The following is a 57,671-nucleotide window of genomic DNA, read 5'->3' on the forward strand; positions in this document are numbered from 1 at the left end:
ATATAAAAAATAAGCTCAACATGAAATGAATCCCTGTTGAGCTTAAATGTGATCATTGATTGATGATCAAACTTCAACTACGACCAAAAAGGCTGACTTTCAGCAAACTGCTGTAAATCCTGTTCAATCTGTATGGAAATATGACGTTCTTCCGACGCAATCCAACCCAATACAAACCATGTTTTCGGTTCAGTTTGAGCATGGCTTTCATATAGACCTTGTGCCACCATTAAATCATTAAAATGCCCTAAAGTTTCCTGTAATGGTTTTAGGGTTTTTAAATACGTTTTGACGTCATCTTCTGCAAATAAACTACTCACAAACTCCACGGTATAGCGTAAACGTTTTACACGCTTACGCGTGCGGTGTTTAGATTCCACATCCAAGGTTTGGAAATGACCTGTATCATCACAAATTTGTTGATGCATTTTCTGCAAGCGTTTACGTAATACTTTTTTGAATGGTTTTGATTCTGCATCTGCAATCGCAGCCGAATGTGCAAAACTCATAAGTTGTAACAGTAATAAGGTTGTGCTTGGTGAACGGAAAATTGCATCAATCGCAATATTTTTAGATGCTCCAGGGGGTAGCTCAGTAATAGGTGAGCCTGCATTTTCAAGTTGCGGAATCAGACTTTCGCGCAAAGTATCTTGATCGCGGGTCGAACCTAACTGCTGAAAGAGGCTAGCCAATTGACTTTCCCAATTGTGATTTGCCAGTGCATCATATTGAGCAAAGATTTTTAAGGCGCTGCGTAAACGTCGAATTGCAACACGTGCTTGATGCACATGCCCACTGGCATAATCTTGACTGGCAATCGCAGCTGCATTGGGTAGCAAGTGTGCCAAACAATTCTGAGTAATTTGTGTCAACAACTCATGCATATTTTCGGGGTGTTGCAATTGTAAAGCACTTTGCTGCTGTACAGGAATCATGGTTTCATTGTTATACAGCATATTGCCACGCTGCGATTTACTACGTGTGTCGAGCCATAAATGATATTTTTTAATCCACGGCTGAATATAGGCAATTAAATCTGCAATTTCACCTTGTTTCAGTTCAAACTCAACTTCGTAAATTTCAATCGAATTTTTACCTTGTCGGATTTCACCTAAATCAAAAGCAACTTCAATTTGGCTGTTTTTATAATGTGCCAATTGACTGTAGCGTAAAACATCGGTTTCAAACTGCAGAGTTAAATTGACTTTTGAACCATCCAAAGCCTTTTTTAAAATCTTCCGAGCTTGTTTATGATTTTCATAACATGCCAAATCACACAATTCAGGCGCATCATGTCCTAACTCATGTTCAAGCTCAAAGCGTTCATAATGTTGTGGACTAGGCGCTTTTAAAGTTTGTCGCCAAATATCTCCCTCTAAACGCTGACGCAGGGCAATGCGTTGTTTGGCTAAGTGCTGGTCAGGACTATCATAATATTTAGCCCATAAATGTTGTTGTTGAACTAGTTTGTTCTTTTTAAATGCTATTTCGAATGCCGCACGATAATTATGTGGAATTTGAAATTTCAACTCTATTTCAGACATCGGGAATTCCCTCGATGAAAAAAGATACGTTCTATTAACTATAGTGTAAATCTATAAATGAACAAGGGGAGAGCTGTGAACAAAAGCTTGAAAAAGAAAATAATTTGTATTCAGTTTTTAATTCAAAGCAGCCGAAGGAATATTCAAAAGGCTGCCGTTGTATTGCAGTATTTTTAGCGAGTGTTTTGAGGATATTAAGGGAACTTATTTTAAGAATTTACGGCTCACCATAAATTGTTCAGTCGCTTCCAATAAACGCTGTGCATACACTTCCTGTTTTGCTGTTAGCCAACCCAAAACAAACCAGTCGCTCGCTTCCAATTCAGTTTGTTGAATATATCCTGCAGAGGATGCCAACACTTGATATTCCTGAGCTGCAAGCTGAGCATCATTCAATGATTTGCTATATTTCTGCAAATTTTTTACATCATAAATATTCGTCAAAATTGGGAAGCTGAATTTTAGCTCCTGAATACGCAAAGCCAGTTGATCTAAACTTTCAAAATCGTGAATATCACTGTGCTGTAATTGTTCATGTAACTGCTTATATTGCTGTTGCAATGTGTTTTGTGCGGCAGTTTTTAAGTCTAAACCCGAGTCAGCGCTCACATCTAAACTAAACATCAATAATTCTAAATAGTGATGCACGTTTTGCGTTGACCGGACTAAATTGACCAATTTTTCTTGGGCGTATAAGGTATCTTTTTTTAGATTTTCTGCAGTCGTCGGGTTTTGTAAAAACGCGCCGAGTGTGGCTTGCATGTGTTCTAAATGCTTCAAGTGATCAAAATGTTGTTTAAATGCTGCAATTTGCATGGCCCATTTGTCGCCTAAATGCTTAGACCAATCTTTAAATAAGGACAGCGTTAGTTGTAAATGCTGCAAAGCAAGCTGCGCCTGATCAATATGGTTTTGCTCGGCAACTTGTGCAGAAATTGCGGCAATATTAGGCAATAAATGCTGTAATTGTTGTGCAATTAACAGGCGTAAATTTTGGTCGGCATGGTCTTTTTTACTGAATTGAAATTCTTTGCTCTGAGCCGCAGGGCTGACTTTTTGCTGCACAGAAAGCAAATGTCCAATTTCTGCTTTATTGCGTACATCTAACCATAAATGAAATTTTTTAACCCATTCAAAACTAAATGCTAGCAATTGCTGAATTGAACCTTGTTTCAGTTCAAACTCAACCTCATGTACTTCAACTTCGGCACCTGCACAACGAATGTGACCAACATCTAAACTGATTTCAATGTCAGTATCTTCAATGGTCATTAGTCGTGAGGTACGTTGAATATCAGTTTCAAACTGTAGTTTTAACTGATCCCAATTTTGCCCCAAAGCTTGATTTAGCAATTGTTGTGCTTCGGGAATGTTTTGATAAATTTGCAGATCAAGTTGAGGTGGGGTATCTGGATTTTCAGTTGCTGCAAGCGGATGGTTATGTTCAAAACTATGAAAATGACTTTGACCTGCCGCTTTTAAAGTTTGTACCCATTGCTCGCCTTCTAAACGCAGTCTTAACGCCATACCATGATGGGACAAACGGTGTGTGGATGTATCAAAATAGCGTGCTTTTAATGGAATCTGGGTCGATTTTTTCGGGTCTAAAGTTTTGAGTAGTGCCGTGCGACGTGCGACTGGAATTTGAAATTTTAATTCAACTTCGACCATGAAAAATATCCTAAACCTAAAGCATGTTGTGCCAAAGCAATGGCAAACAAATTGGTATTATAAATGTGTGAAAATTGCAGAACCGAGGTTTTGCAAAAGTGCATTTGATTGTAACCAAAATATGTCAAGAAGTAAGACTTGACCCTGGCTTTTTAGTGTTTGGTTTTTATTTTGGCTTAGTTTAAAGTGTCGTTGAGCGTAGCAAAAATAATTCAAATTTATAAACATCAGGATGATGAACATGAACGCAGCATCAAAGCCCGAATTTGAGCCGACACCAGACCCCAAGTTTGAATTGCCAATTCAGGATTATTCAACATTTTACCGTTTTTATTTAACTGAACACCGCAACATCATGAGCCGTCGTTTGCACGTTGTTGGCAGCAGTATCGGTTTATATTGTGTGAGCAAAGCCATACGCCAGAAAAAAGCCAAATATGTACTCTATGGTTTGCTAGCAGGCTATGCCTGTGCATGGGTCGGGCACTTTGTTTTTGAAAAAAATAAACCTGCCAGTTTTAAACAGCCTGTGTATAGTTTTATTTCAGACTGGCGGATGTTTGCAGATGTTTTACGTGGTCATTTAAGTTTGCAAGATCGTGCTAAAGATAAAATTCCAAGTTGAATTGAGCGCTTAGTTATACCGTTTAGGCAAAAACTAAACGATATGTGATTATTTTCATAAAAAATGTACAAATAAAATTAATTTTTTGTTGAAATGATAGAGTGAATATTCTAATAATGTGTCATCAAATTTATTGATAAAAGTTTGTGACTTTCCAAGCCTAGAGTGACCTTTCTCTAGGCTTTTTTTATGTGAAAAATTATATTCAGAATGGTGTTAAATCAGAAATCATTCATCTTTAAGCAAGGATATAGAGCAAGCAGGTTACTGATAGAGCGGCATGAAAAAATATAGACACATGATCATTTGTCGCATCCCCACATGCGCTCTGGCACAAATGATCATGTGTCTAAATGGGCGACCTAAATATGTCGTTATTCGCTGTAGTCACCCGTATGGATTTTAAAATCCATATCTTATTGAACTGGTTGCAGTTCTTGTTTTGCGCAGTTCAATTAAAGCTAAATCTATCTTTTAGCGCTATCACTAGAATTTGGTATTTTTAAGTTTTTGACTCAATAAAACCCAAACAAAATAGAAGCTTATAGAGCCTATATAAAAAAACTTGTTGAGCCTGAGGTTCTGACACATGCCGCCTGAATGTGTAATAATACAGACCTTGTATTATTTGTGGCTGAGATTATGCGCGGTTTATATTTGATTACCAATGATGATCCTATCGAACTGCTTTTGGCAAAATTAGAAGGGGCGATGGCAACTTATGAAGTCGCGGTGTTGCAATATCGCCGTAAAAATGTGCCTCAAGCTCAGCAGGCATACGAAATTGAATATATGAAATCGATGTGTGATCAATACAAAGTTCCTTTTGTGATTAATGACGATCTTGAAACAGCGGTTAAATATGGCGTTGGCGTGCATTTGGGCCAAGACGATGGTTCAATTGTTGAAGCGGTCGCGCGTTTACCTAAAAATGTTCTGATTGGTCGCAGTTGTAATAACTCATTGAAACTGGCGGAACAAGCCATCGCCGATGGTGCTAACTACGTGGCATTCGGCGCAGTCTATCCAACACCAACCAAACCAGAAGCGAGTCAGGTCAGCCTAGATACCATTCAGCATGCTAAGCAAAATTTGAATGTGCCTATTTGTGTCATTGGTGGTTTAACGGTCGAAAATAGTCAACCTGTGATTGATGCAGGTGTAGATTTGTGTGCAGTAGTGAGTGATGTATTGGTTCGTTCGATGCACACCGTTGCACAGCGAGTTTATGATTGGTCTGCTCTTTTTAATGCAGAAGCCTAATTTTTAATTTTATCTTTTAAGTTGAGTGCCTCCATGAGCTTATCTCCAAAGCAAGAACAATTGTTTAAACAAGCCAATAAGCATATTCCAGGTGGGGTCAATTCACCTGTACGCGCATTTAACGGGGTAGGCGGAACCCCTGTATTTATTGAAAAAGCCAAAGGTGCTTATTTGTACGATGTCGATGGCAAACGCTATGTCGACTATGTAGGTTCTTGGGGACCAATGATTTTAGGTCATGCCCATCCTGCTATTATTCAGGCGGTGCAAGCTGCAGCTGAAGATGGTTTGAGTTTTGGTGCGCCAACGGTGCATGAAACGACTTTGGCCGATATTATTTGCGAAATTATGCCTTCAATTGAGTTGGTTCGCATGACCAACTCAGGTACAGAAGCCACCATGACCGCAATTCGTTTGGCGCGTGGTTATACAGGTCGTGACAAAATCGTCAAATTTGAAGGTTGCTATCATGGACACTCAGATTCGCTGTTGGTCAAAGCAGGCTCTGGACTTTTAACCAGTGGTGAAGGTGAAGCGACTTCTGCGGGTGTTCCTGCCGATTTTGCTAAACATACGCTGACTTTACCGTATAACGATATCGCCACCTTAAAAGAATGTTTTACAAAGTTTGGTGCTGAAATTGCAGGGGTGATTGTTGAGCCAGTTGCGGGCAACATGAACTTGGTTAAACCAATTGATGGTTTCCTGCAAGCAATTCGTGATGTCTGCGATGAACGCGGCTCAGTCTTTATTATTGATGAAGTAATGACAGGTTTCCGTGTTGGCTTAGGCGGTGCTCAGGCGCATTATAATGTTAAACCAGACTTGACCACACTCGGTAAAATTATTGGTGCTGGCTTACCAGTAGGTGCATTTGGTGGTAAACGCGAAATCATGGAATGTATTGCGCCATTAGGTAAGGTGTATCAAGCAGGTACTTTGTCTGGTAACCCGTTGGCGATGCGTGCGGGCATTGAAATGTTTAAACATTTACGTGCCGAAGGTTTTTATGAAAATTTAACTGCGCAACTGGAAAAATTGTTGGCAGGCTTACAAGCTGCGTCAGATGAAGCAGGTATCCCGTTCAAGACGCAACAAGTCGGTGCTATGTTTGGTTTGTATTTTACTGACCAAGATGACATCACCAGTTTTGATTCTATGCTGAATTGCGATGTCGATGCTTTCCGTAAATTCTTCCACGGAATGTTGCAACGTGGTGTGAACTTGGCGCCATCTGCTTTTGAAGCAGGCTTTATTTCATCTGCGCATAGTGATGAAGATATTGCCTACACCATTCAAGCTGCAAAAGAAACATTTGCGGAAATGAAGGCGTAATTTGACCTCTGCTTAACACTGTCCTAAAAGGCATAGATATCTCCAAAATATCTATGCTTTAGGTTAAATTGAAGATATACTCTTCAATTTAATATCAAAGGCTTAGATCAGCGTCTTGTTAAACACTAAAATAGCCTGGTCAAACTAAATATGAATCCTATTACTTCATTTGCTCCCGCCATCAAAGATATAGCTTCAGAACGGCTTTGTTGTGCAACTATCTTGCACTATGATTTCATTGTATTTTTCTATCCAAATTTTAAAAACCTTTAAAACAGTATCTTAAAAAATATTTATGCAACAAAGCCTCCTGCATGCTATAAAACCCACATTTCTAAAAGCAGGCTGATTTAAAATTCAGCAGATTGTCTGATTCAGGAATGTAAATCGGAAAATTCATCGGGAATTGATGTATTTTGCATTGTAATTCTGTGTCAGGCTTTTTATTATTGCCGCCTTGTTTTCACGATCGGCCCGGAATTGAAATTGAGTAATTTTCTAAGCGAACACCTGATTCATCGTGACGATGAGTTTATGGTGATACATAAACCCGCTGGCATACTCACCGTTCCAGGTAAAACAGCAGATTTGCAAGATTGTGTGATGAGTCGTCTAGTTAAAATTGAGCCGCGCACTTTGCTGATTCATCGCTTAGATCGTGATACTTCGGGTATTTTGGTATTTGCACTCACGAAATGGGCGCAAAAACAAATTTCGCGTCAGTTTCAAGAACGCCAAACCGATAAAACCTATCAGGCATTGGTGGCAGGGCAACTGCAAGGTGAAGGCACTGTAGATGTGCCTGTTGTCTATGATCCTGCACATCCTCCATTACACATTGCAGATGCAACCCATAACAAACCTGCGTTAACGCATTGGCGTGCATTGGAGCAATTTGAATTGCAGGGGCAAATTGTGACTCGTGTGCAACTGACGCCTATCACAGGTCGTTCGCATCAACTGCGAGTACACATGCAATATTTAGGTCATCCAATTATTGGTGATACTTTGTATGCCACGCCCGAACAGCAACAACTCATGCCTCGTTTGTGTTTACATGCAGTAGAATTAAGTTTTCTGCATCCACAAACTGAGCAACGTGTACAGTTTACTTGCCCAGTCCCATTTTAAGCGAAAAAGATTACGCAAAGCCTGTGCTTTAGGCTCTCTTTTTAGTGCGCTTTATGTCAAAATATATTGCTATACGCCCTGAATTTTTGCTCAAATACTCAGCAGGTTTTGCGCAAAAATTTATACGTCCTAACTTCTAAATAAAGGTGGAAAAATTGCAGCAGTTTGCTATTGGTCAACGTTGGTTATCAGACACAGAAACGGAATTAGGACTTGGTGTTCTGATTGATGTAGATGAGCGATCGGTCAGCATTTTATTCCCTAAAAGTGATGAAACCCGTGTCTATGCACGCAATAACGCACCTTTATCGCGTATCATTTTTAATGTAAATGATGAAGTTCAAGACCAAGAAGGCAATGCGTGGACGGTTGAATCGGTCGAAGACCGCCATGGCGTATTGCGTTATAACGTGGTGCGTCGTTTGCAAGATGGCAGTGAAGAAAAGAAATCACTGAATGAAACCCGTATTGGTGCAAGTATCCAACTTTCAAAACCCTTAGACCGCTTGCTTGCCAGCCAAATTGACTATAAAGAATGGTACGACTTGCGTATTGAAGCCTTGTTGATGCAAGCCAATATGCAAAGTAGCCCACTGCGCGGCTTGGTGGGTTCGCGTGTAGGTTTGATTCCACATCAACTTTATATTGCACATGAAGTCGGTAAGCGTTTTGCGCCACGTGTCTTATTGGCAGATGAAGTTGGTTTAGGTAAAACCATTGAAGCAGGTTTGATCATCCATCAGCAACTCAAAACAGGACGTGCGGAACGTATCCTGATTTTGGTACCTGATTCGCTGCAATATCAGTGGATGATTGAAATGCGTCGCCGTTTCAATCTGCAATTCTCTTTGTTTGATTTAACCCGTACGGCATCTATTAAAGAACACGATCCTGACCTGAATCCATTCTTGACCGAACAATGCATCATTGCTTCAGTCGATTTAATGATTGACCACGATGACTTACGCGAACAAGCCCTAGAAGCAGGTTTTGATTTGCTGGTGGTCGATGAAGCGCATCACTTAATGTGGAGCGAAGAAGAAGGTGGTAATGACCGTTATGATCTGGTCGAAGAATTAGCCGAACAAACCGCAGGGGTGTTATTGCTTACAGCAACGCCTGAGCAACTGGGTGTAGAAAGCCATTTTGCGCGTTTACGTTTACTCGATCCGCAGCGTTTTAGTTCACTAGACCGTTTCTTGGATGAAGAAGCGCAATATCAACATACGGCAAAAATTGCCGAAGTCTTAATGTCAGATGCCGCATTGGAAGAAAGCCATTTGGTTGCACTGGAAGGCTTGTTGGGACATCGCATTGAAGATAACCCAGAGCAGCGTTTCCGTGCCATCCACGAATTATTAGACCGTCATGGTACAGGGCGTATTTTGTTCCGTAATACCCGTGAAGCAATTCAAGGTTTCCCAGGTCGTGATTGTCAGCCTGCGCCGTTACCTGCGCCAGAAAACTGGTCTAAAGATGGTAAATTACGTGAACAAATGTGGCCAGAAGAAGCACAGCTCGATGGCAGTTGGATGGAAACTGACCCGCGTGTAATGTGGTTAATGGAGCGTTTGCGTAGCGACTTAAAACATAAAAAAGTGCTTTTAATTGCGCGTAGCGGCCCTGTGGTAGAAGCCCTTGAAAATGCGCTGCGCCTACATGCAGGTATTCGTACTGCAATGTTCCATGAAGGCATGAGCTTGTTAGAACGTGACCAAGCGGCAGCATATTTCGCAGAAGATTCTTATGGTGCACAAATTTTATTGTGTTCCGAAATTGGTTCAGAAGGGCGTAACTTCCAGTTTGCATCAGACCTGATTTTGTTTGACTTACCTGCCAATCCCGACGTGTTAGAACAACGTATCGGTCGTTTAGACCGTATTGGTCAAGAAAACCGTATTCAAATTCATGTGCCGTATTTGGTGGGGACTGCGCAAGAACGTATGTTCCGTTGGTATAACGAAGCACTCAATATTTTCAGCAATATTTCACCCACTGCACAAACCTTGCAGGAAAACTTTATTGTCGATTTAAAAGACTGCTTATTGGCAGATTTAGGACAACAATTTGAAGATTTGCTGGAAGCAGTCAGCGTGCAGCGCGAAGCTTTGGAAGCTGAATTACAAGCTGGACGAGATCGTTTGTTGGAATACAACTCATGCCGTCCTGTGGTGGCGCAGGAAATTGTACAAGCTTTAGAAGATTACGACGACAATACCACGTTGCCTATGTTTATGAAGCGCTTTATGGCATCGACCAATATTGACTTCGATGAACAAAGCAATGGCACGGTGATTATTAAACCAACTGATCAAATGCAAGTGCAAGGTTTGACCTTAGACGAAGAAGGCATGACCGCGACGTTCTATCGGGATCAGGCGCAAATTCGTGAAGATGCACAGTATTTGACCCTAGAGCATCCATTCACAGAAAGCGTGATGGAAATGATCAATACACAAGGTTTTGGTAGCACCAACGTTGCGGTATTAAAATCTGCCGCTTTGCCACAAGGTTCTGTGTTGCTCGAAGTTTGGTTTAAGGTGGATGTCATTGCACCTAAAGCCCTGAATTTGCCATCAAGCTTGCCACAGCAACTCATTCGTGTCTTATTGAGCGAAAAAGGGCAGGATTTATCGCAAAAAATTGCCCCTGAAATTTTAAAACCTTATTTGCATCATTTAGATGGCAACAGTTGTCGTCAAGTGGTGAAAGCACGCCGTGACGCGATTGAAGCGCGTTATACACAGGCTTTGGAGTTGGCTAAAGCTGCATTGCCTGAATTTAAGCAACAAGCTAAAGATGTATATAGCAAAAAATGGCAATATGAAATTGACCGTTTAAGCTATTTGAAGCAATTTAACCCAAGTATTCGTGAAGATGAAATTACACGTTTACAGAAATTGCAAAAAGAAGGTGTTGCATTATTAGATGGTTTGTCGGTCACGCCTGAAGCAATTCAGGTGATGGTGGTGGTAAAGCCATAAAGAGTGCATTCAATACAGGTGTCTAGACGGTGTATTTGTATTGAGTCGGTTTTAATCAATCACTTTTTTAAATATTTGGCATCTTCTAAATTGCACGTTTTAAGTTGGGCATTGCGCCTCATTTTTACGGAGCAGTTTAGCGGGTGCTTTTTTAATATCGCAATAAAAATTTTGTGCGAGATTTTTCACATCACAGACTTAAACAAAGTAGCAACCAGTGCTTATGTGTCATTAAAATGACTCATAATTCATCTTTTTCAGCATTCCGGTCATTTGCAAAACCCAGTGGTATGCGTAGTTTAAAGGCTGTTGATCTTTTATCTATGATTGATGTGCCAAGTGTTGAATCTGTAAGCGCGTACGCATAGATCAAGTCACAGACCCGATATTCTTCTTTTAAGCGTATTTTAAATGACTAAAGCTGCAATTCATTTTACCCATGCCAATGGTATTCCTTCTGCCAGTTATCAAAAGTTTTTTCAATGTTTTGAAGCAGATTATCATTTAAAGGCAATTCCACTGATTGGTATGCAAGCAGAATTTCCTGTGACCTATAAGTGGACCTATTTGATTCATCAAGTGATTCAGGACATTGAGCAGCAGTTTCCAAAGCAACAAGTGATTGGTTTAGGGCATTCTTTTGGTTCATTATTAACCCTGATGTGTGCCTATCAGCGTCCAGATTTATTTTCTCAATTGATTATTATGGATCCACCTTTTGTGATTGGATCGAAGTCGGCATTATTTGAAATTTTACAAAAATTTAAACTGAAATATGTAGATCAACTCACACCTGCCGCCGTGACCATGAAGCGTCGAGATCATTGGGCTAGCCATGCAGAAGCCTATCAAGCTTTGCGGCATAACCGTTTATTTAAAAAATTTGATGCACAATGTTTTGAAGATTATTTTGCCAGCGGCATACAAGTCGATGCACAAAGAGGTGGTGTGACTTTAACAATTCCAAAACGGGTAGAAGCTGAAACTTTTAGAACCGTACCTGCATGGTGGTGGCGCACACCACGCAAAGCCCCAGATGTACCTGTGCATTTAATTACAGCAAGGCATAGCCCATTTTATTTGCAAGGTTTACCGCAAGGCATGCAAAAAACTTATGGAGTTGAGTTTAGTGTGGTCGAGGGAGGACACATGTTTCCTTTGGAAAATCCTGAAACCACGGCAACACATGTGCAGCAATTAATTCAAAAACAACACGCTTAACAGCGAAGTCTAACAATTAAATGCTCAAACGGGCGTGACCTGATTCAGGAAAATCGCCCGATTTATCCTGTGTTATGTTAACGAATTTTGGCATCATCCAAATGTCGTGCGCCTTCTAAAATCATGCGAATCATGGTCATGGTTTGTTCAGCGGTTTCTTTACGTTCAGTCGCAGGCATATCAATGACTTTAGCGCCCATATTAAACACCAACTGGGTAATGGCTTTTGCGACAATATCGGGATGCGCTAACTTGCTGTTATTTAAACGTTCTAAACGAATTAAATCATCTTGTAATTCTTGCTGAAAATAATTCAGCTGGCGTTCAACAGCAAGTTTATAAGAGGTTGAACCCGTATAACCTTCACGTAATAGCAGACTTAAATTGCCTTCATCGGTATCTAATTGTTCAATAAATACTTCAACCGAACTACGAATAATACTGTTTTGTTTAGATGCTTTTAAACGTGCTTCATGCAGAATTTGACGCAACACCACACCTGCACGATCAATCAGTTCAATCGCGAGTTCATCAATATCTTTAAAATGACGATAAAAACTGTTTGGTGCGATGCCTGCTTCACGTGCAACTTCACGTAAACTTAAAGATGCGATACTTTTTTGTGGGCCAATTAAATTTAATGCTGCCTGAAATAATTCTTGTTTGGTAATGGTAGCTTTACGCCCAGCCGTACGCACGACAAGAGGCTCATGAACCGTTTCAGATTCTGGAAAAGTCACATCATGGTTTGTTTTCATGGCAGGCTGAGTCATATTTTCAATAATTTATAAGCTTAGAGGCATTATAGCGGTTGCGCCAGTACTTGTGAAATGATTAGAAACAATACAGGTGTATATACAAATATATATACATGTGTATAATAATTAAAATTTCATCGGGTGGTGCTGAATCATGCAGCTAACTGAAAAAAGAAAATCTCCCTTAACCAGTATTGCAACTGCAGTACTAGACCCTTATGCAGCAAATTTCTGGTTGCAAAAAATTAATCCATTATGGTCGGTGAATCAGTCACTCGGCAAAATTGTGAAAAAAGATATTGCCGCACAAGGTGTGGTGAGTTTCACTTTGCAATTCAATAAAAGACTCCAAGTTGGTGCAGCAGGGCAGCATCATCCTGTTTATGTGACAATTCAGGGCGTACGCTATGAGCGAACATATAGTTTGACTCAGCTTGATGCACAACACGTTTTGTTGACAGTGAAAAAAGTTGATCAGGGCAAAGTCAGCACATGGCTGGTTGAGCAAGCCAAAGTTGGCGATACTTTAGAGTTTGGTGCGCCTTATGGTGATATGCAATTGCCTGCACAAGCCCAGCCTTTAATTCTATTGGCAGCAGGTAGCGGTATCACACCGATGTATAGTCTGGTACAAGACATGGCAAAATCTGGTCGTCTTAGTAGCACTCCAGTAACTTTAATGTATTGGGTAAAAACCTTTGTAGACGCAGCATTTAAAGCACAGTTTGAAGCATGGGCACAGCAATATCCAAACTTTAAATTTCAAGTGTTTTATACCCAAGAGCCGAGTGTGGCGCACAGCCGTTTAAATGCAGAACATTTACAAGACTTGGCACAAATCGAGCAAAGTGCAGTGTTTGCATGTGGCCCATCGGGTTTTACCACGCAAGCTGAACAATTATTTGCACAAGCTGCTTTGCTGAAAACAGAAGCTTTTAGCATGACCCCTGTGTTAAGTGACGATGTTGGTTTGGTACAAGTTACACTGACCCAATCGAAAAAGATTGTCACCATTCCAAAAGGCAAGTCCATTTTAGAAAGTCTGGAACAGCAAAATATTAAGCCTAAATACGGCTGTCGTATGGGAATTTGCCATAAATGTGTATGTAACAAAGCTGAAGGTTCAACGAAAAACTTGGTCGATGGTGTTCAAAATAGCGAACCGAATAACCAATTGAAAATCTGCGTCAATTCAGCACAAACCGATTTAATTATTGATTTATAAGCGAGTTCCGATTATGAATATGCCAGTAAAAATAGAATATTTCCGCAATCCTAAAAACCGTGAACTCACTCAATTTGAATTAGATGAGCTTGCACGTGAATTAGACGCCATCAAACAAGAAGTTTTGGATGATATTGGTGAAAAAGATGCCAAATACATCCGCCGTGTTTATTCAACCATTCGTTATAGCTCAATGGCAGGTCGTGCCTTATTGTTCGCAGGATGGTTCCCGCCAGCATGGGTTTTGGGTACAGGCTTGTTAGGCTTTGCCAAAATTCTGGAAAACATGGAATTAGGTCATAATGTCATGCATGGTCAGTATGACTGGATGAATGATCCTAAATTCAATGGTGCAAGTTATGAATGGGATACGGTAGGTACTTCAGACAACTGGCGTCAAACCCATAACTTTAAACACCATACTTATACCAATATTAAAGGTATGGATGATGATATTGGCTATGGTTTGGTGCGTTTGTTCCCAGAACAGCGCTGGAGATCAGGCTATTTATTGCAACCTTTATACAGTATTCCTTTCTGCTTACTGTTCCAATGGGGTGTTGCCATTCAGAATTTAGAAATTGGTAAAATTTTGAATGGCCGTAAAAGCAAAGCCCAAGCCAAAAAAGAATGGCAACCTATGCAGAAGAAAATTGGAAAACAATTGTTTAAAGATTATGTGTTCTTTCCATTGATTGCAGGCCCTTCGGCTTTACCAGTGTTTACAGGGAACTTGGTTGCGAATGGTATTCGTAATATTTGGACATTCAGCATTATTTTCTGCGGTCACTTTACGAAGGATGTAGAAGTATTTCCAAAGTCTGTGATGCAAAACGAAAGCCGTGGTCACTGGTATATGCGTCAAATTCGTGGTTCATCGAATCTTACAGGTTCTGAAGCATTCCACATTTTGACAGGACATTTAAGCCATCAAATTGAACACCATTTATATCCAGATATTCCTGCACGTCGCTATCGTAAAATGGCTCCAAAAGTACAAGCTGTGTGTGAAAAGTATGGCTTGAACTACAACAATGCGAGCTTAGTTAAACAGTACGGCAGTGTGCTTAAACGTATTGTGAAATATGCTTTTCCATTTAAGAAATAAGTGACTTACAAATGAGTTGTTTAGTACGAATAGATTAAGTGATTGATCTTGGTTTAAAACTATACTTCTATTTTGAATTAGAGGTGATGCTGTAAAGTGTCACCTTTTTTATTGCTTTAGGTGTTGTAGTCGTTATTTTTATGCAGAATCATCAGCTATTTTATTAAGAGAAAACTCTATTTTTATTTTCTATTCTGGGTATAAAAAAGTAATCACCATAGGCGGCATCCGCTACATGTAACTTAAAAAACCCACAATTCAAATTGTGGTTTTATTATATCATTCATCAAAATCAAGCCAGTTTTTTATAAGTTACAATTTCTGGCAATGAATGATCACTACCCACCATATAAGAATAAGTCGCTAAACTCAGCATGGCATCATCTTCATCACTATTACCATACGCATAAATAGCAGCATAATTTTCTAAATCATATTGTTCTAAAATCCGTATTTTCTTTTGTTCCTGACTGCAATCAGGTGTTGAATATCGCCCTGTAAATTGCTGCTTTTCAATTGCTGTTTCAGTACAAATCAAAGCGACATTTAACTGCTGACAAATATACTGTAAATAAATATCTACACTTGCAGAAACAACCACCACTTCATCTCCATTGAATTGATGCTGCTTTAATTGTTGTAATAGTTGTGGGTTAAGATCATGTATTAAATCTACTGCGTAGCGCTGTGCAAGTGCTAATATTTCAGCTGTATTTGCATCTTTAAACATAGCATTAAACAATTTAGGGCGCATGGCATGTGCAGGATAAACTTTTAAATAGTAAGCCTGAATCCAAGGCAAGATTTTAAGTCCTTGCTTAAAAATATGCCGCTTAGATAAAGCATAGAAAATAAACCCTGTAAAACTGTCTTTGCTGCACAGGGTCCCATCAAAATCAAATAGGGCTAGATTTTTATATTTTTGGCTTTTTGCATGCATGTTTTATAACGTCCATTGACTCGCGTAGCAAACCAATTGGTGTTGTAATCTCGACTCAGTTTAGGCCCTGAAATGACCACTTGCGGCATCATGGCATAAAATGGCTCTTTGCCCGTTTGCGCTTTATAGAGTTTCGTGACTGCTAAATATGTCGCAGTATCTTCAAATTTCTTTTCTTTTTCTTTTTTTAGGTCTGCACGAATTTGTCGTGGGGTGACTAAAATATTATGTTTTGAAAAAACAGCAATTAATTCACGTTCGGATTCACTCTTTGCATTACGCACGCTACCATCTTTAGTATAAAGTAGCAAATCACCATCTAAATCTAATTCTGCTTCAGTTAAATCATTTAGCATGCTTTGGAATGCGGCATTGCGGCTCGAATACATGCCAGAGTTATAATCAGCAAAGCGGTATAGCGGTTGATCGTAATCGGCAGGGTACATCATTAAACGATGAATCCCGTAATATAATCCGCCATATTGAGTGTATAGATCGCTGCGTAACTCTGCGATGTTACCGCTTTGGCGTTTATGCTCTTTGGCATAGCTAATATGTACTTGCATCGAGCCTAAAGTAGTAATTGGATTAAGTTTTTCGCCAATATTTTGTCCAAACAGTTTGGCAGCACCTGTTAGCGCAGACACGTGATAATGTTTGGCCATATAGTCAAAAATTTCACGATACAATTCATCCAGTTCACGTTCGGTTTTCACACGACGCATTTGGCTTAAATAGTTATCTTCAGGGCTTGGGTGGTTTTTCAGTACATCCTGAAAATAGCCTGCAACCGTACCACCAATGGCTTCGCCCAGTTTATCTTTAAATTTCTCATCCAAACGGTCTTGCACTTCTTTAACTGCTTTTTCACCCAGACCATAGACTTGAGGGTCGGCTACAAAGTTCGATTCCTGATCCACCACGGCAATGATGGTGCACATATTTTCTTTGGTTTGTGGAATACCCAATTGCTCAGAAATATCATAAATATCTTTAGCCCAAGCACTGCGTTCACTGACACGGTTAGGAATCAGTTTGCGAATGTGTTCTGCTTCCAAGGTTGGCTCATTGTCCTTAGACCACCACGCGCTGTCTCCACAGGCTGCTAAGCTTAAGGATAAGGCGAGCACGCTGAAGGGTTTCATCAAAGAAGTGAATACAGTGTCTTTCATAGATAGGGAAAACTCGTTCCAAATGGATGAGCCCAAAGGGCAGATGCAGTATACTATGCCAATCATTAAAGTTAAGAATATATATGTATATTGGTCCCTATCAACTGTCAAATAATTTGATTGTTGCCCCAATGGCGGGTGTTACAGATCGGCCATTTCGCTCACTGTGCAAATACTTTGGTGCTGGGCATGCGGTCAGTGAAATGATGACATCTGACAAAACTTTGCGCATGAGTAAAAAGAGTTTGTATCGTGCCAACTTTGATGGGGAACTTGCACCAATTTCTGCACAAATTGCAGGTTCAGACCCGCATGATTTGGCCGAAGCCGCACGTTATCAAGTCGCCAATGGTGCACAAATTGTTGATATCAATATGGGCTGTCCTGCCAAAAAAGTCTGTAATAAGTTAGCAGGTTCTGCCTTGTTGCAAGATGAAGATTTGGTGGCACGTATTTTAGATACTGTCGTTGCTGCAGTTGATGTACCTGTAACCCTTAAAACCCGTTTGGGTTTTTTAAATGGTCAGGAAAATATCTTACGTGTGGCAAAGCGTGCGGAACAAGCTGGTATTGCCGCTTTAGCTTTGCATGGTCGTACCCGTGAAGATATGTATTTAAATCATGCACGTTACTCACTCATTAAAGACGTGAAAAGTATGTTGCAGATACCTGTGATTGCCAATGGTGATATAGATAGCCCTGAAAAGGCCAAATATGTCTTGGACTATACAGGCGCAGATGCGATTATGATTGGACGTGCAGCACAGGGGCGTCCGTGGATTTTTCGGGAAATTGCACATTATTTAGCAACGGGGGAGCTGCTTGCCGCACCGAGTATTGCAGAAGTTCAAAAAGTCCTATTAGGACATTTAGCTGAGCTGTATGAATTTTATGGTGAATATTCAGGTTGTCGCATTTCACGTAAACATATTGCTTGGTACACCAAAGGTTTACGTTCAAGTAATGAATTTCGTCAAAGTATGTATCAAGTAGAAAGTACGGCAGAGCAATATAAAGTAGTGGAAGATTACTTTAATCAGCTACTTGCGCATGGTGAAATCATGAGTGATGTGCAGGTTGAAGCGGTGAACTTATTAGATACAAAGTAAAAAATTAAAACTCAACCGTGATACACGGTTGAGTTTTCTGTACCTATATTTAGCGTGCGTGAATCATTTCTAAAACCAACTGATTAATTAAATCTGCAGCTTCTAATTCACGAATTTGGCTAACATTACTGCCTGCCCAGAATGGCGCATAACCTTGCTCACCTTGTGTGACGGCTGCTGCATGCAACTGTTTTGCAAGATCATACGTATATGGATAGGTGGGCACAGTTAAACGATTTGGTGTATCTACCTGTGTATGCCAATGATTAATTAAACCACGGGCAGGACGTCCAGAGATGCTGTCGGTAATTTGAGTAATGTTTTGCTGAAATAAAGCTTGTCGATAAGCTGGATTGGCATTGGAACTTTTACATTGCACAAAGGCTGTACCCAGCTGTACCGCAGAAGCGCCCAATTTCAGCATTAACTGTGCTTGCTGACCATTCATAATGCCACCTGCGGCAACCACTGGCAGGGTACAATGTTCACGAATCAGTTGTACTAAATCGCTGGTTTTAATTGCACTATCAAAAGTTTGGTTAAAGATACCCCGATGTCCACCTGCCTCAATGCCTTGGGCGATAATGACATCAATTCCCGCTGCTTCAATGGCTTGAGCTTCGGCTAAGTTGGTTGCTGAAACCATAGTAATGATTCCTGCATCTTTTAAAGCCTGAATTTGATGCGCATGCGGAATCCCGAAGTGAAAACTGACGGCTTGTGGTTTAGTTTCTAGTACAAGATCTAAATATCCATCATGGTCTTTAAAACTTGGATAAATACAATTTAGTTGACTCGGTGCAGTTGCGCCATAGCGTTCAAAGATTGGCTGAAAATGTGCAATCCACGCTTGTGCAGCGACTTCATTTAGTGGACTTGATTCATGGCAAAAGAAATTGACCTGAAATGGAAAATCAGTCAGTTCTTGAGTGCGTAAAATTTGCTCACGTGCAGCATCTACCGTGTTTGCACCTAAACCGAGTGAGCCAAAACCACCTTGATTAGAAACCTCGGCTGCAAGTTCGGGAGTAGAAACGCCAGCCATTGGAGCAAGAAAAATAGGATGCTTTATATTCAGTTGTTCTAATAAGGTCATATTATTTACTCCATGTTTTTATCTACTTTGCCCAACTCTAGGTAGATTGGCAAATCATATCCGTCATTTCTTTATTAAATATTAAGATGAGCGATATCATTAAATTTGCAGATGCTTTCAGGCATAATAAGCCTGATGTATGAATTGATGAGTAAATTAATGAAGCCTTTCGTTTATGGTGGTTTGCTTGTGGTGTGTGGATTAAGTGCGTGTAGCAATCCACAGCAAACTCAAGTAAAAATTGATCCAAAGCAATATCAGGTTCAGGATGCGACTGCATTACAACAGCGTATAGATGCTTTAAATGTCAAATTGGCGCAAGACTTCAAACAATTTAAACAAGTCGAAAATATCGCATTTGCACATCAATTCCCTTTAGATGTAAATAACTTACAAACTTTAAATCAGCATTTAGTCGCCAGTACTGCTTTAAAGCCGACTAAAATTGCTTATTGCGATATGATGAATGGTCATTTTGCTGAGTTATATCGTTTAGGACATTACAATCTAGATTTTCTCAAAGATGTAAAATTACCGCGTGCAGAGCAGGAAAATTTGGTTGAAAATTTTGTCAATGCAGAATCTTATTATGATTTTATTTTGAATCGTTACACCAGTTACCGCCAAGTACAACAGACCATGGGCTATGGTTGTAATTTAAAAGCGGCGTTATAGTTGCGGCAGGATTTAGGTTTACTAGGGTCTGTTGATATTTCATAAATGGCTTGCGCTGTAGGCTAAAACTGAGCAGATTAGGCATGAAACGCAGGGAATAACGGGTTTATTTTCAAGTTTTATAACGCAATCTGTGAAAGTTTTAGCCACATGAGCAAAAACAAAGCACTGCTTTGTTTGCTGCGCAAGGGTACAAGCATATTTTTTGCTGCTATTACGTTATGTGCCAGTCATTTAGAATGAGTAAATTTCCTGTCCCATGCCTTATATCAGCTAAAAAACCTTGCGAGATATATCTCTCATGTCGCAAACATAGACGAATTGTCAACAGACCCTAATTAAATCGTGCTGAATAAAAAACTCCTGAGAACTTGCTCAGGAGTTTTTGTTTTATACAATCAAATTATTGTTGTGCTTTTTCTTTCACATTTGCAGCACCTTGTTCAACCGCACCTGCAGTCGCAGCAGTTGCATCTTTAGCAGCTTGTACAGTCGCATCAGCTGCGTTTTCTGTTGCTGTTGCAACATTGTGTGCAGCATTTTCAGTTGCTTGCGCTGCGTTATCTACCGCAGTTGCTGTAGCAGTAGCAGCTTCATGTGTTGCATCTTTGGCATCATGTGCAGCTTGAGCCGCAGCGTTTTCTAAGTGTTCACCCGTAGTTGCCCCTGTTTCTGGTGCTTTTTCTTTTGCACAACCTACAAGTGCTACAGTGGCAGCAAGACCTAAAGCAATAAGAAGTTTATTCATTATCATGTTTCCTTTTTTTACATCCACTTAAGATGGGATAATGCGAATATAACCAAAAAACAATCAATTTGAAGCTTAAAATTGTTCAAATAATGTAATGGGTTTAGATATTTTTTTGTTGTGTAGATTAGAACGATAAATTAGAGAAAAATATGCCGATGCGATTCATTTTTTCTGATAAGGTGAAATCTTAAGAATGGTTACAGTTTTTATTGTACAGTAATGCCATTCTGTAAGATTGGGATTGTAAAATGCTTAAAAAAGGGATTTATCAACATTATAAAGGGCAATTGTATCAAGTGCTGCATGTGGCTACACACAGTGAAACCCAAGAGAAATTGGTGGTTTATCAATGCTTATATGGCGATTATTCTATTTGGGCCAGACCGCTTGATATGTTCACGGAGAGTATTACTTTGGATGATGACCGTGAACAGGAACGCTTTAAATTGATTCAAGAAGTGTATTAATATTTGAAGTTATTTACCTATTTAAAACGATCCAATCTATTTTTAGATTGGATCGTTATGTGGATGCTCAAAGTTTAATAAAATCAATTATTGAATGGAAATACGGTTAAAGCTTAAATCGTATGCTAAATATTTACTCACAAAAGCTGCTTTATCACTGCGTCTTAATAAGTTGTCATAAATAAATTGTGGTACAGGATGGAATAAATCCCCAGAGCCATTTTCGTAAAATATTTTTAAATAACGTGAAGATGCACTGTATGTCCAGGATGTCACGGCAAGTGTTTTACCCATAAGCAACTCCTTTATTTTTTATATTATTTTTCACAGAATAAATCTGCTTATTTTGAACATAAGTGAAGTGCTTGCTAAAAAGTATTACAGAATTGTAACTTTTGAATATAAGTTTTTTGCGCAACCTAAACGTGCCAAAAACGACAAAACTATTATGAAGCGAAATAAAACACCACATTTAGGATGTGGTGTTTATGCTTTGCACATGAATAGTCATTCATTTAAATAAAATGATTGAAAGACTAGATTTTATAGATGACGACATTGATCTTCTTTGTCACCAGAAACACGGTTTGTGCCGCCAGTCGGTTTTACGCGGTTATCTTCACATTCTAAATTGCCATTCACGCGGTTATTTTTTACAACGATTGAGCCTGAATTATCTTTAAGTTGAATATTGCCATTTACACGGTTTGACGTGAGTTGGATGTTACGCCCATCTTCGAGTTGGATATTGCCATCAATGCGGTTGGCATGTGCATTAACCTGACTAAAGTTTCCTTTAGATTCTAAATTGCCATCAATCGTACTATTTTTAATTGCCGTATGTGAGTTGGAATGCAACATTAGGTTGCCCTTAATAGTCACATGATCAAGAACACATTGTTTATGCACTTTGACATTATCATCAATAGTTCGATTTTTAATGCTGCCATTACAGTTGAAATCAGCTAAAGCTGGCACTGAAAATGCTATTAATGTTGAAAGTAAAAATAATTTTTTCATAGAACAGCCCTCAAAAATAAATCTCACAACTGTTACCGGTACAGATTCGATTGTAGTGTTGTAATGTTTTTACATTTTCTATTCTAGAGATGAAATATGAATAAATAAGGTAGAAAAGGGTGATGTTCTGATTAAAAAAAACCACGCAAAATATGCGTGGTTTTTTTGAGTGGTTTAATCTAAAACTTAGATTTTACCTACTAGGTCGATAGATGGGGCTAAAGTTGCATCACCTTCTTTCCATTTAGCTGGGCATACTTCACCTGGGTGAGCGTGAACGTATTGAGCTGCTTTAACTTTACGAAGAAGTTCTTGAGCATCACGGCCAATACCGCCAGCATTGATTTCGATGATTTGGATTTTACCTTCTGGATCAATTACGAAAGTACCACGGTCAGCAAGACCAGCAGATTCGATTAATACTTCGAAGTTTTTAGAAAGCGTCCAAGTTGGGTCGCCAACCATTACGTATTGGATTTTTTTGATTTCTTCTGAAGAATCGTGCCAAGCTTTGTGCGTGAAGTGAGTGTCAGTAGAAACTGCATAGATTTCAACGCCTAATTTTTGGAATTCTGCGTAGTTGTCTGCAAGGTCACCAAGCTCAGTTGGGCAAACGAAAGTGAAGTCAGCAGGGTAGAAGAATACTACAGACCATTTGCCTTTAAGATCAGCTTCAGTTACTTCAATGAATTGACCGTTGTGGTATGCATTTGCTTTAAATGGTTTAACTTCAGTATTAATTAAGCTCATCATTGTCTCCATGATTAAGGTTTGTATTTCGTTGGCAATAGAGTATCTAATTTTGTTTTATTGCTGAAATGGTATTTTTACATTACTAGCATCGGAAAAACAAATGAGTATGTAAAAAGCGTACACTTTCATCACAGTATTATTGAGTCTTTATTAGGCCTCAAAATGATGATGATTGCATGACAACCTATTTTTCAGGTTCAAATACAACCCATTTCAAGCAATTGGTGAACATACATCTATATGGGGATGCTATTTTGAAATTCAAGGGGGGATTTAAAACTTTTTAAATACGCATTCTAAATCACTGTTCTTTCGCTTAAAGGCATTACAGCGTAAAATACGCGTTTGTGTTTTGGTTAGGAAGCGTATTCTGTGCAGAGTCATTTAAATGTAGAGCACCTCGTTTTGGCGCGTGATCGTCATCGTTTAAATCGACTACGAAAAGGCAAAGATGCCAATCCAAAGCAATATCAGGAATTATTTGAAAAATCTAATTTAAAAGTGTTGGAGCGTGCACAGCGCATTCCCAACATTAAGTTGAATCAAGATTTACCTGTGACTCAATCTGCCGAACAGTTGATTACTGCAATTCAGCAACATCAGGTCATTATTGTGGCGGGTGAAACAGGTTCAGGGAAAACTACACAGTTACCACAAATTGCAATGTTGGCAGGTCGTGGTTTAACGGGGTTAATTGGTCATACTCAGCCACGACGTCTTGCTGCGCGTAGTGTATCGCAGCGTATTGCCGAAGAAGTTGGCGAAAAGTTAGGTGAGTCCATCAGCTTTAAAGTTCGTTTTAATGAACAGGGTTCGCAAGATTCAATTGTCCGTTTAATGACCGATGGTATTTTGTTAGCAGAGCTTGCCAATGATCGTTATTTAAATAAATACGACACCATTATTATAGATGAAGCGCATGAGCGTTCTTTAAATATTGACTTCATTATGGGCTATTTAAAGCAACTTTTGCCACGTCGCCCTGATTTAAAAGTCATCATCACTTCTGCAACTTTAGATGTGCAGCGTTTTAGTAACTATTTTAACGGCGCACCTATTTTTGAGGTCGAAGGTCGAAGCTATCCTGTCGAAGTACGTTATCGTCCAATTTCTGAATTAAGCATTGGTGGTAGTGATGATGATGAGTTTGATGACTTTGAAGAAAACTTGCCACGCGCAGTGGTGCAAGCGGTAGAAGAATGCTTTGCCGATGCACAGGAAAAAGGTCATCCTGAACATGCCGATATTCTAATTTTTGCCAGTACTGAACAGGAAATTCGGGAGCTGCAAGAAACCTTGCATAAGCATGGACCGCGTCATACTGAAATTTTACCGTTGTATGCGCGTTTGGCTTTGGCGGAACAACAAAAAATTTTTAATCCTTCAGGTGGTGGTCGTCGCATTATTATTGCCACCAACGTCGCTGAAACCGCACTCACTGTACCCAATATCCGCTATGTGATTGATAGCGGTTTTGCACGTATTTCACGTTATAACTATCGCTCACGGGTGCAGCGTTTACCGATTGAAGCAGTATCTCAGGCAGCAGCGAATCAGCGTAAAGGACGTTGTGGTCGTATTGCACCAGGCGTTTGTATTCGCCTGTATTCAGAAGAAGATTTTTTAAGTCGCCCAGAGTTTACTGAACCTGAAATTAAACGCACCAACTTGGCATCGGTCATTTTACAAATGCAAAGTTTGGGCTTGGGTACGCTCGAAGATTTTGATTTTATTGAGCCGCCAGATCATCGTTTAGTCAATGATGGTCGTAAGCTGTTGATTGAACTGGGTGCGATGATTGAGAAGGGTAAAGCCCCTCTTTTAGACGGAATGAGTAGCTCTGCGACGCAAAAGGGAGACAATCATCCGAATAATTCCACTAAATCCACCGCTAATAAAGGCGAGCTTCAAGGCAGCAGCTTAACCAAAATTGGTCAGCAAATGGCAAAAATGCCGATTGATCCAAGACTGGCACGTATGATTTTAGGCGGTGCGCATTTTGGGGTGTTAAATGAAGTCCTGATTATTGTAGCGGCATTGGCGGTACAAGACCCGCGTGAACGTCCTGCAGACAAACAAATGCAAGCCGATCAAAAACATGCTTTGTTCCGTGAAGCAGATTCTGACTTTTTATTCTATTTAAAATTGTGGGAAACTTTACACGAAAACCGTGATGGCATGAGTGAAAACAAACGTCGTACTTTTGCCCGTCAGCATTTTTTAAGTTGGTTGCGTTTACGTGAATGGAAGAAAACTCATGAACAATTGGTGGATTTGGCGCGTGGCTTAAAACTGTCGTTTAATGAGAAAAAAGCCAGTTATGAAAATCTGCATCGGGCGTTATTAACAGGGTTGCTTTCTTTTATTGCCAATAAAACCGATGAGCGCAATGTGTTTATGGCAGTACGCCAACAAAAAGCACGAATTTTCCCTGCATCGACTTTGCATAAAACCAATACACCGTGGGTCATGGCATTTGAGATGGTAGAAACTTCGCAAGTGTATCTACGCACCTTGGCAAAAATTGAACCTGAATGGATTTTATTGGCTGCACGTGATTTGCTGAAGCATCACTATTTTGAACCACATTGGTCTAAAAAAGCAGGCGTGGTGAATGCCTATGATCAAATTTCGCTGTTTGGTCTAATTATCGAGCCGAAACGTCCTGTCAATTACGAAAAGGTCGATCAGGAAGCCGCCCATGAAATATTCTTACGTGATGCTTTAACCACAGGCAACTTGGGCATTACCCCACCATTTTTAAAACACAACCTGCTTAAACTGGAAGAAGTGGAACGGGTTGAAGATAAATTACGTCGTCGTGATTTAGTTGTTGATGAAGAAACTATTTATCAATTTTATGCCGCCAAAGTACCTGCAGAAGTTGCAAGCCGTCGTTCCTTTGAAGATTGGCGTGCCACAGTAGAGCCGCAAAATCCACGTTATTTATTTGTGGAAGATGATGCACTTTGGCTGAATGATCGTCCGACCACGCAGCAATTTCCTGACTATTTGCGTAATGGTGAGCTGCGCTTGGCGGCCAGTTACCGTTTTGACCCCAGCCATGATGAAGATGGCGCAACCGTTAAAATTCCAGTGCAAGCGTTGGCACAGGTCGATGAAAATATCTGGTCGTGGGGTGTTCTGGGTTGGCGTGAAAATTTAATTGAAGCCTTGCTCAAGACTTTGCCTAAAGATAAGCGTCGTCATTTGGTGCCTATTCCAGACACAGCTCGAAAGTTGCTACAACGTGTTGATGCGGTAAATTTACGCGAGCACATTTTTAGCTTTTTGGCATTTCAATTACGTGCTGAACACATCACCGAAAAAGACTTTAGCTTTGAGCGGGTAGATGCGTATTTATTGCCGTTCATTAAAGTGCTAGATGAAAAAGGGCGGGTGATTGAGCAAGGTCGTGATTTATCTGAATTAAAAGCGCGTTGCCATACCGAAACGCATAGTCCTGTAAAGCAGGTGCACGGAGAATTTCAAACTTTTCCTGAACGATTTGTATTTGAAGCTTCGCAAAAAGTTACGGGCGTAGTGGTTAAGCAATATCAGGCGTTGGTACCAAGCAAAACATTTGCAGAGCTTTTACCAAAAGATGAATCGGGTGTGGTGATTCAAACCTTTAATGATCAGAGTGAGGCGATTCGTCAGCACCGTGAAGGCGTGATTCGTTTGCTATATGTGCAATTGGGTGATTTATCACGCCAATTGAAAAAACAAATTGATAAACCCTTGGCTTTGGCGTATTCGCCTTTGGGTGATAAAGCTCAACTTGAGCAAATGTTGATCTATGCAACATTGCAAAGCATTATTGGTGACTTACCAGTCAACTTGGAAGAGTTTCAAAACTTGCAGCTTGAGGTAAAAAAGACTTTCCTCAGTCATGGTCAAACCACGCTGCGTATCTTTAATGAAATTTATATTGCATGGCAAGACATCCGCCGTCAGCTTCTTATGCTTGATGAAGCAGTTTTTGCTAAAAATATGGATGATATAGAAGATCAGCTGGACTTAATGCATCTGGCAGACTTTGTGTATAGCAAGCCTGTAGAGGTGTGGAGCGAATATCCGCGCTATTTGAAAGCGTTGTTATTACGTTTAGACCGCTTACCCAATAACTTGCAAAGAGACGATGCTGCCATCGCCCAAATTGACCCTTGGATGGACAAATTGTTTAAACACAAACAAGATGCCCGACTCAAGGAATTGTACTTTATGGTGGAAGAATTACGCATATCGCTGTTCTCTCAACCCATGAAAACCAAAATGCCAATTTCTGCAACTCGGCTGCAAAAAGTATGGGAAAAGCTCGGAATCAGTTAAGATATTAGTAATTTCTAGAAGGAGTTTTACATGGGCATTCGCATTATAGGTACTGGTCTTTATCACCCAGAAGATGTTATTACCAATGAAGAGTTGGTCGAAAGTTTAAATGCTTATGTGGAACAGTATAATCAGCTCAATGCTGACAAAATTGCAGCAGGTGAGCTTGAAGAACGTCGTGGCTCAAGTGCTGACTTTATCGAAAAAGCCTCTGGGGTAAAACGCCGTTACGTGTCAGAAAAAACAGGTATTCTGGACATTAACCGTTTACGTCCAAATTTGCGTGAACGCGGGGATGATGAAATTTCGCTACAAGCAGAATGGGGTGTAATTGCTGCAAAACAAGCCATGCAAAATGCAGGCGTGACCGCAGAAGATATTGATGTGGTGATTTTGTCTTGCTCAAACTTGCAGCGTGCTTATCCTGCGGTGGCGATTGAAATTCAAACTGCGCTTGGTATTCAAGGTTATGCCTATGACATGAACGTGGCATGTTCTGCTGCGACTTTCGGCATTAAGCAAGCGCATGATGCGATTAAAGCAGGTGCGCGCCGCGTACTGTTGGTGAATGTCGAAATTACCTCAGGTCATAACGATTTCCGTTCACGTGACTGCCACTTTATTTTTGGTGATGTAGCAACCGCTTCAATTTTGGAAGACACTGAAACCAAAGCAGGTTTCGAAATTTTGGACATGAACCTGTTTACTCAGTTCTCGAATAATATCCGTAATAATTTCGGTTTTTTAAACTTAAGTGAAAATGCAGATATTGACGATAAACGCTTCCATCAAGATGGTCGTAAAGTCTTTAAAGAAGTTTGCCCCTTAGTTGCCAAAATGATTACTGCGCAATTAGAAAAGAATCAGATTGCGCCAACCGAGGTGAAGCGTTTCTGGTTGCACCAAGCCAATGCCAGCATGAACGAACTCATTTTGAAATTGGTGGTTGGTAAAGAAGCAGCACAACCAGGTTTAGTACCTATTATTTTAGATGAGTTTGCCAATACTTCTTCGGCAGGGGTAATTATCGCTTTACACCGTACTGCACACGAAGTCGAAAACGGTGAATATGGTGTCTTGTGTTCATTTGGCGCAGGCTATTCAGTTGGCGCGATTTTGGTACAAAAACGTGATGCTGCATAAGCTTTGCCAAACCGTATAAGATCAGCAAACGCCTAAGTACAGGTATTAAAAAGTTCCTTCTCCTTCGGGAGAAGGCTTGGATCATCCGCGATATTCTCTTCACACAGACACATACAGAATAAAAACATCGAAAAACTTTATGAAAAATAATGCTTAGGTTAAGATGGAGCATCTTTTAATAGACCTATTTTGAAAACCTATGCAACCATTTGTTCTATATAACTCAGAGCAACGAAAAAAAGTTGAATTTGTTCCGCGTAAAGAAGGACATATCGACATGTATGTCTGTGGCATGACGGTTTATGATTACTGTCATATCGGGCATGCGCGGGTTATGGTTGCATTTGACTACATCATTCGCTTTTTGCGCAGTCAAGGTTGGAATGTGAAATATGTCCGCAACATTACCGACATTGACGACAAAATTATTAAACGTGCCAATGAAAATGGCGAGAGCATTCAAGCTTTAACAGATCGTTTTATTCAAGCCATGAATGAAGATGCGGCAAACTTAGGCTGTGTTGAACCTGATGCTGCACCACGTGCCACTGAATATATTGATCAAATGCAAAATATGATTGGTAATTTGGTCAATAAAGGCACAGCTTATCCTGCAAGTAATGGCGATGTTTATTTTCAGGTTGAAAAATTTGACAAATATGGCCGTCTTTCAGGTCGCAAGCTAGAAGACATGCAGGCGGGCGCGTCTGAGCGTGTTGATGTTGAAGTCGACAAAAAGCATCCATTTGACTTTGTTTTGTGGAAACATGCCAAAGAAAATGAACCATCTTGGGCTTCGCCGTGGGGCAATGGACGTCCGGGTTGGCACATTGAATGTTCTGCGATGTCGACTTGCTGCTTAGGTAATCATTTTGATATTCATGGTGGTGGTTCAGACTTAATGTTCCCACACCATGAAAATGAAATTGCCCAGTCTGAAGCATCAACAGGTGAGCAGTATGTAAATTACTGGATGCACGTTGGCTTTATTAATGTCGATGGCGAAAAAATGTCGAAGTCATTGGGTAACTTCTTCACCATTCGTGATGTGATGGAAAAATTCCATCCTGAAGTGATCCGCTACTTTATTGTGTCATCGCATTATCGTAGCCCTGTAAACTTCTCCGATGTAGCACTCAAAGAAGCCAAAACCGCATTATCACGTTTCTATCACTCATTTAAAGCTTATCAACAAGCGTACGGTACGCAAACAGTTGAGCAGTTAGATGAGGCTTTGGTGGAACGTTTTAATGCCGCAATGCGAGACGACTTTAATACAGCCGAAGCAATTGCAGTTCTGTTTGAAGTCAATAAAGAGCTGAACCGTTCAGTAAAAGAGCAGCAGGCAGATCAGGCGGCGGTGTACTATTCGACTTTGCGTCATTTGACCAATATTTTAGGTTTGGTGCAGCATGATGTCGATGAATTCCTGAAATCTGATATTGGTCAGGACGCTTTAGGTTTATCTGAACAAGCCATTGCAGACTTCATTCAGCAACGTCAGGATGCCAAAAAAGCCAAAGATTTCGCCCGTGCTGATGAAATTCGTCAGTCTTTGCTCGATCAAGGTGTGGTCTTGGAAGATACCCGTCAAGGTACAGTATGGCGTCGTGCTGATTAATTGAGCACTTGGGAGCATAGAGAGTTGACAGTTGTATGAAATTCTCTATAATTCACTTCCATATTGCGGGAATAGCTCAGTTGGTAGAGCACAACCTTGCCAAGGTTGGGGTCGCGAGTTCGAGTCTCGTTTCCCGCTCCAAAATTTTAAAAAACGCTTATCGAAAGATAAGCGTTTTTTTATGGCTGTTTGTTACAGCTTGCTTGCAGTCAGCTTTATAGATGGGTTTGATCCATAATTTTTAGAGCATTTTCGTTGAAATATGCTTCTGAGCTAGTTCTATCTTTAGCTTTATCTGCAACTTTGAATCAATAAAATAAATAGCCTAAGCTCAAATATGATTGTTTTTCATTTGAAACTCGAGTCAAAAAGCGAGTTAATTAAAACAGCATACAAAAATGCGTTAAAACAAAAAACACACGCAGAATCAAAGTGTAGAATTGCATAGATATGCTAAAATTGCGAAAATTAAATGTGCTTCAATAAATCGCTTTTATTGAGGTGTAGAAAATACTCAATTTAAGTTGAACGTTGAATGCCAAACATGTCAAATACCATTGATTTCCAATCTGTAGCCTTAGACACTTTAAGAATAGAAGAACAAGCATTACAAGTCTTGGCGACGCAAATTGATCAGCGTTTTAGCCGTGCCTGCGAAATCATGTTGCATTGCAAAGGGCGTGTTGTGGTCACAGGTATGGGAAAATCAGGTCATATTGGTCGTAAAATGGCTGCGACGTTTGCCTCTACAGGCACGCCGTCTTTCTTTATGCACCCGGGTGAAGCAGGGCATGGTGATTTGGGAATGTTGGTACGGGGTGATGTTTTAATTGCCATTTCCAACTCCGGCAAAAGTGATGAAATTATGATGTTGATGCCACTCATCAAACATCTGGAAGTTCCTCTAATCACAATTAGCGGTGATGATCGCGGGCCGATGCCACAAAATGCTGATGTCGCTTTAACATTAGGCAATATTCAGGAAGCTTGTCCACTTGGTTTAGCACCAACCTCAAGTACGACTGCAACCTTGGCATTAGGTGATGCATTGGCTGTAGCGTTACTTGATGCACGTGGTTTTACTGCCGATGATTTTGCTCGTTCACATCCTGCAGGCGCTTTGGGTAAGCGCCTGTTATTGCATGTGAAACATTTGATGCATACCGGTACAGAATTACCTAAAGTTGCACCAGATACACCAATGAACAAAGTGTTATACGAAATTTCAAACAAACGTCTAGGTTTAACCACAATTGTCGATGAAAATGACGTCTTGTTAGGCATTTTCACCGATGGTGATTTACGACGTTTAATTGATAAACAACAGGGCTTTGATGTGAATTTACAAGTTGGGCAAGTGATGACTCAACATCCTGCAACGATTTCACAAGAAGCACGTGCAGTTGAAGCTTTAGAACAATTACGTGACCGTAAAATCAATCAGTTTGTGGTGGTGGATGATGCCAATAAAGTCATTGGTGTGATCAGTATGCATGACTTGATTCAAGCAGGGGTAAACTAAACAATGGCATCTTATATTTTATTAGAGCAAGCGCGTCATATTGAAGCTTTGGTTTTAGATGTCGATGGAATTCTAAGTGATGGTTTTGTCACCTTAACCAACAGCGGTGATGAAATTAAATCATTCGATATTCGTGATGGTTTAGGTATGAAACTGGTGCAACAAGCAGGTGTTAAAGTCATTATCATCACGGGTCGTAAAAGTAATATTGTCGAAAAACGCATGTCCGATTTAGGTGTAGATTTGGTCTACCAAGGACGTGAAGATAAAGGCACTGCATTGCAGGAAGCCTGTGCCAAGTTAGGTTTATCACCTGCAGATTGTCTCTATATGGGCGATGACTGGCCTGATCTTTCAGCGTTTTCGATTGCAGGGATGAAAGTCACAGTGCCAAATGGACATATTGAAGTGCGTCGTCGTGCCGATTTAGTCACACAGGCCATGGGTGGGCGCGGTGCGGTACGTGAAATCTGCGATATGATTTTAACCGCCAAAGGTGTGTACCAAAGCTTACTTGAAAAATATCTCAGCATCCCTCATTAATTAAGTCATACATTCAAAGGTTTGAGTTACAGCCCCACTTATGGATACTAAAGTTTTATACGTTACTGCGATTGCAATTGCAGCTGTAAGTGGTGGTTATTACTATTACAGCGGTAAAGGCAAAAAACTGGAAACTGACGCTGCTCGCTCTATGACTTATAGTGCAGAGCAAATTCATCTGACCCAAACAGATGAGCAGGGCAATTTATATGTGCGTGCGCAAATTGACCGTTTAGAGCAAGACATGCAGCAAAAAACCTCTAAGCTGGAAAATTTGAATGCCTCTATGTATAAAGCGGGCGCGGTGGATGCCACTTTTTTTGCTAAACAGGCACAAGGTTTTAATGACAATGAAAAGGTTGTGTTGTCAGATCAAGTGCTAGCAACCAAGTTACTCGCTCAAGGCAAACTGACGCTTGAAACAGTCGAGTTGAATGTGTTTCCTAAAACACGTGAAATCAGTACCGAAAAACAAGTGACTGTACAATCTCCACAGGCTGATTTTATCAGTCAGGGCTTAAAAGCCAATTTAAATGACGGGCAATACGAATTTTTTAATATTCGAGGAAAGTATGAACCATAAATCTAAGCTTACAGCTCCTAAAGCGTTGATAAAACAAGCAGCACTTGTGGGCTTGGCGGTGCTTTCATCGGCAGGTGCATGGGCAATTCCGTCAGACCGCAGTCAGCCTATTACTTTATTGGCAGACCGTGCGACCTTTAGTGAACGTACTGGCGTCACCACTTATACAGGCAATGTGGTGATTGAACAGGGCACCATGAAACTGCAGGCAGATTCGATTGTTGCTAATCTGAACAGCAAAAAAGAAATTAGTGTCATTACGGCAACGGGCAGACCTGCGCAATTCCAGCAAAAGACTGATCCAGCCAAAGGGCTTGCCAAAGGTCAGGCGCAAAAGATTGTTTACAATGCTGAAACAGGCATTATCACCTTAACGGGTGGCGCACTTTTAGAGCAAGATGGAGCCAGTATTCGTGGTAATACCTTGCGTTATAGTATGAACAAAGGCGATGTTGAAGCGATTGGTACACCGAACAAAACTGGTTCTGAAGCGGGTCGTGTAAAAATTGTGATTCCACCATCAAGTTCAAAATCATTCCCGGGAGCGCGTGATTAATGGATCAAACGAGCGCAGCACAGGACAGCGTCCAGCACGGTCAGCAGACTTTGTGTATTAAGCATTTAGCCAAAAACTATAATAAGCGCTGGGTGGTTAAAGACGTTTCATTTGAAATGAAAAGTGGTGAAATTGTCGGGTTACTTGGGCCGAACGGTGCGGGTAAAACCACCAGTTTCTACATGGTTGTGGGTTTGGTGCGTATGGATAAAGGCGAAATCCATTTAGATCAACTGGATTTATCTGACCTTGCCATGCATGAACGTGCGCGTAAGGGGATTGGTTATTTACCGCAAGAAGCCTCTATTTTCAGAAAGCTGACCATCGCTGAAAATATTATGGCTATTTTAGAAACCCGCAAAGATTTAAATAAACAGCAACGTCAGCAGCGTTTATTAGAATTGCTGGCAGATTTTAAAATCACGCATATTAAAGATTCATTAGGGATGAGTGTGTCGGGTGGCGAACGCCGTCGTGCAGAAATTGCCCGTGCTTTGGCAGCAGACCCTAAATTTATGTTGTTAGATGAGCCTTTTGCAGGGGTCGATCCTATTTCTGTCGGTGATATTAAAGATATCATTCGTACCTTAAAAGATCGTGACATTGGCGTATTAATTACCGACCATAACGTCCGTGATACTTTAGCCATTTGTGAACGTGCTTATATTGTTAGCGAAGGTTCAGTCATTGCAGAGGGTACACCGCAAGAAATTCTGGAAAATGAAATTGTGCGTGAAGTTTATTTGGGTGAAGACTTTTTTGTTTAAAGCTTGAATGTTCTAATCGTTATTGGTTTTCGTATGCTTACTGCATAAGTTGTAGAACAGAAAGTCGTGTAAATATTATTTAACCTTCTATACCTTTGAGGATAGAAGGTTTTTTCATGGTGGTTATCAGTCCAAATAAGCTATAACTCTAAATACGTTAGAGCGCTAAACACGTTATAATTATCAAGTTTTTATTTAACTGGTTGATTGATCTGGAGTGTTATGCCATTTACCATTGCTGCGCCCATCACTTTTGAAGAAGAAATTAAAAAAAGTCGATTTCAGGCAATTGCTGTGCCTGTAGATAATGAGCAAGCGGTAAAAACTTTTTTGGAACAGCAGCGTGATTCATCTACCACACATCAATGTTGGGCATGGAAAATCGGGCATCAATTACGTTTTAATGATGATGGCGAACCTTCAGGTACGGCAGGACGTCCTATTTTAGCCACGATTGAAGGCAATGAGTTGACTAATGTTTTGGTGTTGGTGAATCGTTGGTACGGCGGCATTAAATTGGGCACAGGCGGCTTGGTACGTGCCTATGGGGGATGTGCAGGGCAATGTTTGGCTCTAGCAGAAAAAATAGAACTGATTGAAAAAAAGACCGTGCAATTTTCCTGTCATTTTAATGAGTGGGCAATTTTACAATACGAGCTAAATAGTCAGCAGATTGAGTACAGCGAAGACTACACCGCCGAAGGCGTGTTGGTAAAGGCATTCATGCAAGTCGATCAAATAGACCCTTTAAAACTAAAATTACAAGATATTAGCCGTGGGCGTGAACAACTCAAAATCCTTGAGGATGATCAAGATGACTGAAGCAAATTCACCTGATCCATTATCGAAGTACCGTGAGCAGCATAAACACCGTTTAAACTACATGCCGTGGTTATATTGGTCATTAAAACCTAAACATCGTGCTTGGGCAGAAGCTTGGCAGCAGGAATATCAAGCTTATTTAATGGCAATGGAAACGGTAGAGATTGGCAAAAACTGTTTTATTTCACCATTGGCACATATTTTTGCAGAACCAGGACGTAAAATCAGTATTGGCGATAATACCTTTATTGCAGCCGATTGTACTTTGCATGGCCCTTTAGAAATTGGCAATGAAGTCGCGATTAATCACCACTGTATTTTAGATGGTGGCAGAGTTGGAATTAAGCTTCATGATCAGGTGCGTATCGCAGCATATTGTCATTTATATGCATTTGATCATGGCATGGCTTTGGATCAGCCCATTTATCAGCAAGCGGTGCGTTCACAGGGCATTGAAGTTGGTAAGGATGTTTGGTTAGGTGCGCATGTTGGTGTTAAAGATGGGGTGAAGATTGCGGCACATGCAGTCGTTGGTATGAATAGCATGGTCACCAAAGATGTTCAGGAGCGGGAAATTGTGGTAGGAAACCCTGCCAAATTGATTCGTTATCGTGAGTAAATACGATGCAGCAAGGCTAAATCTTTAAACTTCATTACATTTTTTCATGTCCCTGCAACACGAGTTGTGTTAAGTTAAAAATAACAACTAAAAAATAGCCTGCAAAAGGCAGTAAGAGAGGCAATAATGAAACGTGTAATTGCTTGTATTGATTCTTCGCCTTGTATTAATGCGCTTGCTGAAGCTGCTGCGTGGATTGCAACACAAACTCAACGTGAATTGGTGTTATTACAAGTTTTGGATTATTACCCCGCCAGTTATCATTTGGGGGAAATTAGTGGCGTGATTGGTTTTGAAAGTAATGCGATGTTACTCAAAGAATTAGCTGAGTTGGAACAAAAACAAAGTGAATTAGCACTCGACTATAGCAACAATTTATTGCAGCACATTTCCAATATGATTCAGGAAAAATATGAAATTGTACCTACTCAAATTCAAGAAAAAGGCGATTTTCTAGAACAAAGCTTCAGTGTGTTGAATGAAGACGATATTGTGGTGATTGGACGCGTGGGCGAAAAATCTGCTGAACGCAATAAGGCTTTAGGGAGTAATGTCGAAAACTTTATTCGTGGTGCAAATTGTACCGTGATGACTGTGGGAGAGCATTTTAAAGCACCAACCCGCTTTATTTTTGCTTATGAATATTCCCCAACTTGCATCAAAATGATGAAGCGAATTGCACAAAGTGATTTGCTTAAATTACTGCAATGTCATTTGCTTTATGTGGGCGATCATCCTGAAGTTTTAAATGAACCTGCAGATTTTTTAACAGCAGCGGGTTTAGATGTCGTGGTTGAATATCGTTATGGTGATGTAGCTGAAAATATTTTAGATTATCAACGTGAACATGGTATCCAGTTGATTGTACTAGGGGCATTTAGCCACAGTAAAATTCATCAATTTTTCTTGGGAAGCATTACCACCAATATTTTCCGTAACTCAACTGTTCCTTTGTTGGTGGCAAAGTAAAAATCGTAAATGATTCAAAAAAGATCATTTCAAAAGATTGTTTAGTTGAACTGATGTAAATGCTTGCTGACTGTCCATGGTTATCCGCATAATTTGTGGATAACTGTATGGACAGTATATGTAACATTATAATATATAATGTAAAATTGCTTTAGGTTGTTTTTTAACCTTGTGTGGACTTTACTTTACAATCGCTAAAGCAAAGCCATCATGTCCTTTGCTGCCTACAGTTTGTAATGCTGTGCACGATAAAATTCGCGAATGATTTTGCATGGCTTTGAACATGTCACGAATCCCTTCAATGCTTGGTTTGTGATTGTCAGGATTTAAAATTTCCCCTGCACGAATTACATTGTCTAAAAAGATAATTGTACCTGAGCGTGAAAGTTTAAGACTCAGTTCCAAATATTCAGGATAGCTTTGTTTGTCGGCATCAATAAAAATAAAATCAAAAGCTTCAGTATCTTCTGGCAGAGCTTTTAGAATTTCTGCAGCACGACCAACTTTTAATTCAACCTTTTGTTTTAATTGAGCGCGGTCAATATTTTCCTGTCCCAAAGCTGCATGGGTATCACGTCCTTCAATCGTGAGTATATAACCATCTTCAGGCAGCGCACGTGCTAGCCACATTGTGCTATAAGCTGCGAATGTGCCCAATTCCAACACACGTTTGCATTGATTCATTTGAATGAGCATTTGTAGCAACATGCCCTGATTTGCCGCAACTGCAAGGTGATCTGGAAAACCTTTGGCATCGGTATTTTCTAAAGTTTGCGTCAAAACTGGGTCTTCGGGAATTAAATGTGATTCGATATAGTAATCGATATCCGTCCACATTTGTTGCATAGCGTGCTCACCTTTGTTGCGATGTGTGCATTGTAAACTTTTCTGCTCAGAGTGCAATTTATTCGCGGAATGGAGCAGGTGATAATCTATTTCGTAATAAAAAAAGAGGTCAATTTGACCTCTTTAGGATTTAATTCTAAACAACACTGAATTAGAAATTACACATAGATGAATGGCGGCTTAAATCTGGCCCCCAAGTTCGATAACCTTGTGTATCAATATGAATTTGTCCTGAAGCGTATAAGCCTAAGCCCATGTTTAAACTTTGACCATATTGCTGCCAGAACTGACACAGTCTGTATTTGGTACTTTCAATATAGGCATAGTCTTCGGCATTCGGGAATTGTGGCCCAATTCTAAAATCAATGGCTGAGTTAAATAAGTGACGCGATGAGTTCGCACCACCTGCACATTGATTCAGTGGTAAATCTCGATAGACAGAAGTGACTTCAAAATCAGTTAAGACTTTAGAGGCGACCAAATATTTAAATACACGCAAGGTAGGCACCTGATTTTGCCACAATTCACGACTTGGAATCATAAATTGCGAACGTCCACAGCGTTGCCAGTCACGTGCGGTACGCATTAATTCAAAACTTGGAATAATATTGCCAACACCGTTGTGTTCCAAGAAGCGTTCATATTCACGAACTTGGCGTAAATTGTCACTCACTGCCACCCATGCATTATACGAATAAGGCACAATTTTAGGTGCTACCTGACGCTCATAGGTGATTTTTTCTTGAGGAATGAAAATTCGTTTTCCATCGGGCGTGGTGATCGTTGTTGTTCTGTTTGGGGTTGAACTACAGGCAACCAAGATAACGGGAACAATGCTGAACGAAAACAGCGCCTTGAAAAATTTCTTCATTAGGCAAATCAGATATTTATTTAAAGTGGCAGTATTCTAATCGAAAATGCTGGTTAAAATTTGAAAATATTGCAATCAAATGTGTGTTTTAGGTATAAAAAAAGATCAGCACAGGACTGATCTTTTTCACAACAAGACGAACTTACTTTTCTAAGTATTGTAATTTGTCTGGTTTGCCATTCCATTCTTCACGATCAGCAGGTTGATCGCCAATTTGTGTAATGTTTGGCCAAGTCTGTGAAAGTTCAGCATTTAGCTCGATAAACACTTCCTGACCTTCTGGTAATTCATCTTCAGAGAAAATAGCGTTGGCAGGACACTCTGGTTCACATAATGCACAGTCGATACATTCGTCTGGATTAATGACAAGGAAGTTCGGACCCTCGTAGAAGCAGTCTACAGGACAAACTTCAACGCAGTCTTGATATTTACATTTAATACAGTTTTCAGTGACAACAAATGTCATGGCGACAGCTACCTAAAAATATGGTTCTAATTCAGAATAGTCTATTTTAGGCAAAAATCACTACAACTAACAATCGCTTTTACTGATATTTGATATAGACAGTGCTGCTAAATTTGATAAAAGGGGGATAAAACCATCAAAAAAACTTATAAATGACAAAGACTCTCAATTGAGAGTCTTTGTTTAGCTCAAATTTTTTAGAAATAACAGCGGCTAAGCGTTCAATTGTTCCTTTAAAGCATACAATTGTTCCAGCGCTTGTCGTGGCGTTAAATTATCGACATCTATACTGCGTAATAAATCTAAAGCAGGTGATGGTTTTTCTACCTCTATTACACGTTCAATCACTTCTGGTTCAGCTGAGCTTGTTGCTGGTGCAAATAGGTCATCTTGAACGGCTAAATTGACATTTTTGTGCTGCTGTTTTTCTAAAATTCTTAAACGGTTTTGCGCTTCTTTAATCACATTGGCTGGAATGCCTGCCAATTTTGCCACTTGCAAACCGTGACTTTGGCTTGCAGGACCTTGTTGAACTTTGTGCAAGAGAATCAGGTTGCCATTCATTTCTTTGGCGGTTACGTGGTAGTTATCCACCCCAGATTCTTTGCTTAATTCGGTCAATTCAAAATAATGCGTTGCAAATAGGCATAAACATTTGATGCGTTTGCTTAAATCCAACACACATGCCCATGCCAAAGATAAGCCATCGTAGGTACTGGTTCCGCGACCAACTTCATCCATCAGCACCAAAGACTGTGAGGTTGCATGGTGTAAAATTTGTGAAGTCTCAGTCATTTCGACCATAAAGGTCGATTTACCTGTCGATAAATCATCGGCAGAACCAATACGGGTAAACACGCGATCAATAGGACCTAATACGGCTGTTTGGGCAGGCACATAACTACCACAATAGCCAAGTAGGGCAATGAGTGAGGTTTGACGCATATACGTTGATTTACCGCCCATATTCGGGCCAGTAATAATTGCCAAACGATGATTGTAGTCGAGTAAAGTATCATTCGGTGTAAAGGCGGTTTTACTCAAGGCCTCAACAACAGGATGACGTCCTGCAGTAATTTTAATTCCAATTTCAGGGCTATATTCAGGGCGTGCCCAATTGCGTAAACGTGCTTGATGGGCAAAGTTTGCCAATAGATCAATTTGTGCAATCGCGCTGCTCATCATTTGTAATTGAGCAATGTCTTGGCGTAATTCATCCAATAGCATTTCAAATAGCATCTTTTCACGGGCTAAAGCACGGGACTCGCTAGACAGGACTTTATCTTCAAAACTTTTTAGCTCTGGGGTGATGTAGCGTTCTGCATTTTTTAAAGTTTGACGACGGATATAGTGTTCAGGTGCTTGCTCGGCTTGGGCGCGAGTGAGTTCAATGTAGTAACCACTGACACGGTTGTAGCCAATTTTTAACGTTGGGATACCGCTTTCTTGGCGCTCTTTGACTTCTAAATCAATCAGGAATTGCCCCGCATGATCACGGATTTTGCGTAGTTCATCGAGTTCACTGTCAAAACCCTCTGCAATGACATTGCCATCACGCAATAGTACAGGTGGGTTTTCTACAATTGCCTGCATCAGCCGTTGATGCAGTCCATGAAAATCGCCCAGTTCTTCATTCAGGTTTTGAATGAGTGCGGATTGTTGTGCAGAAACAATGGGCTGTAAGGCATGACGCAAATAGGGAATTTGCGCACAGGCCTGACGTAGTTGTACCAAATCACGTGGGCGTGCGCTACCGAGTGCGACACGACTCAGCACACGTTCAATATCACTAATTTCTTTCAGTACCAAACGCACAGGCGACTCATGGTAACCTTGTATTAAGGCTTGAATTGCATCCAGTCTTGCATCTAACAATGCCGTGTCACGCAAAGGTTGCATCAAGGTACGACTCAGTAAACGGCTACCCATGGCAGTTTGGCAATCGTTAATCAGTTGGAATAAAGAAGTGCCGTGTTCAAATAATGGTTCAACCAATTCCAAATTACGTCGGGTCACAGGATCAAGCGCAATAAAATTGCTGCTTTGTTCTAATTGAATACTGCGAATATGTGGTAAAGCCGTTTTTTGGGTTTCTTTGGCGTAGTGTATTAACGCTGCCGCTGCTGCTTTGGCTAAGGGCAAATGATCAATACCAAAACCTGAAAGTGTCGATACAGCAAACTGATCACAAAGCGTTTTTTGCGCATTGTTTAGGTTGAAATCGACATTTGGGCGTTTGGTCACAGGGCAGTCAAGTTGCTTTTTAACCTGTTCAATAATATTCGGATCGACAATATCTTCATCGACCACAATTTCGCTTGGCATTAAACGAGAAAGTTCAATCGCGAGTTGTTCAGGCAAATAATCCATTTGCTGAACTTTAAAAATCCCTGCACTTAAATCCAGCAACGCGATACCAATTTGGTTTTGCTGTAAGCATAAAGAGACCAAGTTGGAAGATTGATGACTGTTGAGCAGGGCATCATCGGTGAGCGTACCAGGGGTGATAATCCGTACCACTCCACGCTCTACAGGACCTTTGCCTGTTACCTCGCCAATTTGCTCACAAATTACCACGGTTTCGCCTTTTTTAACCAAGCGAGCGAGATAACCTTCGGCAGCATGATACGGTACGCCTGCCATTGGGATAGGTTTGCCGCTGGTTTTACCTCGATGGGTGAGGGTAATGCCTAAGAGTTTGGCGGCTTTGTGTGCATCATCAAAAAATAATTCGTAGAAATCGCCCATGCGATAGAACATTAAAGAATGTGGATGTTCCATCTTCACCCGTAAGTATTGCTGCATCATTGGAGTGTGTGAAGATAGATCAGCCATGATTTCTGTCATGTTCATGCAGTTGAAGTCCTTTAATTTGAAGCGTAATTTAAGTGTAAGTATGTGACTAGCTTATTTTACGCCATCTTAGTCAAATTAGTGAACCTGCATGTCATTGTTGCTCGCTCTCTAACGAGTCGAACATCGAGCGGTTTAAGCTTTTAAATGGATAATATTCAATTGATCTGGTGTGTTAGTGAGCACACAGCCATAAAAAATATCGCCCATAAAATCTAAACCGACAGTTTCAAAAATGATATCGCATAGCTCAAAGAGCTTAGCTGTTGAAAATGTATGATTTGCGAAGTTAAAAGTGAAAATTATTGTGTCATTTGGCTGAATTTTACTGAGTTTTTCGTGTAATTCATCGTTATAAAAAGCATCGAAATTTGATTGTTTTCTATGGATTCATTTAGAAAGTAGTGCATGTTGTAACATTATGCTTTGCATGGTCTTATTTCTAGCTAAAGCCGTACTTTGGAAAAACTTCATCACAATCAAAGTAAAAAAGCCATCATCTTTTCAGATCATGGCAAGCTATTATTCAAACTCAAGCTATGTAGAATTTAAAAATTCAAACTATATGACACGCCCAAAATATTTTGGCTCATGCTTAAATTGGCTTCGCCACCACCAAAATCAGCGGGGATAGAGTTGTTACCTTGCACTGTTTCTTTGAGTGCGTGTGTATAAGCCACACTTACATTTTGTTGATCATCGAGTCGCCAAGTTGCACCAACACTTAAATGCTCTTGTACCACACCTGGTGCCAAAATATTTAGGAAGGTTTGATCATTTTTAACAGGCTGATCGTTATAGCTATAACCCGCACGTAAAGTCAGTTTTTCTGAGGCTTGATAAGTCGCTGAAATTTTATAGACATTGATGTCATCCCATCCAAAACCAGGACCTTGTGTTGTGCCAAATTTATTGTTTGCGAATAATTGATCCAGTTTATTGCCAACAGAATCTACATCTGAATAATTAATGCGTAAGTAATCTGTCGCGACTGATAAAGCAGGGGTAAGTTGATAATTTAAACCTACACCATAGCTTTCAGGTACGTCAAAATCACCTTGTTTGGCAAATAAACCTTCATATTTCTTAAAGCGGCTGGCATTAATTTTAGATGAATAGCTTGCACCAAGGGTCAGTTTCTCATTTGGTTTTGCAGACCAGCCAATACGTGCACCTACACCGTATGAATCGTCATTGCCACGGTCGCTAATTGCTGCATCGTTGGACGAAGCACCACCAAATACATCACCAGCAAAACCTTGTGCGCTAAAACGTTGATATAAAATATTTGCAGCCAAAGCTATAGATTGATTTTCTGCATATTTGCAAGATAAAGCAGGTGAAATAAAGGCTTGGGTTAATGAAATACCTGCGCTTCCTGTATTATCATAAACTGCATAAGGATTATTTTTATAATTGGTATTCATGCCACCATTGCCATAAACCGCAATACCCGCAGTGACTTGTTCATTCACTGGGTGAACATAACCTACATCTGGAATTACAAAGTATTTACGGCTATTGCCATCATACTGACCATTTGCTCCATAACCATTTCCTGTAATTTCAGACTCACGATCTGGAGAGAAAATAGTTAAACCTGCATCAACACGCTTATCTAACCAGCTCAAACCCGCTGGGTTGCTTGCAATAGTCAGACTGTCCTGAAAATTGGCAATGGCTGTGCCTGCATTTCCTTGAGATTTCGCACTATATGCATGCATGAAATATCCTGTTGTTGCAAAAGCAGATGTTGAAAACAAAGGTGCGATAACAGCAATTGAGATAAAAGAAGATAGATATTTCATGAGAATATAGATCGAGTAAAAACAATATATGCGGCAGTATATTGAAAAGTTATATTCTTGTATTTGAATATAAATTCATATCTTTATTATATTTTTGAATATAGAGCTATGAAAACAGCAAGGGTATTCATTCTATATGTATATCAAAATGATGCTTCAAATCTTTTGACCAAAGAAGCTCCCTTGGGAGCTTCTTTATTGATTTACATTGCTTTAATTCATCATCATAAAGTGCTTTATGCCAAATTTTCTAACACAAATTGTGGCGATTTAATAAATAATCGAATTAATGCTTGAGCAGAACTCGAGGGTTGACGAACACCACGTTCCCAACTTTCTAAAGTTCGGGCAGAGATACACAATTTTGCCGCAAGTTCAGTTTGTGAAATATTCATTTTTTGCCGAACTTTAATGATCTGTTGTGCTAAATCCAAACAAGCCGTTTGCTCTACAGTATGATTCACATGATTATGACTGTGTTGAAGCAGATGCATAGTTATCTCCTCCTTAGGGTCGAATAAACAAGTCAATGAGTTATTAAAATAAGTATTGTCCTACAGCTGCATAAATTTGATACTGCAAAATTTACACTTTAGAGTGAAGCAAAGATGGCAACACTGTAAGAAATGATAAGAAAATTCAAGAGTCAAAGTGGGGCGGGGCACGACCTTGTGGCAGAACAAAAAGCGGCTCAGTTTGAAATAGTGTTGGTGTAAACGATGTTTTAAAAGACAAAACCCGAATTTGCGTTCGGACTAAAATTGGTCTGATTTTGTTTTCAAATAATGGTAGTGCAAAACTATAAACTAGACAGTATTCACATTCATGATCTGTATGCGCCGCATCTTCAGATGATGCATGTTCGTGTGAACTTTCAAGTCCGAATGCAACATGAGTCGCAGTTTCATGGTGTGTAGATGAATACGAAGAATGGGGTGCGGTGCGTTCTAAAAATAATGCTTGGGCAATAGTTTCACAGACAGAGGAAAAATGTTGTTTCTCTGGTAATAAAGGCTGTAGGAACACAGCGACTTGTAACAAGATTGCAAATAATCCTAGCAATCTGCCCCACATCATAAACACTGTATCAATCTTTTATTCAATTTATTCATGTAATACTATAACAAAAATGACAATGATAAATATTGAAGTATTACACGAAGTTTTAATTAATATTTAACCTAATATTGAGCGTTATTTAAGCATTCAACAGACCCTAGTATCATCTTGTAAAAGAAACTGTCGGAAAACCTGCTTCCAGCCAAGCTTGCATACCACCTTGCATTGAATAGACTTTCTCGAAACCCATTCTTTGTAAGGCTTGAGTGGCAAGTGCAGAACGCGCACCAGTACCACAAAGTAAGTAAATATCTCGTTCAGCCAGATTGGTAAGAGCACGTTCAACATCGCAATAGTGGTTTACTACAGGGTGTTGTGCAATTTTCATTTCTAACATGCCGCGTGGAAAATTCACTGCACGGTCTATTGCACAAGCCTGATGTTCTTCAGGTTCTCGTACATCAATCAAAATAATATCGGGATGTTGCAAATATTTTTCATGCAATTCTTGCACGCTAATTTCTGTAATTTCACTTTTGGCTTCAGTGATTAGTTGATCTGGTGTTTTCATTCATCCACACTCATTTATTTTGAGTTTATATAATATTATATATTTAATAAGATTTTATTATTGTTAGGAAATGTGTCTGATCGAATATCGTTGTGATTTTCTATAAAAACATTTTAAATCAGGTGTTTAAATCCTAATAAAATTTAAGTCATCAATTGATCAAAAAGTCATATCTTATTCAACTATAAGGTATATACTAGATCTAACACTTTTGTTCGATTGTTCAGGGGACGTCAAATGCCTGCAAGATTTTTTGGAATTTTTCTGGGTTTAATTGCAGCGGTATTAATCATTGGTGGATTATTCATCAATATGATCAGTGGTGAAGCTACCGTCGTGGAATACTGGATTTTATTGTTGCTTCCATGTTTTGGTATTCCAATTTTGTCTGCAGTGTGCCTAAAAGAAATAGACTAAGCACAAAAGTATAAGTTTTCTTTACATTAAAATTGATAGATGATTCATCGCATTTAATTTTAATGATCCAAAAGCCCATGCGATCATGGGTTTTTGTGTTTACAGCAAAACAGTTGGTTTTGAGTTTTATTTGAATATTTGCAAAGCAGCGTTGCAGAATTGGGCTGTTCAGCAGCCTAGTCATAGTTAAATGCTATTAAAATCTAAAGACAATATTTAAGTTTAATAACATGTAAGCATTCCATTATCAGGTATTGCCAATCAATGTTCATTTTGGCGTAGGTCATCTGCAAAAAATTCAAGAGATTTTACGATCTTATACCTATAGGCGTATTTTAACTATTGCCACTGCAGGGCAAAAAGCCGCAGGCGAGCGTTTATTGGCACTAATCCAAGACATGGCTGTAGCGGTCTATCCTCATGCGGTGATGCATGTGCCAAAAGAAGTTGCCGATCAAGCCATTCAAGATGTGCAGCGTTTAAAGGTCGATTGCTGTTTGGCACTCGGCGGTGCTCTGCGATTGGTTTAGCCAAAGCAATTGCTTTAGAAACCCATTTACCGATTATTGCAATTCCGACCACTTATGCAGGTAGTGAAATGACTGCGGTGTATGGCATCACCGAAAACCAGCTGAAAACCACAGGCAAAGCAGCTCAAGTTTTGCCTAAAGTAGTGATTTATGATCCTGAATTGACACTCAACTTACCCACTGAAATTTCGGTATGTTCGGGTATGAATGCGATGGCACATGCAGTTGCGGCATTATATGCACAGGATAAAAATCCCATTGTAAGTTTAATGGCGCTAGAGGCGATTACTCAACTGGCACAGGCTTTACCTGAAATTGTGCAAGCGCCTCATAATATGCAGGCACGTGAACATGCTTTATATGGCGCATGGTTGGCAGGTGTGTGTTTGGGTTCGGTGGGTATGGCAATTCATCATAAAATTTGCCATAGCTTGGGCGGACGCTATCAGTTACCACATGCGCAAACCCACGCCATTGTGTTGGCGTATTCAGTGCATTACAACCGACATGCAGATATTGCTGCAATGAATCAACTGGCAGCGGCTTTAAATGTGTCAGATCGGGAACAGTTAGGCTTGGCGATTTATCAGCTTAACCAAAAATTGAATATTCCAATGGCACTTAAAGATTTAGGATTACCCGAAACAGCACCTGCCCAAGTGGCACGTATTATCTGTGATAGTCCATATTATAATCCACGTGAATATGACTATGCCGAATTAGAGGCTTTATTGACCAAAGCTTATTGGGGACAAGCACCAATCTAATACTGCTGAGAAATAGCATGATAGATAAAAAACCGAAGCCACTTAGACTTCGGTTTTTTATTTGCCGTGACGGATTACGGTTTATACAAGCCTAAATCTTGCAAATGTAATCTAAGAATACGTCGCAGTTCCAATACAGCTTCTGGCGTTTCCTGAATGGAATGTCCGCCTTTAATAATTTTTTCTGAAACAGCGCCATCTAAGTGGGCACTGTTGTAATGCACCACATCGTCATTCATTAACAGATGCTCAGTGCTGTCGGTATTATTGCCAATAATACTGTGATATTTAAATCCTTTGACAGGCAAAATATCTTCAGTTAATTCCGTAAATTTGGAATTTTTACTTAAATCACTCGGTCCATTTTGAATGACGCCATGCCCAATTTCTTTGGTTAGATTTTTTAAATCGACTTCATGTTGCTGCAAGGTATCCGCAAACGCGCTTAAAAATGCAGTCGGTAAGCGAATGACTTTACGTGCTGCAAGGGTGAACCAGCGGTCTGCAAACTCTGTACCTTTATGCGGTGCAGCCAAGAATATTGCACGGTTAAAATTGGTGATGGGTTTAAGGCGCAAACGTGCTTGCAACAAAGGATCAGATTTAAAGCGTTCCAGACGTCGGTTTTTAAGCATTTGCATGGCAGGTTGAGTTAAATCAGTATCGCTGACCAACAAACGTGCCAAAATACCACCCATGCTGTGTCCAATTACTACAGCATCTTTTTTGGCTGCAGCAGAAGGACTGACCTGTTTAAAGCCTTGTTGAAGCAAGGCATAAATTTGGAAACGGCTTTCTAAAATTGGCATATTGGTCGAGTAAAACACTTGCCAGACTTGAAAGTTTTCCCGCAATACAGGATCGCCCATAATATCGTTGGTTAAGCGAATCCACGCTTCGGGGCTACTGGCCAAACCATGAATGAGGACAATGACTTTTTTATTCGGATTATACGGCTCAAGTAAGTACAAATGCGGCATACTGAGTCGTTCTTCACGATCAATTAAGGATAAATAAGCCGATTTACCTAAATTATTTTGCGCTAACCACAAGCCATAAGGTGCAGAAAAGTTAGCTGCAAGCGGGTAGTTCTTTTGTGCAATTTGGGCAGATTCATATTTATACGGATCATAAGCCTTGAGCTTAAAATGCGGCCGATTCAAAATATCTTCAATGGAATTGGCGCTATGTGGTTCTGCAGTGATTGTCGCGGCTAAATAGCGAGCTTGGTGAATATTTGGATTTTTTCCTGCAGGATAATCATATTTTAGCGGATCAATAATATATTTGCTTTTGCTCAGATCATCGTTTGGATTTTCAGGCAATACCACCAGAAATTCAGACCCAAAACCATCACGGCGCGTGACCGAGCGCAAACCCGAAAAGTTCAGGTTATAGGTTGACATCAACTGCTGAATTTTTTGTTGTTTCAGCTGCGGGTAGTACTCAAAATCAATGTCATAAATGCTGTTGCCAACACGAATTTGTTGTTGCAATTCATCGTGTTTATAGCGCAGCGCATAGCTGCTGACCAATTTGGCAATCGCCTGATTATAAAAATCCCGAATTTGGACTTGTCTGTTATCAAAAAGACGGTCTTGCGGCGCACGTTTGGTTTTAAACATGTAGGCGTAACTATAACGAATACTTTGATCGAGCATGTGCAATTGCTGATCTAAACATTGTTCATAATTGGCCTGATGAATTTTTTGTTGTTCTTCCGATCTTTTGCTGTTCAGAATACTGATTTTACAGGACGATGAATTTTCCAGTTCAATCGCTTTCGCTAAATATAATTCACTGGCGGTTGAGAGCAGTTGTTCATCTTGAATTTGCGGGATTTGTTTGAGTGCACTTACACATTCTTCAGGTTTTTCGGCACAAATATTGGCTTCACGTCCTGTCATCGACAAGACATTTAAACTGGCTTCACTCAGTTTTTTGCGCGATAAAATACTATCACGTTCATTGGCAATACTAACTTTTAACGCCTGATTTTTAACACTGACCACCTGACAACCAGACAGCAGTGTTGTACTGAGCAATGCAGCAATCACAATTTTATTCATGGAAAGTCTGGCTTAATTTTTAAGATTTTTTTCCATCATACGTTTTTTTAAAGCTTTTTCAATTGCGTAGAAAGCAAAATAGACCGTCGAAACGGTCTATTTTTAGGTATTTTTGTATCGATTTTTTATTAAGTGCGTGGTGCGATCACTTGCCACACATTCCAGCGACCTTGCTTTTCAATTTCAGCAATCAAACGGTCAGCCACTTCGGCTTCTTGCGGGTATTTGATTTTATAGTTTTTCAAAGTTTGTACTGCATTTTTCTTTTGTTCCATGGCAATATAATTGTTTGCCGCAGACAAATAAGCTTCCTGCACACCTGCTTTCATGGCTTTGTCTAAATAAGGAATGGCTTCACGATGACCGCCACCTTCAGACAGACCGAAACCAAACCAGAAATTCGCTTCGGCATCTTCCTGATTAATTTTTAAGATACGCTGCGCATAGTTAAGTGAGCGTGTGGTGTAAACAGAGCCTAAGTCTAGATTACGTGCCATAACACTGGCTTTAAATGCACGCATCAAAATATCAAAAGAGGCATTTTCATTGGCTGCCAAAGTGTCTAATTGTTGAGTCAATTCTTTGAGCTTTGCCTCGAAACCACGACGTTCCTGACGTTCGCTAAAACGTGGTGGATAGTGACGTGCTTTGCCTTCGACCAATTGTAAGAAGTCATCAATTTCGGTGATGTCAATTTCGTTTTCACCTGCCAAAACTGCAAACTTCAAGCTACGGGCATTGTTATTGACCGTAGGTACAATCAATTTGTTTTGATCTAAGGTAATGCTTTTGCTTGGATCATTTGGGTTAGTAACCACCATTTTAGTCACAGGCTGTGCTGCTGCTTTTTGTAGGTTAATTTCAAATGGTGGTGGGGCATCATAATTAAATGGATTTAAGGCATAGAATGGTGCACTTAATTCAGGTTCGGTAAATACGATAGGTGGTTTTACTTCTTGTTTTGGTGGTGCAACACAGGCGCTAACGAGCGTTGCGGCTAGAATACTGAGTGCCAAAGGCTTAAGAGTCATGGTGTTCTTCCGTTCAATTTATTTTAAAAGTGAGAGGTGATTGTGTCGGATTAAAATATTGCATGTCGGTCAGTCTAAGAAATCTGTTCCGAACATGCAATACAATTGAGGGGGCTTAGTTACACAGTGATACGAAGTTTTTTTAAGTATGTAGGATTGATCAAATAAACAGCCCTATTTACTTTGTGCTTCACACTCACGTCTAACATCTTCAATTATTTTTAATTCTTCTGCACTATAAGGTTGTTCATTTTGCTGTGGGTTTTTAAAGCTTGGGTCAAGTAAAGAGAGACGCTGACATAATAAATTCATACGTTTTTCATTTTGTTCCAAGCGATCTAGTAATACTCGCATGCCGTCCAATACTGGGTCAGATTGGTCCTGCGTTGCTGCATAAGGTTGGAAACCAATACTGGCAGCATAATCACGACGACGTGCTTCCTGATCATCGGCAGGTTTATTTTTCATAATAAAGCGCGCAGGGTTACCCACAGCAGTTGCGCCTTCAGGTACTTCTTTGGTCACAACCGCATTAGAGCCAACTTTGGCATTTTTATGTACGGTGAATGGGCCTAGAATTTTCGCGCCTGCACCGACTACTACGCCATCTTCCAAAGTTGGATGACGTTTGCCTTTATTCCACGTTGTGCCGCCTAAAGTCACGCCATGATATAAGGTGACATCATCACCAATTTCAGCAGTTTCACCAATCACCACGCCCATGCCATGGTCAATAAAAAAGCGACGACCAATTTTTGCACCGGGATGAATTTCAATTCCTGTAGCAAAACGGCTAAATGACGAGAGTAGACGTGCCGACCCCTTGCAGTCTTTGTTCCATAATTCATGCGCCACACGATGCATAATTAAAGCGTGAATTCCTGGATAAGTGGTTAAGACTTCAAGTGTATTTCGAGCAGCAGGATCGCGCGCGAAGACAGCTTGAATGTCTTCTTTGAGCTGTTTAAGCATTAGTTTGATCCTCGTCCTGTGTTGATGTAGATTTTTTCCATGAACCGTTATTCATTGCTTGTACGCGGCTAAAAATTCCGCGAAGTAAATGGTATTCCATACGATCTAATTGTATACGTCCGAAAAGCCGACGCAAGCGCAAAGGCAATAATCGTGGATTTTTTGGATCCATAAATTCAATTTCTGCCAGCATTTTTTCTAAATGTGGATAGAACTGTTGCATTTGTTCATGGTTGACCAAAGGTTCATCCCATTGCATCGCTTCAGAATCTGTCACTTGCATCGTCGCTGCAGGATCGGCAATTTTTCCGACAATATCGATGGCAGCCATACGCATTTCATAGCAAATCACTTGAATGGCTTGAGCAACATTGAGCACACCATATTCTTCATTGACAGGAATCGTCACGTGATAATTCGCCAAAGCCAGCTCTTCATTGGTTAAACCACGATCTTCACGTCCAAAAATAATGGCAACATTTTGCCCATGCTGTGCCACAGCATTTAACGACTTTTCTGCCGCAGGGCGTGCATCTAAGAGTGGCCAAGGAATAGTACGACTACGTGCACTGGTGCCAAAGACCAAATGGCAGTCGGCAATTGCATCTTCGAGTTGTTCAACCACGTCAATCTGTTCAATTAAATCGGTCGCACCTGCTGCCAAAGCATCAATATCTGGGTGCGGATAGGTTTTTGGGGCAACCAAAACCAATTTACATAGCCCCATGGTTTTCATAGCGCGTAAGGCACTGCCAATGTTGGCAGGCAGGGTGGTATTCACCATGACAATACGCACGTGGGAGAGATGTGCGGCAACAGCTGCATTGTCGGTTTGACTCATAACAAATCCAGATGGGTTAAGTTTTTAATTAAGAGTATTGATTAACTTCTGTATGATATAAATCCATGGCATCGTCCATGCTCATATCAGTCGCTGGTTGTGTAATCGTTGCAGGTCTCGCCACATCGATAGCTTTCGCAGCTTTAGATTTCACTTGATATTCAATATGCACGCTTTCTTTACCAAAATAGTCACGGAGTTTGACTAAGGCTTCATCTAAGGGTGCGATTTTCCACTGAATACCCAAATGTAATTCTGCAGTGGCATAAGCATAGTCAAGGTGCAATAACACAGGAATATGCGTGCATAAATCTACATTACAATACGGCAGTAACATATTTTGTAAGTCTTGACTCAGGGTCTTGCTTAAATGTTCTGCATGCAAGTGAATTTGAATGCTATTGGCACGTTTTTGGCGAATTTCGTTCAGGCTAAATGCTTTGGTTAAGCGTCCCATCGGGCGATCAAAACCTTCGCGTTCGTAAATTTCACCTTCGATCACCACCACTTTTTCAGTTTGCACAATATCTTTAAAGCGTTGGAAGCGTTCATGGTTGGCAGACACTTCAATACGTGCCGTACCATCATCCAAAGTGACTACCATACGATTGGGGAAGTTGGCCACATCCACCACTAAGCCTGCAAAGACGGTGGTCACACCTCGACGAGTTGGTGTCAATTCATTAATTTTACTTGGAATAAAGGCTTTTAATTCATTACGATAGACATCAATCGGGTGACCAGTGAGATAAAGACCAAGCGTGTCTTTTTCACCTTTGAGTCTGACTTCATCTGACCATGGTTTCACAGGTTTAGCTGGCTTACGCTGTACTTCTTCAACCTCACCAAACAGATCCATGATGCCTGTTTCACGGTTGGAACGTGCTTGTTCCGCCGCTTGTACCGCTTCTGGCAATTGTGCCATTAAACTTGAGCGTTCGATGCCTAAACAGTCTAATGCACCCGCACGAATTAAGGCTTCAAGGGTTCGTTTGTTGATTTTTTTCAAATCAATACGATGACAGAAGTCAAATAAATCGCGGTATGGACCTTCTTTTTGGCGAGAATCAATCACCGATTGCATGGCTTGTTCGCCCACGCCTTTAATTGCGCCAAGTCCGTAGACAATGGTGCGTTCATCGCTGGCGTGGAAATGATACAAAGACATATTTACCGAAGGTGGTAAAACTTCCAGACCATTGTGGCGACAGTCATCAATCAGGAACACCACGTTATCGGTGTTTTGCATTTCCGACGACATTACCGCAGCCAAGAATTCGGCAGGGTAATGTGCTTTCAGCCATGCCGTCTGATAGGCAACGAGGGCATAAGCAGCCGCGTGGGATTTGTTAAAACCGTAGCCTGCGAACTTTTCCATATAGTCGAAAATATGGTTGGCTGTGGCGGCATCAATGTCTTTTTTCGCAGCACCTTCAATAAAGATTTGGCGCTGTTTCACCATTTCTTCAGGTTTTTTCTTACCCATAGCACGACGTAGTAAGTCCGCACCACCGAGGGTATAGCCTGCACAATACTGTGCCGCCTGCATTACCTGTTCCTGATAAACCATAATGCCGTAGGTTGGCTCAAGTACACCTTCTAGCAATGGATGCAGATACTCAAACTCGCCGCCATGCATACGGTGAATAAAGTCTGGAATGAGATCCATTGGGCCGGGACGATACAACGACACGAAGGCAATAATTTCTTCAAATTTGCTTGGGCGTGCTTCTTTCAGCATCTTTTTCATGCCCACGGATTCAAATTGGAATACCGCTGTGGTGTTGGCATTGGCAAAGACTAAATAGGCATCTTTATCGTCCAATGGAATATGAGCAATATCTAACGGTGTATCTGCTTGGATGCGTTTATTGATATTTTGTACTGCATCTTCAATAACCGTCAGGTTACGTAAACCCAAGAAGTCAAATTTGACCAAACCTGCCGATTCAACATCGTCTTTATCGTATTGTGCAACACGGGCGGTTCCATCAGCATCGCACATAACCGCAGAAAAGTCGGTGATTTTGGTGGGTGCAATCACCACACCACCTGCGTGTTTGCCTGTGTTGCGGGTAATGCCTTCAAGTTTTAAAGCCATTTCCCAAATTTCTGAAGCATCGTCATAGTCTGGGTTAGATGGATTGGTCACCACATCTTTCAGCTGTGGTTCGGCTTCAATTGATTCTTCCAAACTAAGCCCTAAAGGTTTAGTTGGAATCAGTTTAGAAATACGGTCTGCCAAACCATAAGACTTGCCCAAAACCCGTGCGACATCTCGAATCGCACCTTTGGCGGCCATAGTACCGAAAGTGGCAATTTGTGATACCGCATCACGTCCATAGGTGCGTGCCACATAATCAATGACTTTATCGCGTCCTGCAATACAGAAATCGACGTCAAAGTCGGGCATGGATACACGTTCTGGGTTTAAGAAACGTTCAAAGAGTAGTTCATAACGCAATGGGTCTAAGTCGGTAATTTTTAAGCTATAAGCGACCAATGAGCCTGCGCCTGAACCACGACCCGGCCCAACAGGTACGCCATTATTTTTAGACCATTGAATAAAGTCCATGACGATGAGGAAGTAACCCGGGAAGCCCATCGAGTTAATAATATTAATTTCGTATTCAATTCGTTCATCATAAGGTTTGCGAATTTCTGCCCAGTCTTCATCGCGCTGTGTGACAGGATAGAGCACATTTAGACGTTCTTCTAAACCTTGTTTGGATAGGTGCGCGAAGTAGGTATCAATGGTGTGTCCGTCTGGAATTGGATAATCTGGAAGGAAATATTTACCCAATTGCAGCGTGACGTTACAGCGTTTGGCAATGTGATAGCTGTTTTCAATAGCACTTGGAATGTCGGAAAATAATTCCGTCATTTCTGCAGTAGTTTTAAAATATTGCTCAGGACTATACGTTTTAGGACGACGGTTATCCCCTAAAACATAACCATCGGCAATACAAACTCGCGCTTCGTGCGCTTCATAATCTTCACGGCGGACAAAGTGCACATCATTATGTGCCACCACGCCAATATTATATTTTTTAGCTAATTTAACCGCTTCGGCAATAAAAGCATCTTCATCGGGACGATCTGTACGGGTCAGCGCCAAATAGACCCGATTACCAAATTTTTCTATCCATTCTTCTAGCAACGGTTCGGCTTTTTGTGGATTGGACGTGATCAGCATTTTGCCGACATCACTTTGAATGCCGAGTAACAGAATCAGATCATCGGCTTGTTCTAAAATCCATGCTTTATTGACGCAAGGGATATTGAGTTGCTGACCTTCAATATAGCCACGCGACACCAGTTCGGTCAGATTGCGCCAGCCGTGATTGTTCATCGACAATAGCGTCACACGATGATCGGCATCATTTAAACGCAGCACTGAACCTAAAATCGGTTTGATGCCTTGCCCCAAACATTTGCCATAAAACTTTACGGCAGCGTGCAGGTTAGAGAGATCGGTCAATGCCAAAGCAGGCATTTCTTCATTGACTGCAGCTTTAATCAAGTCAGGTACGCGTACAATCGACTCGGTAATCGAAAATTCTGTATGTATACCTAAATGAACAAAGCGCATGAATCAGTCCCTTAAAAAATCACGGGTTAGTTTAGCATGCTCTGCTCAAGACAAAACATGCTGCAAAGTTTTTCCTACGGTTTTCGATGATCTTGACCGTATATCAAAATTTCAGTTTTTTGGATGTTGATATGGCGTGAATCACGTATGCATGGAGAAGGAGTGTGGTTTTAACCCCTTACACACTCATACGAGTAGCAAGGAGTTAAATGGTGAATCTATTTCTGATGTGTAGATGAAAGATTTATCTGAGTTTAGATAACCAATCGCCTAAACTTTGCACCAATTGCACTAAAATTAATAAGACCACCACGGTTAGCATCACGACACTACTATCAAAGCGTTGATAACCATAAGAAATAGCAAGGTCACCAATGCCGCCTGCACCGACTGCGCCTGCCATAGCAGTTGCGCCAATTAAGCTAATGGTGGCTGTGGTTAGGTTCAAAATGAGTGAGCTACGTGCTTCAGGTAAAATAAATTTGAAGATAATCTGTAAGGGTGTAGCACCCATTGCCTGTGCAGATTCGACAATCCCTTCATTGACTTCAAGCAGTGAAGTTTCTACCAAACGACCAATATACGGGCCGACATAAATGGTCAGTGGAACAATGGCTGCCCAAGTTCCGATGGATGTACCCACTAACAATTTAGTCAGCGGAATCACCGCAATCAATAAAATAATAAAGGGTAGGGAGCGCAGTGCGTTTACAATCGGGTTAAGCCCGTGATAAATCACACGGTTTGGCAAAATACCTGTCGGACGAGTCACTACAAGGGTAATGCCCTGAATAAAGCCCCAGATACAACCAAACAACATGGCAAAGAACACCATGTGAAAGGTTTCTTGTAAGGCTGTAACAAACTGGTCAATAGATAAAGAGCTTTTCCAGAAAGGCGCAGTTACTGAGGTCAGCCACTGTACAATTAAATCTCTCATGCTTGTACTCCTGACTGTTCAACTTCAACACCATTGGCTTGCAGAAATTCAAGTGCTTGTTGAATGACGCTTGCATCACCGAGCAATTGTATAAACATTTGCCCAATCACAGCGCCATCAATTTCGGTCATATTGGCAAATAAAATATTCAGGCTGATATCAAACTGTTTAATGACGGCTTGAATTACGGTTTCCTGAGCTGATTTACCTAAAAACTTCAGACAATAAATGCTGTGCTGATTTTGATTTTCCAGATTATTCAAAATATTGATAGGCAATTGCTGCTGCAACACGGTTTGAATAAAGCTTTTGGTGGTCGGATGTTGCGGTTGACTAAATATTTCTAGGGTTGAACCTGTTTCAATGACTTTGCCTTGTTCCATCACCGCCACATAATCACAAACCGATTCAATCACATCCATTTCATGTGTGACCATTACAATGGTAATGCCTTGTTCGCGGTTAATTTTTTTCAGTAATTCCAGCACAGATTTGGTGGTTTGTGGATCAAGTGCTGAAGTTGCTTCATCGCAGAGTAAAATTTTAGGATGATTGGCTAGCGCACGCGCAATACCGACACGTTGTTTTTGTCCGCCTGAAAGTTCATCAGGGTAGGCGTCTTTTTTATGTTTTAAATCAATAAACTCAAGTAATTCATTTAAACGCTTTTCGCGTTCGGCTTTGTTCCAGCCTAACAGTTTCATCGGCATTTCAATATTGGCAGCCACAGTTTTGGTCTGCAATAAATTGAAGTGCTGAAAAATCATTCCAATATGGGCACGTTCTTGACGTAATTCGCGGGCATTGAGTGCAGTAAAATCTTTTTGATGAATGATGACTTGCCCAGCATTTGGGCGCTCCAACAAATTTATCAAGCGGATTAACGTACTTTTACCTGCACCACTATAGCCAATAATGCCAAAAATACTGCCTGTTGGAATTTGTAGGTTAATTTGATCCAACGCACGCAGTGTTTGACCTTTGAGCTGATAGTGCTTTGAAATGTTTTTAAATTCAATCATATCGTCAAGAAATGTCCATAAATGAAAAAACAGGCAAAGTTCGCTTTGCCTGTTTTGTTTAACGCATTATATTACTATTTTGCTGCTTCAGTGAAATAGCTGACAGGTTTATTTACCGCAACTTTTGTTCCGCCAAAGTGCTGATCAATATATTGCTTCACTGCTTCGGTATGATACAACGCACCTACTTTTTGCAAGATTGGGTCATTTTGACGATCTGCAGCAGTAGCGAGAATGTTGACATTCATTTTTGTGCTTTGGTCAATTGGCTCGTAATAAATTGAATCTTTAAGCACGTTTAAACCACCTTCCATTGCAAGAGTGTTGCCCAAAACAATTGCATCGACTTCATCTTTGACACGTACAGCCGTTGCCATTTGAATCGGTTTGATTTGAATTTGCTTGGCATTTTCTACGATGTCTGCAGGCGTACCTTGAACATTGTCAAAACCATCTTTCAGTTTAACCAAACCAGCGGATTGAAGTAATAACAACGCACGTGATTCATTGGCACCATCATTTGGAATAGCAATCGTTGCACCTGTTTTGAACTCATCCAACTTTTTCACTTTGCTTGAGTAAATACCCATTGGCTCTAAGTAAGTTGTCGCTACTGGTGCAATTTGATCTTTATTGTTGGCATTAAATGCCACCATATAGGCATAAGATTGGAATGCGTTAAGATCAATTT

51 protein-coding genes and 1 tRNA gene (1 of these 52 running past the window's edge) are annotated in these 57,671 nt (G+C 40.4%); 26 read left to right on the top strand and 26 right to left on the bottom strand.

All coding sequences use genetic code 11. The annotated features are described in order from the left end of the window. Window positions 1-77 precede the first annotated feature (77 nt). Both FTU70_RS04920 and FTU70_RS04925 read right to left on the bottom strand, forming a co-directional pair. The gene (locus FTU70_RS04920; RefSeq protein WP_180060181.1) at window positions 78-1,544 is read right to left on the bottom strand and encodes a CYTH and CHAD domain-containing protein; all 1,467 of its coding nucleotides are present in this window, start codon (window positions 1,542-1,544) and stop codon (window positions 78-80) included. 204 nt (window positions 1,545-1,748) lie between these two features. After that, the gene (locus tag FTU70_RS04925) at window positions 1,749-3,215 is read right to left on the bottom strand and encodes a CYTH domain-containing protein (protein WP_180060183.1); all 1,467 of its coding nucleotides are present in this window, start codon (window positions 3,213-3,215) and stop codon (window positions 1,749-1,751) included. A 241-nt stretch (window positions 3,216-3,456) separates the two neighbouring features. On the opposite strand from FTU70_RS04925, the gene FTU70_RS04930 reads away from it, so the two are divergent. From FTU70_RS04930 to FTU70_RS04955, 6 genes are all read left to right on the top strand, one after another. Then, window positions 3,457-3,840 (top strand): DUF962 domain-containing protein, encoded by a 384-nt coding sequence (locus FTU70_RS04930; protein WP_004973016.1) that lies wholly within the window; start codon window positions 3,457-3,459, stop codon window positions 3,838-3,840. A 642-nt stretch (window positions 3,841-4,482) separates the two neighbouring features. Further along, complete coding sequence (thiE, locus tag FTU70_RS04935) at window positions 4,483-5,103, top strand: thiamine phosphate synthase (RefSeq protein WP_180060185.1); 621 nt, start codon at window positions 4,483-4,485, stop codon at window positions 5,101-5,103. A gap of 33 nt (window positions 5,104-5,136) precedes the next feature. Then, entirely contained in the window at window positions 5,137-6,438 is a 1,302-nt protein-coding gene (gene hemL / locus FTU70_RS04940; RefSeq protein WP_180037635.1) for a glutamate-1-semialdehyde 2,1-aminomutase, read from the top strand. A 486-nt stretch (window positions 6,439-6,924) separates the two neighbouring features. Next, complete coding sequence (locus FTU70_RS04945; RefSeq protein ID WP_180060187.1) at window positions 6,925-7,569, top strand: RluA family pseudouridine synthase; 645 nt, start codon at window positions 6,925-6,927, stop codon at window positions 7,567-7,569. Window positions 7,570-7,715: 146 nt separating this feature from the next. After that, on the top strand, window positions 7,716-10,553 hold the full coding sequence (gene rapA, locus FTU70_RS04950; protein ID WP_180043816.1) for an RNA polymerase-associated protein RapA: 2,838 nt from the start codon (window positions 7,716-7,718) through the stop codon (window positions 10,551-10,553). A 411-nt stretch (window positions 10,554-10,964) separates the two neighbouring features. Next, on the top strand, window positions 10,965-11,774 hold the full coding sequence (locus tag FTU70_RS04955; RefSeq protein WP_180060189.1) for an alpha/beta fold hydrolase: 810 nt from the start codon (window positions 10,965-10,967) through the stop codon (window positions 11,772-11,774). 77 nt (window positions 11,775-11,851) lie between these two features. On the opposite strand, the gene fabR is transcribed toward FTU70_RS04955, so the two are convergent. Continuing rightward, window positions 11,852-12,532, bottom strand: a complete 681-nt coding sequence (gene fabR / locus FTU70_RS04960) for an HTH-type transcriptional repressor FabR (RefSeq protein WP_180060191.1) — start codon at window positions 12,530-12,532, stop codon at window positions 11,852-11,854. Between the two features lie 154 nt (window positions 12,533-12,686). Between fabR and FTU70_RS04965 the strand changes: the two genes are divergently transcribed. Continuing rightward, window positions 12,687-13,757: a ferredoxin reductase gene (locus FTU70_RS04965; protein ID WP_180060193.1), complete on the top strand. Its 1,071-nt coding sequence runs from the start codon at window positions 12,687-12,689 to the stop codon at window positions 13,755-13,757. 13 nt (window positions 13,758-13,770) lie between these two features. Then, complete coding sequence (locus tag FTU70_RS04970; protein WP_180060195.1) at window positions 13,771-14,865, top strand: acyl-CoA desaturase; 1,095 nt, start codon at window positions 13,771-13,773, stop codon at window positions 14,863-14,865. Window positions 14,866-15,157: 292 nt separating this feature from the next. On the opposite strand, the gene FTU70_RS04975 is transcribed toward FTU70_RS04970, so the two are convergent. Further along, the gene (locus FTU70_RS04975) at window positions 15,158-15,805 is read right to left on the bottom strand and encodes an HAD-IB family phosphatase (RefSeq protein WP_004973036.1); all 648 of its coding nucleotides are present in this window, start codon (window positions 15,803-15,805) and stop codon (window positions 15,158-15,160) included. Beyond that, a complete protein-coding gene (locus tag FTU70_RS04980; protein ID WP_218946820.1) occupies window positions 15,772-16,977 on the bottom strand; it encodes a DUF1615 family protein in 1,206 nt (401 codons plus the stop codon). Before FTU70_RS04980 ends, FTU70_RS04975 begins: the two co-directional genes overlap by 34 nt. An 83-nt stretch (window positions 16,978-17,060) precedes the next feature. Here FTU70_RS04980 and dusB point away from each other — a divergent pair, with 83 nt between their 5' ends. After that, entirely contained in the window at window positions 17,061-18,086 is a 1,026-nt protein-coding gene (gene dusB, locus FTU70_RS04985; RefSeq protein ID WP_180060200.1) for a tRNA dihydrouridine synthase DusB, read from the top strand. A 49-nt stretch (window positions 18,087-18,135) separates the two neighbouring features. On the opposite strand, the gene FTU70_RS04990 is transcribed toward dusB, so the two are convergent. Then, on the bottom strand, window positions 18,136-19,182 hold the full coding sequence (locus FTU70_RS04990; RefSeq protein ID WP_180060202.1) for a nitronate monooxygenase family protein: 1,047 nt from the start codon (window positions 19,180-19,182) through the stop codon (window positions 18,136-18,138). A gap of 159 nt (window positions 19,183-19,341) precedes the next feature. Between FTU70_RS04990 and FTU70_RS04995 the strand changes: the two genes are divergently transcribed. Further along, the gene (locus tag FTU70_RS04995; RefSeq protein ID WP_180060203.1) at window positions 19,342-19,857 is read left to right on the top strand and encodes a hypothetical protein; all 516 of its coding nucleotides are present in this window, start codon (window positions 19,342-19,344) and stop codon (window positions 19,855-19,857) included. A 403-nt stretch (window positions 19,858-20,260) separates the two neighbouring features. Here the strand turns inward: FTU70_RS04995 and FTU70_RS05000 are convergent, their stop codons facing one another. Next, the gene (locus FTU70_RS05000; protein ID WP_004973048.1) at window positions 20,261-20,605 is read right to left on the bottom strand and encodes a hypothetical protein; all 345 of its coding nucleotides are present in this window, start codon (window positions 20,603-20,605) and stop codon (window positions 20,261-20,263) included. A gap of 251 nt (window positions 20,606-20,856) precedes the next feature. On the opposite strand from FTU70_RS05000, the gene FTU70_RS05005 reads away from it, so the two are divergent. Further along, complete coding sequence (locus FTU70_RS05005) at window positions 20,857-21,075, top strand: DUF1653 domain-containing protein (RefSeq protein ID WP_004973051.1); 219 nt, start codon at window positions 20,857-20,859, stop codon at window positions 21,073-21,075. Window positions 21,076-21,162: 87 nt separating this feature from the next. On the opposite strand, the gene FTU70_RS05010 is transcribed toward FTU70_RS05005, so the two are convergent. The 3 genes from FTU70_RS05010 to ahpC all read right to left on the bottom strand — a co-directional run bounded on the left by FTU70_RS05010 (window position 21,163) and on the right by ahpC (window position 22,845). Next, the gene (locus FTU70_RS05010; protein WP_004973053.1) at window positions 21,163-21,369 is read right to left on the bottom strand and encodes a hypothetical protein; all 207 of its coding nucleotides are present in this window, start codon (window positions 21,367-21,369) and stop codon (window positions 21,163-21,165) included. Between the two features lie 249 nt (window positions 21,370-21,618). Beyond that, entirely contained in the window at window positions 21,619-21,936 is a 318-nt protein-coding gene (locus FTU70_RS05015) for a hypothetical protein (protein ID WP_225530638.1), read from the bottom strand. Between the two features lie 345 nt (window positions 21,937-22,281). Continuing rightward, complete coding sequence (gene ahpC / locus FTU70_RS05020; protein WP_004973058.1) at window positions 22,282-22,845, bottom strand: alkyl hydroperoxide reductase subunit C; 564 nt, start codon at window positions 22,843-22,845, stop codon at window positions 22,282-22,284. A gap of 375 nt (window positions 22,846-23,220) precedes the next feature. Here ahpC and FTU70_RS05025 point away from each other — a divergent pair, with 375 nt between their 5' ends. From FTU70_RS05025 to FTU70_RS05080, 12 genes are all read left to right on the top strand, one after another. Next, window positions 23,221-27,180: a DUF3418 domain-containing protein gene (locus FTU70_RS05025; RefSeq protein ID WP_180060205.1), complete on the top strand. Its 3,960-nt coding sequence runs from the start codon at window positions 23,221-23,223 to the stop codon at window positions 27,178-27,180. A gap of 30 nt (window positions 27,181-27,210) precedes the next feature. After that, window positions 27,211-28,323 (top strand): beta-ketoacyl-ACP synthase III, encoded by a 1,113-nt coding sequence (locus tag FTU70_RS05030; RefSeq protein ID WP_154320667.1) that lies wholly within the window; start codon window positions 27,211-27,213, stop codon window positions 28,321-28,323. 199 nt (window positions 28,324-28,522) lie between these two features. Then, a complete protein-coding gene (cysS, locus tag FTU70_RS05035; protein WP_154320668.1) occupies window positions 28,523-29,944 on the top strand; it encodes a cysteine--tRNA ligase in 1,422 nt (473 codons plus the stop codon). Window positions 29,945-30,009: 65 nt separating this feature from the next. Further along, window positions 30,010-30,085 (top strand) — tRNA-Gly (locus FTU70_RS05040). 403 nt (window positions 30,086-30,488) lie between these two features. Further along, entirely contained in the window at window positions 30,489-31,466 is a 978-nt protein-coding gene (locus tag FTU70_RS05045; RefSeq protein ID WP_004973067.1) for a KpsF/GutQ family sugar-phosphate isomerase, read from the top strand. A 3-nt stretch (window positions 31,467-31,469) separates the two neighbouring features. Next, window positions 31,470-32,009 (top strand): HAD family hydrolase, encoded by a 540-nt coding sequence (locus FTU70_RS05050; protein WP_004973069.1) that lies wholly within the window; start codon window positions 31,470-31,472, stop codon window positions 32,007-32,009. Between the two features lie 40 nt (window positions 32,010-32,049). Next, window positions 32,050-32,592, top strand: a complete 543-nt coding sequence (gene lptC, locus FTU70_RS05055) for an LPS export ABC transporter periplasmic protein LptC (RefSeq protein ID WP_004973071.1) — start codon at window positions 32,050-32,052, stop codon at window positions 32,590-32,592. Beyond that, the gene (gene lptA / locus FTU70_RS05060; protein WP_004973072.1) at window positions 32,582-33,148 is read left to right on the top strand and encodes a lipopolysaccharide transport periplasmic protein LptA; all 567 of its coding nucleotides are present in this window, start codon (window positions 32,582-32,584) and stop codon (window positions 33,146-33,148) included. Before lptC ends, lptA begins: the two co-directional genes overlap by 11 nt. Beyond that, window positions 33,148-33,915, top strand: a complete 768-nt coding sequence (lptB, locus tag FTU70_RS05065) for an LPS export ABC transporter ATP-binding protein (RefSeq protein ID WP_154320669.1) — start codon at window positions 33,148-33,150, stop codon at window positions 33,913-33,915. Before lptA ends, lptB begins: the two co-directional genes overlap by 1 nt. 222 nt (window positions 33,916-34,137) lie before the next feature. Continuing rightward, window positions 34,138-34,737: a YigZ family protein gene (locus FTU70_RS05070; protein WP_096900925.1), complete on the top strand. Its 600-nt coding sequence runs from the start codon at window positions 34,138-34,140 to the stop codon at window positions 34,735-34,737. Next, window positions 34,730-35,356, top strand: coding sequence for a DapH/DapD/GlmU-related protein (locus FTU70_RS05075; RefSeq protein ID WP_004973079.1), 627 nt, complete (start codon window positions 34,730-34,732; stop codon window positions 35,354-35,356). The genes FTU70_RS05070 and FTU70_RS05075 overlap by 8 nt, the downstream gene beginning before the upstream one ends. Window positions 35,357-35,482: 126 nt before the next feature. Beyond that, a complete protein-coding gene (locus FTU70_RS05080) occupies window positions 35,483-36,325 on the top strand; it encodes a universal stress protein (RefSeq protein ID WP_154320670.1) in 843 nt (280 codons plus the stop codon). A 180-nt stretch (window positions 36,326-36,505) separates the two neighbouring features. Here FTU70_RS05080 and FTU70_RS05085 read toward each other — a convergent pair whose 3' ends face one another. The 8 genes from FTU70_RS05085 to FTU70_RS05120 form a co-directional block, all read right to left on the bottom strand. Next, window positions 36,506-37,171, bottom strand: a complete 666-nt coding sequence (locus FTU70_RS05085; RefSeq protein ID WP_180060207.1) for an O-methyltransferase — start codon at window positions 37,169-37,171, stop codon at window positions 36,506-36,508. Window positions 37,172-37,322: 151 nt separating this feature from the next. Further along, entirely contained in the window at window positions 37,323-38,042 is a 720-nt protein-coding gene (locus FTU70_RS05090) for a D-Ala-D-Ala carboxypeptidase family metallohydrolase (protein ID WP_004973092.1), read from the bottom strand. A 142-nt stretch (window positions 38,043-38,184) separates the two neighbouring features. Beyond that, the gene (gene fdxA / locus FTU70_RS05095; protein WP_004973093.1) at window positions 38,185-38,508 is read right to left on the bottom strand and encodes a ferredoxin FdxA; all 324 of its coding nucleotides are present in this window, start codon (window positions 38,506-38,508) and stop codon (window positions 38,185-38,187) included. A gap of 213 nt (window positions 38,509-38,721) precedes the next feature. Continuing rightward, window positions 38,722-41,361 (bottom strand): DNA mismatch repair protein MutS, encoded by a 2,640-nt coding sequence (mutS, locus tag FTU70_RS05100; protein WP_180060209.1) that lies wholly within the window; start codon window positions 41,359-41,361, stop codon window positions 38,722-38,724. Between the two features lie 548 nt (window positions 41,362-41,909). Continuing rightward, window positions 41,910-43,169 (bottom strand): OmpP1/FadL family transporter, encoded by a 1,260-nt coding sequence (locus FTU70_RS05105; protein WP_180060211.1) that lies wholly within the window; start codon window positions 43,167-43,169, stop codon window positions 41,910-41,912. Window positions 43,170-43,405: 236 nt separating this feature from the next. Further along, a complete protein-coding gene (locus FTU70_RS05110) occupies window positions 43,406-43,663 on the bottom strand; it encodes a DNA-binding transcriptional regulator (RefSeq protein ID WP_004973099.1) in 258 nt (85 codons plus the stop codon). Between the two features lie 145 nt (window positions 43,664-43,808). Beyond that, window positions 43,809-44,243 carry a DUF2946 family protein gene (locus FTU70_RS05115; RefSeq protein ID WP_154321263.1) on the bottom strand — a complete coding sequence of 145 codons (435 nt, stop codon included), beginning with the start codon at window positions 44,241-44,243 and terminating at the stop codon, window positions 43,809-43,811. A 148-nt stretch (window positions 44,244-44,391) separates the two neighbouring features. Then, the gene (locus FTU70_RS05120; RefSeq protein WP_096900921.1) at window positions 44,392-44,799 is read right to left on the bottom strand and encodes a rhodanese-like domain-containing protein; all 408 of its coding nucleotides are present in this window, start codon (window positions 44,797-44,799) and stop codon (window positions 44,392-44,394) included. Between the two features lie 237 nt (window positions 44,800-45,036). Between FTU70_RS05120 and FTU70_RS05125 the strand changes: the two genes are divergently transcribed. The 3 genes from FTU70_RS05125 to FTU70_RS05130 all read left to right on the top strand — a co-directional run bounded on the left by FTU70_RS05125 (window position 45,037) and on the right by FTU70_RS05130 (window position 46,513). Continuing rightward, window positions 45,037-45,216: a hypothetical protein gene (locus tag FTU70_RS05125; RefSeq protein ID WP_004973110.1), complete on the top strand. Its 180-nt coding sequence runs from the start codon at window positions 45,037-45,039 to the stop codon at window positions 45,214-45,216. Between the two features lie 254 nt (window positions 45,217-45,470). Further along, window positions 45,471-45,746 (top strand): iron-containing alcohol dehydrogenase, encoded by a 276-nt coding sequence (locus FTU70_RS14345; protein WP_253103581.1) that lies wholly within the window; start codon window positions 45,471-45,473, stop codon window positions 45,744-45,746. After that, a complete protein-coding gene (locus tag FTU70_RS05130; protein ID WP_257222023.1) occupies window positions 45,707-46,513 on the top strand; it encodes a maleylacetate reductase in 807 nt (268 codons plus the stop codon). Before FTU70_RS14345 ends, FTU70_RS05130 begins: the two co-directional genes overlap by 40 nt. Before the next feature lie 74 nt (window positions 46,514-46,587). Here FTU70_RS05130 and FTU70_RS05135 read toward each other — a convergent pair whose 3' ends face one another. The 8 genes from FTU70_RS05135 to FTU70_RS05170 form a co-directional block, all read right to left on the bottom strand. Then, the gene (locus FTU70_RS05135; RefSeq protein ID WP_004973116.1) at window positions 46,588-48,582 is read right to left on the bottom strand and encodes a triacylglycerol lipase; all 1,995 of its coding nucleotides are present in this window, start codon (window positions 48,580-48,582) and stop codon (window positions 46,588-46,590) included. Window positions 48,583-48,710: 128 nt separating this feature from the next. Further along, window positions 48,711-49,613: an ABUW_2363 family tetratricopeptide repeat lipoprotein gene (locus FTU70_RS05140; protein ID WP_154320674.1), complete on the bottom strand. Its 903-nt coding sequence runs from the start codon at window positions 49,611-49,613 to the stop codon at window positions 48,711-48,713. A gap of 174 nt (window positions 49,614-49,787) precedes the next feature. Then, window positions 49,788-50,585, bottom strand: coding sequence for a serine O-acetyltransferase (gene cysE / locus FTU70_RS05145; protein WP_004973118.1), 798 nt, complete (start codon window positions 50,583-50,585; stop codon window positions 49,788-49,790). Next, window positions 50,578-51,426, bottom strand: coding sequence for an RNA methyltransferase (locus tag FTU70_RS05150; RefSeq protein ID WP_180060213.1), 849 nt, complete (start codon window positions 51,424-51,426; stop codon window positions 50,578-50,580). The genes cysE and FTU70_RS05150 overlap by 8 nt, the downstream gene beginning before the upstream one ends. Before the next feature lie 28 nt (window positions 51,427-51,454). Then, window positions 51,455-55,018 (bottom strand): DNA polymerase III subunit alpha, encoded by a 3,564-nt coding sequence (gene dnaE, locus FTU70_RS05155; protein ID WP_180060215.1) that lies wholly within the window; start codon window positions 55,016-55,018, stop codon window positions 51,455-51,457. Between the two features lie 244 nt (window positions 55,019-55,262). Continuing rightward, window positions 55,263-55,958, bottom strand: coding sequence for a methionine ABC transporter permease (locus tag FTU70_RS05160; RefSeq protein ID WP_004973122.1), 696 nt, complete (start codon window positions 55,956-55,958; stop codon window positions 55,263-55,265). Then, window positions 55,955-56,980 carry a methionine ABC transporter ATP-binding protein gene (locus tag FTU70_RS05165; RefSeq protein ID WP_004973123.1) on the bottom strand — a complete coding sequence of 342 codons (1,026 nt, stop codon included), beginning with the start codon at window positions 56,978-56,980 and terminating at the stop codon, window positions 55,955-55,957. Before FTU70_RS05165 ends, FTU70_RS05160 begins: the two co-directional genes overlap by 4 nt. 74 nt (window positions 56,981-57,054) lie before the next feature. Next, window positions 57,055-57,671: the 3' portion of a MetQ/NlpA family ABC transporter substrate-binding protein gene (locus FTU70_RS05170; RefSeq protein ID WP_096900915.1), read on the bottom strand. The gene runs 256 nt beyond the window's last position; 617 of the gene's 873 nt are visible here — the last part of the coding sequence; the start codon falls outside the window, past its right edge — the gene reads right to left on this strand; it ends in the stop codon at window positions 57,055-57,057.

The sequence above is a fragment of the Acinetobacter sp. YH12135 genome (assembly GCF_013418565.1).
Classification (GTDB): Bacteria; Pseudomonadota; Gammaproteobacteria; order Pseudomonadales; family Moraxellaceae; genus Acinetobacter; species Acinetobacter towneri.

Excerpts from the sequence above, each read along its gene's own strand:
- fabR (WP_180060191.1), bottom strand. The coding sequence starts at position 12,532 with ATGAAAACAAACCATGATGTGACTTTTCCAGAATCTGAAACGGTTCAT.
- FTU70_RS05125 (WP_004973110.1), top strand. The coding sequence starts at position 45,037 with ATGCCTGCAAGATTTTTTGGAATTTTTCTGGGTTTAATTGCAGCGGTA.
- lptA (WP_004973072.1), top strand. The coding sequence starts at position 32,582 with ATGAACCATAAATCTAAGCTTACAGCTCCTAAAGCGTTGATAAAACAA.
- FTU70_RS04930 (WP_004973016.1), top strand. The coding sequence starts at position 3,457 with ATGAACGCAGCATCAAAGCCCGAATTTGAGCCGACACCAGACCCCAAG.
- FTU70_RS05080 (WP_154320670.1), top strand. The coding sequence starts at position 35,483 with ATGAAACGTGTAATTGCTTGTATTGATTCTTCGCCTTGTATTAATGCG.
- FTU70_RS05050 (WP_004973069.1), top strand. The coding sequence starts at position 31,470 with ATGGCATCTTATATTTTATTAGAGCAAGCGCGTCATATTGAAGCTTTG.
- FTU70_RS05165 (WP_004973123.1), bottom strand. The coding sequence starts at position 56,980 with ATGATTGAATTTAAAAACATTTCAAAGCACTATCAGCTCAAAGGTCAA.
- fdxA (WP_004973093.1), bottom strand. The coding sequence starts at position 38,508 with ATGACATTTGTTGTCACTGAAAACTGTATTAAATGTAAATATCAAGAC.
- FTU70_RS04920 (WP_180060181.1), bottom strand. The coding sequence starts at position 1,544 with ATGTCTGAAATAGAGTTGAAATTTCAAATTCCACATAATTATCGTGCG.
- FTU70_RS05085 (WP_180060207.1), bottom strand. The coding sequence starts at position 37,171 with ATGCAACAAATGTGGACGGATATCGATTACTATATCGAATCACATTTA.
- FTU70_RS05140 (WP_154320674.1), bottom strand. The coding sequence starts at position 49,613 with ATGACTCTTAAGCCTTTGGCACTCAGTATTCTAGCCGCAACGCTCGTT.
- dnaE (WP_180060215.1), bottom strand. The coding sequence starts at position 55,018 with ATGCGCTTTGTTCATTTAGGTATACATACAGAATTTTCGATTACCGAG.
- cysS (WP_154320668.1), top strand. The coding sequence starts at position 28,523 with ATGCAACCATTTGTTCTATATAACTCAGAGCAACGAAAAAAAGTTGAA.
- mutS (WP_180060209.1), bottom strand. The coding sequence starts at position 41,361 with ATGAACATGACAGAAATCATGGCTGATCTATCTTCACACACTCCAATG.
- FTU70_RS05135 (WP_004973116.1), bottom strand. The coding sequence starts at position 48,582 with ATGAATAAAATTGTGATTGCTGCATTGCTCAGTACAACACTGCTGTCT.
- hemL (WP_180037635.1), top strand. The coding sequence starts at position 5,137 with ATGAGCTTATCTCCAAAGCAAGAACAATTGTTTAAACAAGCCAATAAG.
- FTU70_RS05105 (WP_180060211.1), bottom strand. The coding sequence starts at position 43,169 with ATGAAATATCTATCTTCTTTTATCTCAATTGCTGTTATCGCACCTTTG.
- FTU70_RS04990 (WP_180060202.1), bottom strand. The coding sequence starts at position 19,182 with ATGACCTTATTAGAACAACTGAATATAAAGCATCCTATTTTTCTTGCT.
- FTU70_RS04955 (WP_180060189.1), top strand. The coding sequence starts at position 10,965 with ATGACTAAAGCTGCAATTCATTTTACCCATGCCAATGGTATTCCTTCT.
- FTU70_RS05005 (WP_004973051.1), top strand. The coding sequence starts at position 20,857 with ATGCTTAAAAAAGGGATTTATCAACATTATAAAGGGCAATTGTATCAA.
- FTU70_RS05070 (WP_096900925.1), top strand. The coding sequence starts at position 34,138 with ATGCCATTTACCATTGCTGCGCCCATCACTTTTGAAGAAGAAATTAAA.
- dusB (WP_180060200.1), top strand. The coding sequence starts at position 17,061 with ATGTATATTGGTCCCTATCAACTGTCAAATAATTTGATTGTTGCCCCA.
- ahpC (WP_004973058.1), bottom strand. The coding sequence starts at position 22,845 with ATGAGCTTAATTAATACTGAAGTTAAACCATTTAAAGCAAATGCATAC.
- FTU70_RS05115 (WP_154321263.1), bottom strand. The coding sequence starts at position 44,243 with ATGTGGGGCAGATTGCTAGGATTATTTGCAATCTTGTTACAAGTCGCT.
- FTU70_RS04980 (WP_218946820.1), bottom strand. The coding sequence starts at position 16,977 with ATGAAAGACACTGTATTCACTTCTTTGATGAAACCCTTCAGCGTGCTC.
- FTU70_RS05010 (WP_004973053.1), bottom strand. The coding sequence starts at position 21,369 with ATGGGTAAAACACTTGCCGTGACATCCTGGACATACAGTGCATCTTCA.
- FTU70_RS04970 (WP_180060195.1), top strand. The coding sequence starts at position 13,771 with ATGAATATGCCAGTAAAAATAGAATATTTCCGCAATCCTAAAAACCGT.
- FTU70_RS05120 (WP_096900921.1), bottom strand. The coding sequence starts at position 44,799 with ATGAAAACACCAGATCAACTAATCACTGAAGCCAAAAGTGAAATTACA.
- FTU70_RS04925 (WP_180060183.1), bottom strand. The coding sequence starts at position 3,215 with ATGGTCGAAGTTGAATTAAAATTTCAAATTCCAGTCGCACGTCGCACG.
- FTU70_RS05000 (WP_004973048.1), bottom strand. The coding sequence starts at position 20,605 with ATGAATAAACTTCTTATTGCTTTAGGTCTTGCTGCCACTGTAGCACTT.
- FTU70_RS05015 (WP_225530638.1), bottom strand. The coding sequence starts at position 21,936 with ATGTTGCATTCCAACTCACATACGGCAATTAAAAATAGTACGATTGAT.
- lptC (WP_004973071.1), top strand. The coding sequence starts at position 32,050 with ATGGATACTAAAGTTTTATACGTTACTGCGATTGCAATTGCAGCTGTA.
- FTU70_RS04975 (WP_004973036.1), bottom strand. The coding sequence starts at position 15,805 with ATGCATGCAAAAAGCCAAAAATATAAAAATCTAGCCCTATTTGATTTT.
- FTU70_RS05110 (WP_004973099.1), bottom strand. The coding sequence starts at position 43,663 with ATGCATCTGCTTCAACACAGTCATAATCATGTGAATCATACTGTAGAG.
- FTU70_RS05150 (WP_180060213.1), bottom strand. The coding sequence starts at position 51,426 with ATGAGTCAAACCGACAATGCAGCTGTTGCCGCACATCTCTCCCACGTG.
- cysE (WP_004973118.1), bottom strand. The coding sequence starts at position 50,585 with ATGCTTAAACAGCTCAAAGAAGACATTCAAGCTGTCTTCGCGCGCGAT.
- FTU70_RS04965 (WP_180060193.1), top strand. The coding sequence starts at position 12,687 with ATGCAGCTAACTGAAAAAAGAAAATCTCCCTTAACCAGTATTGCAACT.
- FTU70_RS05030 (WP_154320667.1), top strand. The coding sequence starts at position 27,211 with ATGGGCATTCGCATTATAGGTACTGGTCTTTATCACCCAGAAGATGTT.
- FTU70_RS05160 (WP_004973122.1), bottom strand. The coding sequence starts at position 55,958 with ATGAGAGATTTAATTGTACAGTGGCTGACCTCAGTAACTGCGCCTTTC.
- FTU70_RS05045 (WP_004973067.1), top strand. The coding sequence starts at position 30,489 with ATGTCAAATACCATTGATTTCCAATCTGTAGCCTTAGACACTTTAAGA.
- FTU70_RS04995 (WP_180060203.1), top strand. The coding sequence starts at position 19,342 with ATGAAGCCTTTCGTTTATGGTGGTTTGCTTGTGGTGTGTGGATTAAGT.
- FTU70_RS05075 (WP_004973079.1), top strand. The coding sequence starts at position 34,730 with ATGACTGAAGCAAATTCACCTGATCCATTATCGAAGTACCGTGAGCAG.
- lptB (WP_154320669.1), top strand. The coding sequence starts at position 33,148 with ATGGATCAAACGAGCGCAGCACAGGACAGCGTCCAGCACGGTCAGCAG.
- FTU70_RS05090 (WP_004973092.1), bottom strand. The coding sequence starts at position 38,042 with ATGAAGAAATTTTTCAAGGCGCTGTTTTCGTTCAGCATTGTTCCCGTT.
- thiE (WP_180060185.1), top strand. The coding sequence starts at position 4,483 with ATGCGCGGTTTATATTTGATTACCAATGATGATCCTATCGAACTGCTT.